Genomic DNA, 57,671 nt, shown 5'->3' with positions numbered 1-57,671 from the left:
TCTAATGCCACCATCAGCAATTAATGGAATATCCATCCTATTCAATACTGAAGCAACATCAAAAATAGCAGTAATTTGTGGTACTCCTACACCAGTAACGATTCTAGTAGTACAGATTGAACCAGGGCCAATTCCAACTTTAACTGCATTAACTCCTGATTCCACTAATGATAATGCACCAGCAGCAGTTACTACATTTCCAGATATTATTTCTAGATCAGGATATTTTGCACGTATTTTACTAACACATTTTAACACGTGTATAGAATGTCCATGAGAGGAATCTACCAATAAAACATCGACACCAATAGACACTAATGCATCTGTACGATCTTCATTATCTTCACCAATACCTACTGCAGCTCCAACTCGTAAACGACCTTGACTATCTTTACATGCATTAGGTTTTCTTTCAGCTTTCTGAAAGTCTTTTGCAGTTATCATGCCTAACAAGTAAAAATTATCATCTATAACTAATATTTTCTCTACACGTTTTTCATGCATTTTTTGTAGAACCAATTCTCGAGATTCACCTTCTGTTACTGTTATCAATCTACTTTTTTGTGTCATAACTGCAGAGACTGGTTGACTTAAATCAGTTACAAATCTAACATCGCGATTAGTAATAATACCTACTAATTTATTTTGCTTATCAACTACTGGATATCCAGCAAATCCGTTGATTTTAGTGATATATTGAACTTCAGATAATTTAGTATCTGGTAGAACAGTACGTGGATTCATGATAATACCTGTTTCATACTGTTTTACTTTACGTACTTCATTTATTTGACGTTCAATAGACATGTTTTTATGAATAAAACCTAAACCTCCTTCCTGTGCTAAAGCAATTGCTAAGGATGATTCAGTAATAGTATCCATAGCAGCAGAAATCATAGGAATATTTAAGCCAATATTCTTCGTTAGCTGAGTTCTTAAATCTACCTTGTTAGGTAAAACTGTAGAATAAGCAGGAATAAGTAATACATCGTCAAAAGTTAGTGCTTTTTTGATTATTTTATTAAACATAGCAATACTCCATCTCTAATTAATTTAAACAGATAAAATATTGCATCGAGATTCTACAGAATATAATTCATTTCTTCTAGTGTTTTATTTAAAAATATCAATTATTATTAATTAATTTTCATAAAAATTTAAATAAATCACAGTATTTATTATACGTAATTTTATCATTTAGATAATGAATTTATTAATCACATTTATATTTTAATTGTTTAATATTTTAGTAAGTTAAAACTATTTATAGGGGTTTTTAGTTTCTTTTAATTGAATACGAATCAAAGAACCAATAATATTCATTGATTTACTAAAAAATGCTACTAAATAACGTTTGTAAGTTTTTGGTAAAAATTTTAATCTATTACCGTGAATTATTATAGTAAGTGGGTTATGACTGCCGATATGTGCGTATTTCATTTTAATAGGATTACCATTGATTAAAGGAGGTTTATGATTTTTAGTAGCTAAATTCATAATTTTAGTTATAAGAGAGGAATTAACATGTTTTCTAGAACAAATATAAGCTTCATTAACTGATTTGAATAGGTCGTTTATACCTATACTATACAAAGCTGAAATAAAATGAATACGTGCAAAATTTATAAAACCTAAACGCAATTTTATTTTATGTTCAATTTCTTCACGAACTTTCCATGATAAATTGTCACATTTATTGATTACAATAACTAATGATTTACCTTTACTATTTATAAAATTTAGTAAATAATAATCTTGATGAGAAATTTCTTCATGTGCATTAATTATTAAAAGCACTACATTAGAATCATCAATTGCTTGTAATGTCTTATTAATAGAATATTTTTCTATTATGTGATTAACGTTATTACGTTTACGTACACCAGCTGTATCAATTATGATATAATTTTGATCAAGATATTTTATAGATATATAAACACTATCGCGTGTAGTGCCTGGTGTATCATGAACTATTACACGATTCTTACCTAATATACAGTTAATCAAAGTAGATTTTCCAACATTTGGGCGACCTACTATTGCTAGTCTAATAGGCAAATCAAGTGATGTAGGTAATTTATGTTTCTTTAAATGATTATTTTCTTTAAAAGTTAATATCTGTGTATCTAATAATGTATTTATTTTACTTACATTATTTTTAATATAATCTTGCCAATATAGTGTTATTTTTTTAAAAAGGTCTATTATACCATATCCACTAACAGCGTCTATAGCATTGATATTTTCAAAACCTAAAGCACGAAAATTAGTAATGTTCAAATCGCCATCTAACCTATTAATTTTGTTTACTACAACGAAAACCATCTTTTTGTATTTATGTAAATATTTTGCGATTTTTTGATCGGCAACTATTATGCCAACAGTGCTGTCAACAACAAATAATACTATATCAGCTTCTTCGATCGCTATTAAAGATTGAGAAATCATACCTTGTTCAACACCAATTGTTACGTCCTCAAAACCAGCTGTATCAATTACAATAAATGTTAATCCAGATAGTTTTGCATAACCATATTTTCTATCACGAGTGACTCCAGGTATATTGGATACTAACGAATCTGCGGTTTTTGTTAATCTATTGAATAATGTTGATTTACCTACATTAAAATGACCAATTAACGCAATAATTGGTTCCATAAATATATCCTAATATAATAAAATTAAATATACATTATCAATTATAATACTATTAACTAAATTAAACAGTAACAGCATAAACATAACCATTTTTAGATTGAATTATTATAGTATTATGAGAAATAATTGGTTTACTTTGAAAACCTGAATTACTTAATTTTTGTTGTATAATATATTTTCCATTATTTGTATCTATCCAATGTAAATAACCTTTTATATCACCCACAACTAAATAGTTGTTGTATATCACAGGAGTAGTTAATTGATGATTTATCAAATGATTTTGTTTCCAAATAATATTACCTTTATCAGTATTTAAAGATAATAAATTATCATCTCCATCTACTATATATAATTTATGTTTACTGACAATTAATTTTTTTACGATTCCAATATTTTTTTGCCATAATATTGTTCCCGAATTAAAATTTAGAGCAGTTAAACTACCATTATAAGACGCTATATAAACAACTCCTTCAAAAATAATTGGAGTAACATTAACATCTTTTAGGTTTTCAGATAACAAAAAACTATTTATACTTGAAATATTTTGTTTCCATATCATCTGATTATTTTTTATTGATATAGCATTAACTCTGCCCTTACCATCGCCTATTATTAAACTGTCAAACATAAATGTTGGAGTAGAAACATCTCTAGTAGAAATAGGGTAAGTACCTAATTCAAAACTCCATTGAACTTTACCATTATTTCTATTTATACCTTGTAAAAAACCATTGCTTGTATGAACAAATATCAAATTATCTTTAACAACTGGAGATGATAATATTTCACCTATTACTTGCGTTGTCCATACTAATGATCCATCTTTGGTCCTCAGAGAATACAGTTTGCCATGTTCGCTACCAATATACAAATTATTACCATATACTGTAATGCCACCAGATAATAATGCTGTATTTCCGTTATATTCCTCATTGTTTTCAGAAAGATCAATAATCCATCTGTCTTTACCATTAGATAAATTTAATGCTTTTACAATACCAAATCTATCAGCAGCATAGACTGTGTTTCCTTTAAAAGTAGGATGTAAATTAGAATAAAAATAGTTATTTCCCTGTCCAATTCTTTTACTCCAAATCTTCCTTGGTACTAAATTTTTTTCAACTTTTTTTGGTAATGATGCTAAATGAACTCCATCTTTTTGGAAATCAAATGAAGAACAACCACCTATCAAAACTAGAACCAATATAGGTAATAAATAATTTTTTAATATCATAAAAATTCTCTTATATTGATGGTGTTATTTATTGATTTTCATCTGTATTATTTGATTATATATGGGAGATATATTACTGTTAGATATTTTATTCCATTCTTTTTTAGCAAGATCTTTATTGCCTTTACTAAATAATATTTCTCCACGAAGATCAGAAGCAACAACTGACCAGCTATCATCTTTAATACAATCAAGTGTTTTTAATGCTTCATCAAATTTATTTTGTTCAATTTGAATACGTGCTAAACGTAAATTTATTAATGATTGCAAATTAATATCTTTAGTAAATTTTAATATTGTTTTTAATGATAAAATAGCTTTATCAAATTTATTATGTATTATATAGTGCTTAGCTAGTATCATACCTACCATAGAACCATAAACGTTTTTATTATTATATATAAAATTATCAATCTCTTTCAAAGAAAGCTCAGATAAAAAATTTTTAGATTGGTTAACTTGTAGTGAGCTTATTATCCTTTGATATTGTTCTAATAAATCTTTAGTTGTAATAACATTTTCATTAGATTTTTGATAGACAAACAACCAACCACTTATTATAAACATACACATGGAAATGAAAAATATTATACTAATCATTAATATTTTTTTCTTTTTATAGATAAATTCTTTTATTATGTTTAATGTTTTAGTTTCATTGCTATGCATGATTACTTAACCCATTATGTTTTTTCTTAAAAAATAGTATTTTTTATTTATTATTTAATTTAACAATGTTACTTCAATAAAAGATACAATGTATTTACAATATCTATCCTATCTATTATTTGCTGTGTTCCAGTTCTTAAATCTTTAATTACAGCTCGGTTAGAATTAGCTAGATATTCATCTAATATTAATATTAAAGATGCATTCAATTTTACAGCACGTATCGTTTGTTTTTTTAAACTACCTCCTCTAAAATCTGTTACAAATATTAATTCAGGCATTGCATCACGTATTGATTCAGCTAAGATTATAGCTGCTATATGATTATGTAAATTATTGTTTATTATATAAACATCAATACTAGCATAATTTGTTGTCTTAAAAACTGGATTAACTGATTCTACTAAAGAAATTAAACGTTCTATTCCTAAAGCAAAACCTATAGCTGGTGTATGATAACCAGCTAATTGCATAACTAAATTATCATAACGACCACCTCCACAAATGGTACTTTGAGCACCGAGAGAATCAGCAATCCATTCAATTACAGTACGATTATAGTAATCAAGTCCACGGACTAAATAAGGATTGATATCATATTTTACATCTAGTTCATTAAGTAACTTGCAAAATTTTTCAAAATGTATATTAGAATCATTGTCAAGATAATCAATAATTTTTGGAGCATTTTGCATCAATTCTTTAACTTTAGGATTCTTACTGTCTAATATTCTCATAGGATTAGTATACATACGATGCTTACATTGTTCATCTAACAAATGCTCATTTTTTTCTAAAAATTTAATTAATACATTACGATAATTACTACATGCCTCAATTGATCCTAGAGAATTAATTTCCAATCTAACATGATTTTCAATTCCTAACGCTTTCCACCACCTAATATTCATCATAATAAGTTCAACATCTATATTTGGTCCGGTTAAACCGAACACTTCTATTCCCATTTGATTAAATTGGCGATAACGGCCTTTCTGTGGACGTTCATGACGGAACATTGGTCCCATATACCATAATCTTTGTTCTTGATGATAAAGAAAGCCATGTTCTATTCCCGAACGAATACATCCTGCAGTTCCTTCCGGACGTAATGTAAGACTATCCCCGTTACGGTCAATAAAAGTATACATTTCTTTTTCAACTAAGTCAGTAACATTACCAATTGCTCTTTCGTATAATGAAATTTTTTCTATAATTGGTAAACGAATTTCTTTATAACCATAATTTCTTAAAATATTTTTTAATATAATTTCGATTTGTTGCCATATAACTGTACTGTTAGGAAGATAATCTTTCATTCCTCTAACTGATCGAATATTTCTGATCACATTGAAAATTCCTTGGTATATTAACTAATTTAAATAGTTATCTAAACATTTTTATTAATCTTTAAGATTTTATTACGAATACGTTTTTCTAATTGATTAATAAGATCATCATTATCAATCTTATCTTTATGACGTAAACCATCTTCATAAAAAGTACTTTTTTTATTTCCTCCAGTTAAACCTATGGTTGCGATAACAGCTTCTCCAGGACCATTGACTATACAACCAATAATAGAAACATCTATAGGTGTTGATATGTCATCAAGACGTTTTTCTAACTCTTTTACAGTACCTATAACATCAAATTCCTGACGTGAACATGTAGGACAAGCAATAAAATTAATACCACGTGAACGAATATTCAGAGAATTAAGAATATCAAAACCAACTTTAATTTCTTCTATAGGATTTGCTGCTAATGAAACACGTACAGTATCACCAATACCTTCAGAAAGAAGTATCCCTATACCAATAGCAGATTTAACAGTACCATTACGTATACTTCCTGCTTCAGTTATACCTATATGCAATGGTTGATCAATTTTTTTCGAAAGTAAACGATAGGATTTAATTGCAATTGAAACATTTGAAGCTTTCACACTAACTTTAAATTGATCAAAATTAAAACGATCTAAATAATCCACATGACGCATAGCTGATTCTACTAATGCTTCAGCTGTTGGTTTAACATATTTTTTCCTTAAATCTTTTTCTAGAGATCCTGAATTAACACCAATACGAATTGGAATGTTATTGTATCTCGCACAATCAACAACCATACGAATTCTATTTTCATTACCAATATTACCTGGATTAATACGTAAACAATCCGCACCATATTCAGCAACTTTTAATGCAATACGGTAATCAAAATGAATATCTGCTATTAATGGTATATTTGTTTTTTGTTTTATTAGTTTAAATGATTCTGCAGAATCTATATTTGGTATTGAAACTCTAACAATATCTGCTCCTACTTTTTCAAGAGATTCAATTTGACTAATTGTTTTATTAATATCGGTGGTACAAGTATTAGTCATTGATTGAACACTTATTGGCGCTTGATCTCCAATTGGTACCTTACCAACATAAATACGTTTTGATTTGCGACGAATGATAGGCTGCTCGCTATTCATATATTTCTCCACAATCATTTCATTATGAAATAGATAGCAATATCCCCATAAAAATTAAGTAAAATATTTTGGTTATATATTTTTGAAAATAATTTTGTCTTTAAATTACTAAACTATGTAATAAAAGAACAATACTATTGAAATATTTTAAAAAATATACCATATATTTATTTAATTATTAATAAATTTAATAAAAAATCTTATTTGAATATGTACTAACTAGTGGTATTAAATTTTTTTAAGGTTATAAATGTATAATTATTTTTAGTTTTTTATTTAAAATAAATATATATAACTACAGCTAACATAATTATAAAGAACATAAAAACATTATTACTAGATTACTGTTCATTTATGCACATTACTTTTAACTCCACCACTTACACTTAATTGACCACAAGCTGCATTGATATCCCCACCACGATTTTTACGAATAGTATTATTAAATCCAAGTTCTGTTAAAATTTTTGAAAATCTAAAGATACGATTATTAGAACTGCAATGATAAAGTGAACCTGGAAATTCATTCCAAGGAATGAGATTAATCTTACAAGGTAAATCTCTAAGTAATTTTGCTAGTTCATATGCATGATGAATATGATCATTTACATGACTTAGTAGAACATATTCAATTGTAACTATTCCTCTTTTAGCTTTAGACTTAGTTAAATAACGTTTGATTGATTCTAAAAGCATTTTAATGTTATATTTTTTATTTATAGGTAAAATTTTATCACGAAGATTATCATTTGGAGCATGTAAGGATACTGCAAGAGATATATCAACCATTTCACCTAATTTGTCTAAAGCTGGTACTATACCAGAAGTCGACAGAGTGATACGACGCTTAGATATACCGAAACCACAACTATCTAGCATGATGTTTATTGATTGCACGACATTATTTAAATTTAATAACGGTTCTCCCATACCCATCATTACTACATTGGTAATTGGATGCATATCACGAATCAATCTACTATGTATAATATTTGATACACACCAAATTTGGCCAATAATTTCAGATATACTTAAGTTACGACTAAAACCTTGTTGAGCAGTGTAACAGAACTTACATCCTAATGCACAACCTACTTGGGATGAAATACATAAAGTAGCTCGATTTTTATATGGAATATAAACAGTTTCTATAAACTGATTTCCAACATTCAGGGACCATTTTATAGTACCATCACAAGATCTGACTTCTTTAGCTACTTTAGGTGCAATAATTACAGCAAATTTCATTAATTTTAAACGAAGTGATTTATTAATATTTGTCATATTTTGAAAATCATCACAATAATGATGGTAAATCCATTTCATGACTTGATCTGCATGAAATGCTTTTGATCCTAATGAAATGAAAAATTCTCTCATTTTTTTTCGATTTAATTCTAATAAATTAACTTTTTGATTTCTTATATAAGAATTGTTACAACATGCAAACGGTGCAAATGTCACCATTTTATCAGACATAAAATCTAATTAAACCTCATAATGATTAGTGTTTTATCTTTTTTTATAAAATTAATACTAAAAACTTAATCTTATCTAGAAATATTATCTAAAAAATAAATCTATATATGTTTCTTATACTAAGATAGTTCATCACTTCTAAAAAAATAATCAATTTCAAATATAGCCGATTTTATGGAATCAGAACCATGCAGTGCATTTGCAGTGTAATCATCACCATATTCAGCACGTAATGTACCTTTTATTGCTTTCTTTGGATCTGTAGCTCCCATTAATTCTCTATAGTATCTAACGGCGTTTTTACGTTCTAATACAGAAACAACTATAGGACCTGAAATCATAAAAAGAATTAGATCTATGAAGAAAAACTTATCCTGGTGTTGATGATAAAAATTTTCAGTTTGCTTTTTGTTTAAACGCATCATTTTGATGCCAATAATTTTAAATCCAGATACTTCAAATTTATTGAAAATTTCACCAATTACATTTTTAGCAACTGCATTTGGTTTGATAATAGATAGAGTTCGTTCAACCTTCATATAATTATCTGCTTATTTAAAATATTTATACCTTATAATTATCTTATACTAAAATACTTTAGTAAAGTATCATAATGATATTATTAATCAAAAATAGATATTTTATAATAATTGTTTTTATTTTAAATTCTTACGTATCATTTAATCAAATAACCTAACTAATAGTGAATAAGTGAATAAACAAAATTAAAATATCTTTATTAATCTTAATACAAGATAAATAATTTTAATTTAGCTTATTTTTAATTTCAATTACATTAATGTAGGTAATGGGTATGTATAAACTTCAATAAATTAATCATCTAATAAACTATTTAGTATTGTTAAAATAAAGGGTTAGTACGTAAACAATCTACAGATTTTTTTATCAATGCAACAGCATAATCTATTTCATCTAGAGTAGTAAATTTTCCTATAGAAAAACGGATAGAATTATAGGCTAATTCTTCTGTTAAACCTAAAGCACGAAGTACATAAGAAGCTTGAAAATTAGCTGAAATACAAGCAGAACCAGACGAAACAGCTAGGTCTTTTAATGCTAAAATCAAAGATTCTCCATCTATATCACCGAAACTTACATTAAGTATGTTTGGTGTACTATATTTTAAATCACCATTAACTGATACATTATCTAATGCACTGATTCCTTGCCATAATCTATCTCTTAAAATTTTTGTATTCATTGCTTCTGTTTTGATTATTTTATTTGTAAGATTATAAGCTTCAGCCATGCCAACAATTTGATGTACAGGTAAAGTTCCCGAACGAATACCTCTTTCTTGTCCCCCTCCATGGATTTGAACTTCAATTTGAGCATGTAAATTCCTACGTATATATAATGCACCAATACCTTTTGGACCATACGTCTTATGAGCTGAAAAAGACATTAAATCTACTTTTAATAGTTGAAGATCAATTGGTATTTTACAAATGCTTTGTGCTGCATCTACATGAAAAATAATATTATGTTTGTTACATAATTCTCCTATATTGGCGATATCTTGAATAATACCAATTTCGTTATTAACATGCATAATAGACACTAAAATTGTATCATTATTTAATACAGATTGTAATTCATCAATAGATATCATACCTGTACTTGAGCATTTAAGGTAAGTGATTTTGAATCCCTTTTTTTCTAAGTAATTGCAGGTATTTAGAACTGATTTATGTTCGATATTACTCGTAATGATATGTTTACCTTTTGATTTAAAAAATTGAGCAGTTCCTTTAATAGCCAAATTGTTCGATTCGGTAGCACCAGAAGTAAAAATGATTTCACGTGGATCAGCATTAATTACTTTTGCTATTTGATTACGAGAAATATTTATTGCTTCTTCTGCTTTCCAACCAAAACGATGAGATTTAGCAGCAGCATTACCAAAAATTCCATTTGTTGTTAAAAATTCCATCATTTTATCAGCTACTCTTTGATCAACTGGAGTTGTTGAAGCATAATCTAGATAAATAGGCAATTTCATTTTATGATTATTCCGTTAACTTGATAAAAAATAAATTCATTCATTATCAACTAAATAAAAGAAATAATAATTAACAAAGAAATTAATTATGTATTTATTTTACATAGGAACATATATAATTAAAATTTGATGTTTACATTAAGGTTTGATATTTGTAAAAATTATTTGTCATTATAAATAATATATCTTAATCATAAATTTTAAGTATTATGTATTATGATAGAAGATGTTGTATATAATAATTCCGTAAAATTAATTATTGTTTCTAGTTTTTTTATAAAATAATTATCAATATTTATTAATTCCATTATGTTTTCAAATTGATAATTAATTTCTATGATGTTAATAAGTTTATTATGATAGATTATTACAATAAGAAACGAGTTTATTGTTATCTAATGTTATAATTCAATTTATATTAATTAAGGATAGCTAAAATCAATTTAAATTAAAAAGAAGAAAATGATAATTTATGAAGAAATATTATAATATAGTTTTAAGATTATACTTATTTTGATTAAATTTTCTACTTTTTTAGTTTTATATCTAACGAGAAATAATAATGCATCCAATGCTGAATATTGCCATACGTGCAGTCCGAAAAGCTGGAAATATAATTATTAAAAATTATGAAATTATAAGATCTATTAAAATTAACGAAATAAACAACCTAAATGTTATACAAGCTATTAAATTAAAAGTAGAAAGTTCTATTATTGAAGTAATTCATAAAGCATATCCTCAACATACCATTTATACCGAAATTGGTAATCATATAATTATTAATAATCAAGATATACTATGGATTGTTGAGCCATTAGATTGTATGCATAATTTTATTAAAGGCTTACCTAATTTTTCGATTTCAATAACTTTGATTATTAAAGATCGCATTGAAGTATCTGTAGTATATGCTCCTATACTCAATGAGTTATTTAGTGCTGTACGTGGTCAAGGTGCTCAACTTAATGGTTATCGTTTACGTTGTAATAATACAGTTAATTTAAAGGGAATATTGTTGTCTGTTAGTTGTTTGTTTGGGAAAAGGGATATTTTTAAAAAATATATAAATAAAATTATTAAAATATTTGATCATGAAAATATAGATTTTCGTCGCACTGGTTCAATAGGATTAGATATGGCATATGTAGCAGCAGGGCGTTTAGATGGTTACTTTCATATAGGATTAAGACCTTGGAATTTTTCTGCTAGTGAGTTATTAATAAGAGAATCAGGTGGTTTAATAACTGATTTTAATGGAAAAGAATATTGTATAAATTCGGAAAACATTATTGCAGCTAATCCTTATATCTTAAAGTCATTATTATTAGTTTTAAATAAAAATAATTAATAATAATGGATAAAGAAAGGCGACACACAAGTGCCGCCTTTCTTTATTTTAAAAAAATTTTATAATTTTTTAAACTGATTTTTATAACCTAACATTCCTAATACACCTGCTAATAATCCTTCAACTATTAAAATGGTAAAAGTAAACCAACTAGCTTTTGAAGTTACTTGAATAGTTTGTTGTTCAATTATACTCATTCTAGAATTATATTGGTCTTGTGTTGTTTCTTTTATTTCTTGTTCACAATTTTTCTCATTATTGTTTATATTATTATTAAATTCTGTATTACTAAGTTTAGATATTTTTGTAAAATCTTTCTGTATATGACTGTTGCTATTGTTGTGACTTTGTTGATGTAACCAATTTACTAAAATAATGTGATAAATTTTATAATAATCACTCATATTAATAAACCTACTAGGTGTGATGTTATAATCTTGCTCCTGATGTAGGATTTGTTTTAAATTTTTCTGTTTGTCATCTAAAGAATTGTTCGTGTTATAATTAAATTTGTTTACTATTCTTTCATTTTCTTTGTTAATTAGAGGTAATACTTTACTATGAATATTATTTGCTACATCTTTAAAACTAGCATTAGCAACATTTAGAATGTTAGTAAAAATACTTCCAGTAAAGGAAAAAGCCAACCATAAAGTAATTAATGTGCTTAAGCTAAATACTAATAATCCATGTATTGATCCCTTGCATCTTGCTAGACTTCCAGCAATATAACTTCCTATTGATACAGAAATTAGCATTGTCAAAGAAATCCAAATCAAAGCACCACTACCTAAGTATGTTAAATGATGTTCTGATAGATTAATTGATGTAGCACCAATTGCAGCTCCTAATGTACTTAATAAAACATGTAACATTAAAGTAAAGATCACACCTGTAAAAACTGCACTCCAAGAAATAGAGTCGTATATAAAATTACTTGTTGTCCTTTCTATTGCCACTTTTTCTATACTATCATTGTGAATTTTTCTATCAAACATAATAAACTCTCCTTGTAATAAAGAAGTATCGATACAAACATTACCAACATTCTTAGTATAGTATCATGAATATTTAATAGGTATAATTTAGATTAGTCAGAGAAATACATTTTAACCAGAAAAGGTGTGAAGAAATAATAATTGAGTTATATAAGAGACTAATGAAAAGCATGAGATAAACATATTAATCAAACATAAATTAATATAAAAAATAAAAATTGCAAATAAATTTTACATGTATTATGAAAAAATATTGTGATATTCGTAATGATACTAAAATATTATACAGAATACTGTATCGTTGATCTAAAAATAATAAAATAATTAATTTTTATAAGGAAATAAAAATTATTAATTTTTATTTGGTTTAGTTTTTTATAATTAACTATAATCTTAAAAAATCAAAAGATTAAATAAACAATAAAGTTTTAAAATTATTATTTTAGCTATTACTACTACAATAATATATTCATATATCTAATAAAATTCAATTAAATATAATAAAACTTAATAAGTTGTATTTTTAATAACAATATTATAAATATATAATTTTGTTTTATAATTATTTTAATTCGAATAAACAGGATAAAGACTACAAAGCTCTAAAACTTTTTGTTTTGTTTTTGATATAAGTTTTTGATTATCAACATCATCTAATAAATCAGCTATCCACATAGCTACATTGGATATATCTTTTTCTCTAAAACCACGACGTGTTATAGCTGGAGTGCCAATGCGAATACCAGATGTAATAGATGGTCCTTTCGAATCATTAGGAATACTATTTTTATTAACGGTAATATTAGCTTTACTTAAAACAAAATCAGCTTGTTTACCTGTCAAATTTTTATTTGTTAAATCTAATAAAAACATATGATTAAAAGTACTATTAGACACAATCTTATAACCTCTTTTTTTAAAGATAAGTACCATAACTTTTGAATTTTTAATTATTTGATTCTGATAATTTTTAAAAGAAGGTTCCATCGCTTCTTTAAATGCAACGGCTTTGGCTGCTATAATATGCATTAAAGGACCTCCTTGATTACCAGGAAAAACAGAAGCATCTAATTTATCATATAAAGATTGATTACCATTTTTAGATAAAATAAGTCCACCACGTGGACCAGCTAAAGTTTTATGGGTAGTTGAAGTAACAACATGTGCATATGGGAGAGGATCTGGATATATACCAACAGCAACTAATCCAGCAACATGTGCCATGTCTACAAGTAAATAAGCATTAACACTATCAGCAATTTCTCGCATTTTAGCCCAATCACATAAACCAGAATAAGAAGAAAAACCTCCAATAATCATTTTTGGTTTATGCTGTTTTGCTAATATATTAAGTGATTCATAATCTATTTCTCCTTTTTTATTTATTCCATACTGGATTACTTTATACAACTTACCAGATAAATTGACAGATGCACCATGAGTTAAATGACCACCTTGATTTAAATTCATTCCAAGAATTGTATCTTGTGGTTTTAACAATGCTGTATATACAGCAAAATTAGCCTGAGAACCAGAATGTGGTTGAACATTAGCATAATCAGCATTGAATAAATTTTTAGCACGATTAATAGCTAATTTTTCTATAATATCGATATATTGGCAACCACCATAATAACGTTTTCCTGGATAACCTTCAGCATATTTATTAGTTAATTGCGATCCTTGTACTTGCATTACATATTTACTTGTATAGTTTTCAGAAGCAATAAGCTCTATATGATTTTCTTGACGTAATATTTCTTGTTCAATTGCTTTCCATAGTTCAACATCATAGTCTGAAATATTTAAATTTTTTAACATTAATACTCCATGTTTTCTTATAAATAAAGAAAAAAGATTAATAAACTAAAAACAATATGTTAATATAAGTAATTATCTGGCTTATCAAAAAATTAGAAACAAAGAATTAAGAGATATTAGTTTATGTTCTATCTTAAAAGAAGATATTATAAACTATCTATTATTTTGATGTTGACTTTTAAAAAATTATTTCTTATTACTTAATTATATACAATTTTATGTAACAATTATAAAAATTGTTTTCTTGCATTATAAAAAATTTGCATCCAAGGACTATCTTCATTCCAATGTGATGGATGCCAAGAATTATTAACAGTCCGGAATACCCTTTCAGGGTGTGGCATCATTATAGTGACACGTCCATTTTCATTAGTTACTGCTGTAATGCCTTTTAAAGAACCATTAGGGTTAGCAGGATATGTTTCCGTAATTTTACCATAATTATCAACGAATCTTAATGCAACAAGATGTTTACTTTCCAATGCTATACATTGATCAGTAGTAATATTTACGCAACCTTCACCATGTGATACAACAATAGGAATATGAGAACCTTCCATATCTTCTAATAACAAAGAGGGGCTATTACTGACTTGAACAAGAACAAAACGTGATTCAAATCTTTCTGACTTATTTTGTATAAAATTAGGCCATAAATCACTTCCAGGAATAATTGTTTTTAGATTAGATAACATTTGACATCCGTTACATACTCCTAAAGTCAAGGTTTGATCTGAATGAAAAAAATTCGCGAATTCATCATAAATACGTGAATTCAATAATATTGATTTTGCCCATCCTTGACCTGCCCCTAAAACGTCACCGTATGAAAATCCACCACAAGCTACCAGAATTTGAAATTCTTTTAAATTGCAACGTTCTGAAATCAAATCAGTCATATGTACGTCAATAGCAATAAAACCAGCACGCTTAAAAGCTGCTGCCATTTCAAGATATGAATGAATACCCTGTTCACGTAATATAGCAACTTTAGGATGTTTAGAGATTAAACTAGGTGCAAAATTTTTTAGTTGAAATGTTAATTTTACATTTAATCCTGGATTGTTATTACTTTTCTTCACTTCATGTTCTTGATCAGCACATACTTGGTTATCACGAAGACGTTGTATTTGCCAAGTTGTTTCTGCCCACCATGCACGTAGAACAAAACAATTTTCTTTATAAATTGTTCCTTTATTACCTGCACAAATTACAAACGAATTATTGTCTTTTGCTTGACCAATAACATAACTGCAATCTAAAAGATCGCTTTCAGCAAAGATTTGATTAACTGCATTATAATCGGATTTGTTAATCTGAATTACTGCTCCCAATTCTTCGTTAAATAATATAGCTAAGTGATCCTTACCTAATAAAGAAATATCAATCTCAATACCACAATGACCTGCAAATGCCATTTCTGCTAATGTAACTATTAAACCACCATCTGATCTATCATGATAAGCTATTAATTTATTGTGCAGTACTAATTTTTGTATAGCAATAAAAAAGTTTTTTAATTGTTTCACATCTCTTATATCAGCAGTTTCTTTACCCAATTGACGATATACTTGAGATAATGATGTTGCACCTAAAGCATTATGATGTTTGCCTAAATCAATTAATATTAACATATTATCAACATTAGATTTTATTTGAGGAGTAACAGTAAGACGAACATCTTTTACACAAGCAAATGCAGTAATAATTAAAGACATAGGAGATATCATCTCATGCTTTTTGTTATTTTTATACCAAGTGGTTTTCATAGACATAGAATCTTTACCAACTGGAATAGTTAAACCTAACATGGGACATAATTCTTCACTAATAGCTTTTACTGCTTGATATAAACCACTATCTTCTCCTGGATGTCCTGATGCAGACATCCAATTAGCAGAAAGCTTTACTCTTTCTAAAGAACCAATATTCGTTGCTGCTATATTAGTCAAAGCTTCACCTAAAGCTAAACGGCTAGAAGCAATACAATCTAACAAAGAAACAATAGGACGTTCACCCAAAGCATAAGCTTCACCATAATAACTATCAAAACTAGCGGTAACTACAGCACAGTCAGAAACAGGAATTTGCCATGGCCCAATCATTTGATCTCTAGATACCATACCAGTTACGCTGCGATCACAAATAGATATTAAAAATGTTTTTTCTGCTACTGCAGGTAAATGTAATATGCGTTTTATTGCATCATCTAGTGTAATGTTATCAAGTTGTAAATTTTTACCTTTTATTTTTTTTGTTTTAGTATTAATTGTAATTTTCGGAATTTTTCCTATTAATATATCAATAGGCATATCAATAGGTTTATTATTAAATTGACTGTCAATTAATGTAATATTTCTATTGTTGGTAATTTCGCCAATTATTGCATAAGGTGCTTTTTCACGTTTACAAATTAAATCGAACTTTACTATATTTTCGGGTTCTATTGCGATTACATATCTTTCTTGAGATTCATTACACCATAATTCCAGAGGACTCATGCTTGGTTCATCGCTTAATATATCACGAATATTAAAACATCCACCATAGTTACTAAAATTAATTAATTCTGGGATAGCATTAGATAGCCCTCCAGCACCAACATCATGAATAAATACTATTGGATTTTTATTTCCTAATCGTAAACAACAATTAATAACTTCTTGACAACGACGTTCCATTTCTGGATTTTCACGTTGTACCGAGGCTAAATCTAAATCAATATTAGATTTTCCAAAATTTATAGAAGAAGCTGTACCTCCTCCCAAACCAATATTCATTGCTGGACCACCTAATATCAATATTTTAGCACCTACTGTAATTTTTTCTTTTTGTATATTTTGGTCTCTAATATTTCCTATTCCACCAGTTAGCATAATAGGTTTATGGTAACCACGATATTCTTTTCCATTATAGCTATCAACTTTGTCTTCATAAGTACGAAAATAGCCGTTTAATGTTGGACGACCAAATTCATTATTAAATGAAGCACTGCCTAATGGAGCATTTATTATGATACCCTTTGCGTCAGATATATTATCTGGTTTACCAAAATGTATTTCCCAAGGTTGTTCAAAGCCAGGAATAAACAAATTAGAAACAGAGAAACCTGTTAAACCTGCTTTTGGTTGCGAACCACGCCCAGTTGATCCTGCATCACGAATTTCTCCACCAGATCCAGTTGCCGCTCCCGGCCAAGGAGCAATAGCAGTTGGGTGATTATGTGTTTCGACTTTCATTATGACATTTAATCTTTCTATATGATATTTATATTCTCTATTTTTATTTTCAGGAAATAAATAACTTACTCTGGGACCTTCCATAACTGAAGCATTGTCATGATATGCTGATAAGATATAATCTGGAGTCTTTATTAAAGTGTTTTTTATCATTTCAAATAAAGATTTTTTTTGTTTTTTTCCATCTATAATCCAGTTAGCGTTAAATATTTTATGTCGACAATGTTCCGAATTAATCTGAGCAAACATGTAAATTTCAACATCAGTTGGATTACGTCCTAATTTAATGAATTCATTGAATAAATAATCAATATCTTGTTCTGTTTGTGCTAAGCCTAATTTTTGATTTGCTTTAACTAATGCATCACGACCTTTATTTATTAAATCAATAATTTTTAAAGGTTTAACAGAATATTTAGCAAATAAATTTCTAGCTTGTAAAAATGTATTATATGTTTTTTCTGTAGTTTTATCATGTAATATTGTAGATATTGCATGCCATTGTAAATGGCTTAAATTACAAGCGTTAATATAAAACGCTACACCTCGTTCTAAACGAATTATCTGAGAAAAATTGCAATTATGAGCAATATCTGTAGCTTTTGAAGACCATGGTGAAATTGTACCAGGACGAGGCGTTACCAGTAACATACGTCCTTTTGGTATGTTAGAACAATGTTTGTATTGAATTAAAAATTGTAAACGATTTTTTGTATCTATATCTAATGCTACTTTTGTATACACAAAGTAAATATACTCAGCATAAATATCGTCTATTATTAAATTACAATTGCTAAGATTAGCTATTAATTTTTTTTTTCGAATATCTGACAAAACGGAAATACCACGAAAAATTTCAAGCATCATTAAATCTCTATATCATAGTTATATTATAGATTTAATCTATTTATTAAGATTTAATCTGTTTATTAAAAATATAATAACTAATAAAAATACATTAAAATTTTATATAAGTTACTATTAAAAATATAATTTTTTTGTATTATGTGTTTAATTGTAATTTTTTTTTGCACGAACATCTGTGAAAAAAGTATTTAATAATGAAACACATTCTCTAGATAATATACCATCAGTCGTTTTTATTTTATGATTGACCCAAGAATAATTTGAAATATTCATTACTGATTTTACTGCACCAGTTTTTATATCGTGTATACCGTATACTAACCTATGAAGACGACTATGTATCATTGCTCCTAGACACATCATGCATGGCTCTAAAGTTACATATAAAGTAGTATTTAACAAACGATAATTTTTTAAAGTATTACCTCCTTCACGTATTGCTATAATTTCAGCATGAGCACTTGGATCATTTTTACTAATTGAGCTATTCCAACCTTTTCCAATAATATTAGTATGTTTGACTAAAACCGCACCAACTGGCACTTCCCCTGCTGTCAATGCTATATTTGCCATGTCAATTGCATATCTCATCCAATATTCGTCTTGTAGTTGATTCAAAACCTTATGTTCCTTAAGAAAATATATTTTATTTTAACTTTTTCAGTGTACCAGAAGAAGTAACCCTCCAACGATGTTGACAAAAAAATAGTAAATGATCATCTTTTTTATTGTCACTGTATCCACTATAAAGTTTTAATGGTATTCCAATTCTTTTCTCTAACTGAATGACTTTTTCATATCCAATACAACGCATTTTTAAAATTCTTCCTCCCCATTTACGTTCCATTTTACTAGCTATTAAATTTATTCTTTTAAAAAAAGAATAATCACGATAAATCTGTTCAACCAAGGATTGGGGAGAACCTGTAATGATCCAAACTTCTGTATTTTGATTAATAAGATAATTTATTAACTTTTTTTGAACTACTGGAAATATTTTTATATGTGATTTAAACTTTGCTGTAAATTCTTGTTCTAAATGTAATAATGATTTTTCATCTCTACAAAAAGTTATAGACCATAATAATAAACTAACTGGCCAACGAGATGTAAATCCTGTTATTATTAATCCAAGACCTACTATCGGTAATGACATTATTAATAATAATATATTCAATGGATGGCGCAAGATTAAATAAAATATAAAACTACTGAATATATCTTGTTTATGCAAGGTGCCATCTAAGTCAAAAAATACTATACGACGTTGTTTTATATCTTTAATCAAATCAAAATTATCCTAATTGGTACAAAAATTAATTATTTTAAATAATTAACTAATTTTCTATAATAACGGTAGCACAAGCATAGTAACGTTCGTCAGTTAAAGCAATATGTATATTTTTCACCCCTAATCTGTTTGCTAATTTATTTACATTTTGAAAAAAGATTAATTTGGGTTTACCCAGTGAATCATTAAAAACTTCAAACTGATTAAAAGCTAAACCATCTCTTATACCAGTTCCTAAAGCCTTTGCTGCAGCCTCTTTAGCCGCTAAACGTTTAGCTAAAAATCTAGCGGGTTGTTTATTTAATTGATATTGTTTGCTTTCAAGTTTAGTTAAAATACGGTTCGCTAAGCAATTACCGAAACGATTTATTATTTTAATAATACGTTCAATTTCAACAATATCGGTTCCTATACCTAAAATAGCCATTATCTATGTGCTTCTCTTAATAACTGTTTCATATCTTTAACTGCATTTTCTAAACCATGAATTAAAGAATAACTAATAATAGAATGACCTATGTTTAATTCACATATTTCAGGTATTGATGCGATTGGTATAACATTATGATAATTCAAACCATGTCCAGCATTTATTTTTAATCCATGACTTGCAGCAAATATTACAGCCTGATTAATACGGTCTAGTTCTTGATCACGTAATAAACTTTCTGTTAATTTAGAATATATGCCTGTATGAATTTCAATGTACTGTGCTTGACTAGTTAATGCAGCTTCAATTTGAATTTGATTTGCATCAATAAATAGTGAAACTACTATACCTGATTCGCTCAATAATTTAACTGCCTTATTAACATCATCTTGAAGATTGTATACATCTAATCCTCCTTCAGTAGTAAGTTCTTGATTGTTTTCAGGTACTAAACAACAGGAATAAGGCTTAACTTTACAAGCGAAATCAATCATATCTTTGTTAATTGCCATTTCGAGATTCATGTGAGTTTGTATCGTTTTATTGATTATTTTAACATCACGATCTGTAATATGACGACGATCTTTACGTAAATGAACAGTAATACTATCCGCACCTGATTGTTCAGCAATCAAGGCAGCTAATAAAGGATCAGGATAACTAGTACCACGTATGTTTCTTATAGTACCTACGTGATCAATATTAACACCTAACAGCAAGTTTGCCATAATCACCTATTTTATTTTTTCAATAACATTTAACAGTTATTTCCATCATTTATATTTATTAAGAAAATACAATTTATAAGTGGTTATATGATAGTGTAAAATAGATTATAAATAAAATATTTATTTCATAAACACTTATAAATATTTTTTATTTTCTTTTTATGTAGCTTAATTATATTATTTAATGGTATCAAATCTGTAAATTATTTTATACTAATAATTAATATTTTAAAACAGAATATAAAAATTTTAAAACTCAATTTTAATATAAGCTCATTCTTTATAAAAATAAGGATAAATTTTTACCCATAGGTAAAGATGTACTTTAATTTTAAACATTTTTTCCATATCCATACGAGCATTTTTGCTTATAGTTTTAATTTTATTACCTTTTTGACCTATTATTATTTTTTTTTGACTATTATGTTTAACTAAAATTATCCCATTAATTTTATAACTATTTTTTTTGTCGCTAACGAAATTTGCAATCTCAACAACAGATTCGTAAGGTAACTCATTACCAAGAAAACGCATTAACTTCTCTCTAATAATTTCTGATGCTATAAAACGTTCAGAACAAGTAGTTACACATTCCTTGGAATAATAATGATTATTATATGGTAGCTTTTTTTTTGCAATATCTACAATATAATTTACATTTTTACCAGTTTTAGCCGATATAGGAATAATTTCAAGAAAAATTTTTTTATCACTTAAGAATTTTATAAATGGTAATAAAACATCTTTATTTTTAATTTTATCTAATTTATTTATAGCTAAAATTACTGGAGATTTTTTCATATATAATTTATCTATTATTATCTCATCATCAGTAGTCCAATTTATTCCATCAATTACTAAAATGATTAAACTGACATTATCAATACTGCTATTCATAAAATTATTTTTTTTGTTATTTATTGATGATTGATTTTTTTCAAAGTTCACACCAGGAGTATCTAAATAAATAATCTGATAATTATCTTCGGTGTATATACCAGTAATATATTCACGAGTAGTTTGAGATTTATGTGAAGTTATTGATATTTTTTCTCCTAATAATTTATTCATTAATGTAGATTTTCCAACATTAGATCTGCCAATAATTGATACAAAACCACAATAAGAAAGATATCGATTCATTTAATTCCTAATATAATTAAGGCTTGCTTAGCTGCAGCTTGTTCTGCTTTGCGACGACTAAAACCTATACCTACAATTGGCTCATTTATTCCGCTGACTTGACAATGAACTGTAAATTCCTGATCATGAGCTTCACCACGTACCATAACCATCAAGTAAGTAGGAAGAGGTAAGTGACGACTTTGTAAATATTCTTGTAAACGGGTTTTATGATCTTTTTGTTTATCTCCTGGACTTATTTCATTTAATTGAGTTTGATACCAGTTCAAAATTAATTTTTCTATTGTATGAATATTACTATCAAGAAAAATACCACCTATAATAGCTTCTATTGTATCAGCAAGGATAGATTCACGACGAAATCCACCACTTTTTAATTCCCCTGTCCCGAGACGTAAGCATGCACCAAGATCAAATTTACGAGCCATTGCAGCTAAAGTATTCCCCCTTACTAAAGTAGCTCGCATACGGCTCATATCACCTTCATTTATACATGGAAATTTATGATACAGTACATTTGCAATTACGTAATTAAGGATAGAATCACCCAGAAATTCAAGACGTTCATTATGTTTACTATTTGCACTACGGTGTGTTAAAGCTTGTTTTAAAAGTTCTAAATGTATAAAAGTATAGCCAAGTTTATTTTGAAGTTTATTTATCAAAAAATGGTTCATGTGATTCCAATTTTTTACATTTATAAATTTTAACATAAAAATAAAATTCAGTATTTAATGTGCTTTATATTTGTTTTATATAACCTCTTGTATAGTATATAAGATTTATTATCCATAATGTTGATTATCCAAATAATGTACTATTTAATGGTACCAATGCGATGAAATCTAATTCCAGTTGGCCACATTCCTTCTTGTTTTTCAAAGCTCATCCAAACAAAAACAGCTTTACCAATGAAATTATCTTCAGGAACAAAGCCCCAATATCTACTATCTGAGCTGTTATCACGATTATCACCCATTACGAAATATTGACCTTCAGGGACTACCCAACTTGACTTTGATTGATTATTTTGTTGATAGTATAAGTCAACTTGACTAGGTTTTTCATTTGTCAGTAATATATCGTGACTAATTGTCCCAATAGTTTCTTGACGCATATTCAAGCGAAAACCATTATCTTTATCTTTGTTTGTATCTTTTGTATCTTTAGGTATTTCTTGAAACACATTAATATTGCCATTAAGCATTTGAACGAAATTACTCGGTTCAATATTAGTGTAGGTAATTTGTAATAAATCATTACAATTTTTTTTGTCATTACATTCTGGTTTTATTTTAAGAGTTTTACTATTAATATTGTATGTTATATTATCTCCTGGTATGCCAACAATCCGTTTGATATAATTTATGCTTGGATTATCTGGATATTTAAATACTGCAATATCACCACGTTTTGGTTTTTCATATTTAATTAATGTAGTTTGATTAATTGGATTTTTGATTCCATACGCAAATTTTTTTACTAGGATAAAATCTCCAGTTAGTAAAGTAGGCATCATAGAGCCTGAAGGTATGTGAAATGGTTCATATAAAAAAGAACGAAAAATAAATACAATCATTATTGTCGGAAATATTGATCCTATATATCCAGTAATATTGTGCAAATTTATAAAAGATTTTTGATCTATAACATCATTTTTAGGTATCCATTGAAAGTAATTGATAACCCAAAAAATACCAGTAAATAATGTTAAAATTAATAGAATTACAGAAAAATTGTTAATCATGTTTTATATATCCTCAATTATTATTTTATATTTTTGCCAATGTTTAAGATTGCTATAAAAGCTTCCTGAGGTACTGCAACATTACCAATTAATTTCATCTTTTTTTTTCCTTCTTTTTGTTTTTGTATGAGTTTCTTTTTACGACTAATATCACCACCATAACATTTGGCTAAAACGTTTTTTCTTAATTGTCTAATATTCGTACGTGCTATTATATGATTTCCTATAGCTGCTTGAAGTATAATATCAAATTGCTGACGCGGAATAATGTTTTTCAATGTTTCAATTAAATTTTTCCCCATTATTGAAGCATCATCTTGATGAGTAATTAGTGTTAGAGCATCAACTCTTTCAGAGTTGATCAAAATATCAACTCTTACCATATTAGATGCTTGAAAACATTTAAAATTATAATCTAAAGAAGCGTAACCACTAGATATAGATTTCAGTTTATCAAATAAATTTAAAATTACTTCTGACATTGGTATTTCATAAGTAAGTGACACTTGATTACCATGATATATTATTTCAGTTTGTACACCTCTTTTTTGTACACATAATGTAATAACTTTACCTAGATACTGTTTTGGTAATAAAATATTACAAGTAACAATAGGTTCTCGTAATTCTTTAATTTTGTTTATTGGCGGTAATTTTGATGGATTATCAATATAGATGACATCACCATTAGAAATTTTTACTTCATATGCAACATTTGGTGATGTAGTAATTAAATCGAGTTTATATTCCCTTTCTAGACGTTCTTTAATAATTTCCATATGTAACATACCTAAAAAACCGCATCTAAAACCAAATCCTAACACATTTGATCTTTCTGGTTCGTAAAATAGAGATGCGTCATTTAAACTTAATTTTTTAAGTGCGTCACGAAATAATTCATAATAATCCGGTTTTGTAGGAAACAAACCAGCATAAACTTGCGGTTTAACTTTCTTAAAGCTTGGTAATGCCTGATCAGTTGGTCTATGTGCTTTAGTTACTGTATCTCCTACTAAACCATTAATAATTTCTTTAATGCTACATGCTACCCAACCTACTTCACCACATCTTAATTGACTGCGTTCAACTCTTTTTGGAGTAAAAACACCAAGTTTATCAGCGTAACATACACGATTATTACTGAGCATCTTGATTTTATCTCCTTTAGATAGGGAACCATTTTTAACCCGTATTAAAAGTATTGTTCCGCGATATTTATCAAACCATGAATCAATTATTAATGCTTGTAAAGGAGCGTCAGGATTTCCTATTGGATATGGGATTTTTAAAACTAAATTTTCTAGAATTTCATTAACACCAAATCCTGTCTTAGCTGAACAACGTACTGCTTTAGTTGCATCAAGACCAATTATCTCTTCAATTTCTTTAGCTACACGATCAGGATCAGCTGATAATAAATCAACTTTATTTAAAACTGGTAAAACTATTAAATTCATATCTATAGCCGTGTAGCAATTAGCAAGAGTCTGTACTTGTACTCCCTGAACAGCATCTACAACTAATAACGCACCTTCACAAGCTGAGAGAGAACGAGAAACTTCATAAGAAAAATCAACATGTCCTGGAGTATCAATAAAATTAAGCTGATAATATTTATTATCACATGCTTTATAATTAAGAGTTACGCTTTGAGCTTTAATTGTAATGCCACGTTCACGTTCTAGATCCATAGAATCAAGAACTTGTTCGGACATTTCTCGATCTGTTAGACCACCACAGATCTGAATAAAACGATCAGACAATGTAGATTTTCCATGATCAATATGTGCAATAATGGAAAAATTTCTTATTTGTTTCATTATATTGGTTTTTGCTAATAGTGTTTTAGAAAACTAAAAATAATATTTTTAAGTAAATTATAAAATTTACAATTTATTAATTATATATTAAAAATATTTTCTATTAATAGTCGGTTATTTTATAAATAACATAAGAATTAATTTTTAATCAACACTAAAAGCAATTAGTGTTTTATATTATATATTAATAATATAGAGTTAAAATATTATTTTTCATGGTCAAAAATGATTCGGAAATACAATTCAATATTAAGTTATACCTAAGATTGAATCTAGCTAAATAAAAATTTTTATTAAATAAAAGTATTAAGTATTATAAGCATTAAATATTATAATGCATTATAAAGTAATTTATTTTATCAAATTAACACTTATACTTAAATAAGTCTATTACTTGTCATCAAAAACAATGAAAAAATATTCAAAATCTGATTACCAATACGATGTTTTAATTATAGGCAGTGGTATAGCCGGTCTGTCACTGGCCTTACATTTGTCAAGTAAATATAAAATCATGATTGCAACAAAATCAAAAATCAATGAAAGTGCAACTTTATATGCTCAAGGAGGTATAGCTGCAGTATTTGATGAAAAAGATAGTATTGATTCGCATATAAAAGATACTTTAATTGCTGGAAATGGTTTATGTGACCATGAAGTAGTTTCATTTATCATTAATAATGCACGTCAATGTATCAATTGGTTAGTTAGTAATGGTATATCTTTTGATATTAAATCATGTAGTAAGGGGAAAATAAATTATCATCTTACTAGAGAAGGTGGACATAGTTATAGACGTATTTTACATAATGCCGATTGTACGGGACGTGAAATTCAAAATAATTTAGTAAATAAAGTTTTAATAAACAATAATATTGATGTTGCTGAAAATATTATAGCAATGGATTTAATTACTTCAGATAATAACAATGTATATATTCCACGTCGTGTCATAGGAGCTTGGTTATGGAATTGTAATAAAAAACAAGTTGAAACTTGTTCAGCGAAGGTAATTGTTTTAGCCACAGGAGGAGCATCAAGAGTATATAGATATACTACTAATCCTGACGTAGTATCTGGAGATGGTATTGCGATGGCTTGGCGTATTGGTTGTCGTGTAGCTAATTTAGAATTTAATCAATTCCATCCTACTTGCTTATTCTATCCCAAGGGACAAAGTAATTTTTTGCTAACTGAAGCCTTACGCGGCGAAGGTGCTTTATTGTTACGTCCTAATAAATCTCGCTTTATGTTAGATGTTCATGAAAGAGCTGAATTAGCACCTAGAGATATTGTATCAAGAGCTATTGACTATGAAATTAAACATAATAACATTGATTGTGTTTATTTAGATATTACTCATAAATCACCAAAATTTATTCATGATCATTTTCCAGTAATTTATAATAAATTACTTAAATTTGGATTTGATTTGACGAAAGATATTATTCCTGTAGTACCAGCTGCACATTATACTTGTGGTGGAGTAATAGTTGATAAATCAGGACGTACTGATATAAATTGTTTATATGCAGTTGGTGAAGTAAGTTATACTGGTCTTCATGGTGCAAATCGTATGGCTTCAAATTCTTTATTAGAATGTTTAGTTTATAGTTGGTCTATAGCAAAAAATTTATTTCAGATGTTACCTAACATAAATTTGATAGATTTATTGCCTTCTTTCAAGAAAACACATTATGCAAATCATTTTTTTAGTGAGCGCGATATTAAAAATGATTTAAATAGTATAAAAAAATATATGTGGGATCATGTTGGTATAGTCCGTACTACTAAATCTCTTAAATATGCAAAACATGAAATTAATATCTTAAAAAAGAAAATAAATAATCAATATGTTAATACACATTTATCTCGTCAAATGTTAGAAATTAGGAATTTAGTTCAAGTTGCTGAATTAATAATAAACTCAGCTATAAATAGAAAAGAAAGCAGAGGGTTACATTTTATTGATGATTATCCTGATTTATTACCTAATGCTTTTCCAACAATTTTAATACCAAGTAATTATATCAAATAGAACTTATTTTACTATCATCATAAAAATTTTTAACATTACAGTAGGTAATGCAAATATGAGTAATTTGCTAACATGGCATCATGTACTAGCAGAAGAAAAAAAGAAATCTTATTTCATTAAAATTTTAACATCGCTTAGAAAAAAACGTCTAGCTGGTATAGAAATATATCCAGAACAGAAAAATATATTTAATGCTTTTCGTCTAACTGAATTAAAAGATATAAAAGTTGTCATTATAGGTCAAGATCCTTACTGTAGACCTAATCAAGCTCATGGATTAGCATTTTCTGTATTACCTAATGCTAAAATTCCACCTTCATTAAAAAATATTTATAAAGAATTACTACAAGATATTCATGATTTTAAATACCCAAATCATGGCTTTCTTGAAAGCTGGGCAAAACAGGGGGTAATGCTTTTAAATACTGTTTTAACTGTAGAATCAGGTAAGATATATTCTCATGCAAAACTTGGTTGGGAAAAGTTCACTGATAAAGTAATTAATATTATTAATCAACATTGCAACGGAATAATTTTTTTACTATGGGGTGTACATGCACAAAATAAAGCTTATATAATAAATAACCAACGTCATTATATATTACAATCATCACATCCATCTCCAAGATCCGCACATCTAGGTTTTTTTGGATGTAAACATTTTTCTAAAGCTAATAAGTTGTTAATTGATTTTGGTAAACAACCTATTGACTGGACACCTAAATTATATAGTTTATAACAAGCATATTTATCACAACCATATTTAAAATCGGTTGTGATAAAAAAAGTTTTTAATTAAATTGTTATTGTATTTTTGTTACTATAACCATAGCTGGACGCAATAAACGATTATTTAGCATATATCCCCGTTGCATGATGGATACAATATGATTTGGAGCAATATGCTGTGATTCTGTCACTGACATTGCTTGATGTATAGTTGGGTTAAAAGGGATGTTTATTTGATCTATTATCTGTATTCCGAATTTATGCATTACATTCAATAATGATTTTAAAGTTAATTCAATACCTTCGATCATTGGTTTTGACTGATTGGTTTCTTTATAAGTCAAATCTAAAGCACGTTCAAGACTATCAATTACTGGCAATAATTCAATAGTAAATTTTTCTAATGCAAACTTGTGAACTTTTTCCATTTCTAATTCATTTCGACGACGAATATTTTCTATTTCAGCTTGATTCCGTAATTTCAAATCACGAATATTAGCTTGATATTTGATTAATTTACCTTCAAGAATTGAAATATGACATTTTAATTTTGACTCTTCAGTTAATTTTTCTAATTCAGCTGATTTTTCTAATTCAGCTGATTTTTCTAATTCAGCTGATTTTTCTAATTCAGCTGATTTTTCTAATTCAGCTGATTTTTCTAATTCAGCTGATTTTTCTAATTCAGCTGATTTTTCTAATTCAGCTGATTTTTCTAATTCAGCTATTAGTTCATCTTTATTTAATGAAATATTGTTTTTTATATTTTGTTTTTTATTCTTCATTTTTTTTCCATATTGTCATAAATTCATTTTAACAGTTAGGTTATTATAGAACTTGGTTCAAGTGTTTCAATAGAACTTATAATATTGTATTTAATTTAAGTTATTGAGGATTATTTAATATATGCGAAGGCACTTTAATTGTATAGGTATTGTGGGGTATATAGATTTTCATAAAAGTCCTCCTAATCTTGTTTCCACTTATAAAATGTTATGGGCATGGTTAACTGAAAAAGGTTACAATGTTATTGTTGAAAATAAAATTGCTCAAGCAATTGAATTAAACAACATGAAAATTGATATAACTTTACCTGAAATTGGTCATGAAGCAGATTTAGCTATTGTAGTAGGCGGTGATGGTAACATGTTAGGTGCAGCTCGTATTTTATCTAAATATGATATTAAAGTAATAGGAATCAATAGAGGTAATCTTGGATTTTTAACTGATCTTGATCCAAATAATGCTCAATTTCAATTGGATCAAGTGTTACAAGGAAAATATATTACAGAAAATCGGTTTTTATTAGAATCTGAAATAAAAAGAAAAAGTTATCATAAATATGTAGGTTTAGCTATGAACGAAATAGTTTTACATTCTGGCATAATAGCTCATATGATTGAATTTGAAGTTTACATTGATGATATTTTCGCCTTTTCTCAAAGATCAGACGGATTAATTATTTCTACACCAACAGGTTCTACCGCTTATTCTCTTTCCGCTGGAGGTCCTATTTTAACACCTTCTTTAGATGCAATTTCATTAGTACCCATGTTTCCACATACTCTATCTATTCGTCCGTTAGTAATTAATAGTAATAGTATTATTAGATTGAGATGTAGATGTAATAATCGTCATAATAATATCAAAATTAGTTTAGATAGTCAAATTGTACTTTCAATCAAAGAAGGTGAAGATATAATAATTCGCCGGAGTCAAAACAATCTCAGTTTGATTCATCCAAATAATTATTGTTATTTCAATACATTAAATTCTAAATTAGGTTGGGCAAAAAAATTTTTTTAATGATAAATGTTTATCTGTTAACATTATAGAAAATAAGTTATACAGAATATTATTTCTATGTTACTTCTGAATATAGACAATTTCAAAATGATGATTATTGAAATAATAGATCATTAGTATAAAAAAGTTTTTGATTGTTATCATATTATAATATATCAACTATATTATAGGGTCTGAATTAATATGCAACTATATTTATGATTAATAAGACACTATTTCTTTTGTATCATGTTTAATTGTTTTTATTCTTCAAGGTATGTTGCATGTTGAATAAAAAAATTATTCTTCCTACAATAAATCAAGGTACTTGCTTAAATATTGGTTATATACTTAAAAATCCATTTTGGAATTGCAAGAAAATAAATCATCCATATGGCTTATAACACCTTATAATAAAATTTTCATGCGAAAATAAAACTTGGTATTTGTACTCAAACAACAACGGTAAATGAATTAAAAATTTTTCATTCTTGATTTTTAATCATAAAAGTATTTGAATTACAATAAAAAATCTAAATAATAAAATTTTTAATTAGACTAATTTTTGATTTTTAGTCTTTTCGCTTTTTGACGACGCAATTCCATAGGACTTAATGACAGTAAACGGTAAATTTCTATTCTATCACCTTTGCTTACTATGTCTTCTAAATTGACTAATGTTCCGTAAATACCTATTTTATTTATGCGTAAATCTATATCTTTATGTAATTTTAATATTCCTGATTTTTCAATCACTTCTTTTACTGTACTATGATTTTTTAATTCAAGGTGAAAATGACAATATTGTTTAGGAAGAACATAAACTAATTCTACTAATATAGTATCAGACACTATAAACCTCTTAAAAAAATATTTTTAGAAATATATCATTCAAAGTTAACCTTAAAAGGTTATATGCTTTTTTAATAAAAAATAATTTTTTTCGACAAAAAATGTATTTTTAATGTTTAAATACTTATTTTAATATATTATTATTAACGATAATTTAATAACTTAGTTAAAGTTTATAAATATTATACATGTTAAATATTAATCAGAATCAATCATGACAAAAATATCAAAAAAACCTAATTTTAATATTATTACTAAAAACAAACATGCTTACCATGAATATTTTATTGAAAAAGAATTTGAAGCTGGTTTAGTATTGCAAGGATGGGAAGTAAAGTCACTAAGAGCAGGAAAAGTTAATATAAGCGAAAGTTATATTTTATTATATGAAAAAGAAGCCTATTTATTAGGATCTACATTGCAACCCCTAATATATGTTTCTAATAGTTGCTCACCTGACCCTAAAAGGAGACGTAAATTATTATTAACTAAACCTGAAATTAATTATTTATATTATAACAATAAACAAAAGGGCTATACTATAATTGCGTTATCGATGTATTGGAAAAATGCCTTATGTAAATTAAAAATTGGTATATCACATGGTAAGAAAAAACATGACAAACGCAATGAGATTAAAAATCGTGAATGGAAAATCAATAAATCAAGAATTCTAAAAAATACTAAGATTACGAAAGACTAGATTATTTCTTATATTTTTGCTAGTATTGAAATAAAATTAATTAAGGGGCTGATTTTGGATTTGACGAGATTTTCAAAATCTGAAGCGCATGTCGAGGTACGGTAGGCCTCGTTAATAAACCGTAAATAAATAGTCGCAAACGACAAAAACTACGCTTTAGCAGCCTAATAAGTTTCTAGGGCCCTTTCTACCTGATTTTGCTCTTGGAAATAGGAAATAGAAAGGTCAATATATCAAGAGATCGCACTAATCAGACTTACCTAAAAATGAGAAGTGTTAAAAATAAAAACTTAGGTTAATTCGATATAAGCTTGTCTAACTGCATTTATCGAATGAAAAAAAGTTAGACTAAACATGTAGAACTTAAGATGTAGAAGTTTCGGACGCGGGTTCAACTCCCGCCAGCTCCACCAATAAGAAATTATTGTTAAATTGATGTTTTTATAAGTAGAGATAGTTGTGATTTTACACAAAACATAGTAAATTTCCCGTTTTAACGACCCATAATTTAAGCATATAATTATCCTTTTATTTTTACCTTTAGATTGTTTTAATTAGATTTCTTTTAAAAGTATCATTACAAGTTTCAAGTTAAATATAGAATACCCTCAATTTAAAATATTTTATAAACTTAATTCATAATATTGATAATCATGGGAAAAAGTAATAATAAAGTAGCAATATTAAAATAGCAATATTGAATCAAACTGAAGATTATTATAATATAAATCACGATAAAAAGGATTAATCAATTTACTTAAACATTTGTTACATTACATATAGTTGATCAAAAGGATCATATTGTTCATAACTATTAATGAAAGAAAAAATAATTTTAGAAAAACAAAAAGAAGATAAACAACAATAATATTATATCTAAGTGAATTAAAAATTTGATAATTTTAAATAATTCATGCTGATATGTGATATGCACGAAAGGCACTGGTGTAGTGTTATAAGAGTTATAGAATCGGAATTATGTTAAGTATATTGTTATTTTTAAGACGTTAATTACAATATTCTAAAATAGTTTCTAAGCCTCGCATATGCGAGGCTTTTGTATAAGACAATCTATTAATACTCCAGAATAATTTTTTCTAAAATCATAATAATGATTATTTATTACTACTTATTACTTAATAATTAATACTAAATTTAGTATTGCATGGCTATATGTATAATAATATTTCAGCCTATAAAACTACCATATCTGATATTCTAATATTTAGTTCAAAAAAAAATGACATGCTATAGTTAGTAAAAGATAGAATATTTAACTGTAGAAACTAATCTAAAGTTGAAAATAAAAAATCAAAAGAGAAAAATTAATTATGAGTGTTATTGTTTATTTTAAAAATGACTATATTCAATGCGATACCATAAAAAATGCTATGAATCATAAAGGTACAAATTATATATCAATTAATATTGAAATCCAAACAGAATCTATTGAATACTTAAAATCTTTTGGATATCATCAAACTCCTGTTGTGATAACAGATAATGATCATTGGAGTGGATTTCGTCCAGATAAAATTGCTGGTTTATCTCAACTAACTAATGTTAGAGGATAATGAAATGTTACCACTGGTTTATTTTTCTAGCCAGTCGGAAAATACATATCGATTTATTACATGTCTAGATTTACCGGCTGATAGAATACCCTTAGATATTACACAACAGTTAAAAATAAAAAAACCTTATATTCTATTAGTACCAAGCTACGGTAGTGGTGGTAGTCAAGGTGCAGTTCCTAAACAAGTAATACAATTTCTTAACGATGAATCAAATAGAAATGGTATTCGCGGAGTAATAGCTTCTGGCAATAGAAATTTTGGAAAAGGTTATTGCATAGCTGGAGATATCATTGCTAAAAAATGTCAAGTTCCTTATCTCTATCGATTTGAGTTAATGGGTACCCCTAAAGATATTGCTAATGTAAAAGCAGGAGTAACACAATTTTGGTAATAACTGATACTGTTAGTAATATAACATTAGATTATCATGCACTAAACGCTATGTTAAATCTATACGATACTAATGGTCAAATTCAATTTGATAAGGACCATGAAGCCATTCGTCAATTTTTTATTCAACATGTTAATCCTAATACTATAACTTTTAATTCAATAGCAGAAAGATTAAATTATTTGATTCAAGAAGGTTACTATGAATGCAATATTTTAGGTCAATATGATTTTCAATTTTTATGTGATTTACATAATAAAGCAGATAATTGGGGGTTTAAATTTAAAACGTTTCTTGGTGCATGGAAATACTATACTAGTTATACACTAAAAACTTTTGATAATAAATATTATCTCGAAAATTTTGAGCAAAGAAGTTGCATGGTAGCATTAACTTTAGCAAGAGGTGATAAATTATTAGCAAATAATATATTAGAAGAAATATTAAGTGGTCGTTTTCAGCCTGCTACTCCAACGTTCCTTAATTGTGGTAAAAAACAGCGAGGTGAACTAGTTTCCTGTTTTTTACTACGAATAGAAGATAATATGGAGTCTATTGGTCGAGCGATTAATTCAGCATTACAACTATCTAAACGAGGTGGTGGAGTATCGTTTTTATTATCTAATTTACGTGAATTTGGAGCACCAATTAAATGCATAAAAAATCAATCATCTGGAATAATTCCTGTTATGAAGATATTAGAAGATGCTTTTTCTTATGCAAATCAATTAGGTGCTAGGCAAGGTGCAGGTGCGGTTTGGTTAAATGCACATCATCCGGATATCTTTCGTTTTTTGGATACTAAACGTGAAAATGCTGATGAAAAAATTCGTATTAAAACTTTGTCATTGGGAGTAGTAATACCTGATATTACATTTAAATTAGCAAAAGAAAATAAAGCAATGGCTTTATTTTCACCCTATGACATAAATAAAATTTATGGATATGCATTTAGTGATATTAGCATTAGTGAAAAATATGATGAAATGGTTGCAGATGATCGTATTAACAAAATTTATGTAAAACCTAGAGATTTTTTTCAAACATTAGCAGAAATCCAATTCGAATCAGGATATCCTTATATTATGTATGAGGACAGTGTAAATCGTGCTAATCCGATTTATGGAAGAATTAACATGAGCAATTTATGTTCAGAAATATTACAAGTAAATAGTGCTAGTAAATTTAATAATGACTTAAGTTACCACTATATTGGTAAAGATATATCTTGTAATTTAGGTTCTTTAAATATTGCATATGCAATGGATTCTAAAAATTTAGAACATACTGTTAATATAGCGATCCGCGCATTAACATCTGTTTCGATGATAAGTGAAATCAATTGTGTTCCATCAGTTGCAAAAGGTAATAAAACTTCCCATGCAATTGGATTAGGTCAAATGAATTTACATGGTTATCTAGCACGTGAAGGTATTCAATACGGTTCTCCTGAAGCTCTAGATTTCACTAATATGTATTTTTACTGCATCGCATACTATGTATTACTTACATCAAATTGTTTAGCTAAAGAGCTTAAAACATCATTTGATGGTTTTTCAGAATCTCAATATGCTAGTGGTGTTTACTTTAATAAATATTTACAACGTGAATGGTATCCTCGTACTGAACACGTAATGAAGATTTTTAAAAAATCAAATATTAAATTACCCACTTATAATGATTGGTTTTCACTACGTGAAGAAGTTATGAAATATGGTTTATACAACCAAAATTTTCAAGCTATACCTCCAACTGGATCAATATCATATATTAATCATGCTACTTCAAGCATTCATCCCATCGTTTCACGTATTGAGATAAGAAAAGAAGGCAAAACAGGCAGGGTGTATTATCCAGCACCTTTTATGACCAACAATAATTTGGAATTATACCAAGACGCATATCAAATTGGCTATAAAGCAATTATAGATACTTATGCTGAAGCTACACAGCATGTTGATCAAGGTCTATCTTTAACATTATTTTTTCGTGACGACATAACAACTCGTGATATAAATAGAGCACAGATTTATGCCTGGAAAAAAGGTATAAAAACACTTTATTATATTCGAATACGACAAACAGCTCTTCAAGGTACAGAAGTTAAAAGCTGTATCTCATGTACATTATAATGGAAATTATGCAATTTAAGAGAATTCAAGCAGTTAATTGGAATAGAATTCAAGATGAAAAAGATCTTGAAGTATGGAATAGACTTACCAGTAATTTTTGGATACCAGAAAAAATACCATTATCCAATGATTTTCCTACTTGGCAAACTTTAGATAAATATCAGCAGCAACTAACTACACGAGTATTTACAGGTTTAACATTACTAGATACTATTCAAAATGTGATAGGTGCACCAGGATTAATCAATGATGCTTTAACTTCTCATGAAAAATCTGTATTGTCTAATATCAGTTTTATGGAAGCTGTGCATGCTCGTTCATATAGTTCAATATTTTCTACATTATGTAATACTCAAGATGTAGATAGTGCTTATTTATGGAGTGATATAAATCAACCATTACAAAATAAAGTAGATATGATTCTCGTACATTATCAATCCAATGATTCATTAAAAAAGAAAATAGCTAGTGTATTTCTTGAATCATTTCTCTTCTATTCTGGTTTTTGGTTGCCAATGTATTGGTCAAGTCGTGGTAAATTGACCAATACAGCTGATTTAATACGTTTAATCATGAGAGATGAAGCAGTACATGGTTATTATATTGGGTATAAATATCAAAAGTCATTGAGAAATGTTAATGAAAATCGCCGTAAAGAACTAAAAAATTTTTGTTATGATTTCTTATTAGCTTTATATGAGAACGAAGTTGTTTATACCAATCAGCTTTATGGTGATATAGGTTGGGCAGAAGAAGTTATCGTATTTCTTCATTACAATGCTAATAAAGCATTAATGAACCTAGGTTATGAAGCTTTATTTCCAGAAGAAATCGCCATGGTAAATCCAGTTATTCTGTCTGCTCTTTCCCCCAATTCCAATGAAAATCATGATTTTTTTTCTGGCTCTGGTTCATCTTATATGGTAGGTAAATCAGTAGATACTGAAGATGAAGATTGGAATTTTTAATTTATAGAATATCTTGAATTTATGCATTAGATATGAATAACAAACCCATATAACTCATCAACAAAGATATTAAAATTATCACAATTTTACAATATTATTCCATCTTTAGAATTTAGGAAACACCATATTAACATGATTAATGTTATATTAAGGTAAAGGTAACACAATATATTATGCAAAAAAATTATTCTGAAAAAATTTATCCTATTCGATATGCTTTAATTAGTGTTTATGATAAAACCGGTATCATTGAATTTGTTACAGATCTTCATAAACGAAATATTAAAATAATTGCAACTGAAGGTACTGCAAATTTATTGATTGCATCAGGAATACCGGTGTTAGAAGTAGCTAAATATACTAAATTTCCAGAAATCTTAAATGGGAGGGTTAAAACTTTACATCCAAAAATACATGGTGGTATTTTGTATCGTCGAGGTAAAGATAATTATCTAATTAAAGACTATAAAATTTTGCCAATAGATATGATAGTAGTTAATTTTTATCCATTTGAACAAAAAATTTTTAATAAACATTGTTTAGTAGAGGATGCAATAGAAAACTTAGATATTGGAGGTCCAACTATGTTATCTTCTGCAGCAAAAAATTATGAATTTGTATCTATTATTACAAAAGATACTGATTATGAGTCTATTTTAAATGAATTAGATGCTAATAATAATTCACTAACTCTGGATACTCGTTTGAAATTAGCAATTAAAGCTTTCAAATATTTAGCTACTTATCATAATACAATTGCAAATTATTTCAATGAATTAACATTACCATTGTACGATCACGGTGAACAAAATAATAGTACAATTACGAACAATTTACCACAAACAATTAATATAAATTTTATCAAAAAACAAAATATGCTATATGGAGAAAATAGTCATCAATCTGCAGCTTTTTATGTACAAGAATTTGTGGATGAAAAATATTCTTCAAACTTCTCAAATCTTCAAGGAAAGACTCTTTCATATAATAACATGATAGATATTGACACAGCTTTAGAATGTTTAAAAGAGTTTGTTGAACCTACTTGTGTAATAGTTAAACATGCAAATCCATGTAGTGTTGCAACAAGCAATTCAATTTATTCTGCATATTCAATTGCTTACAAGTCTGACCCAATTTCAGCATTTGGTGGAGTGATTGCTTTTAATTGTGAATTAGATCAATATACAGTTAGTTTAATTCTTGAATGTCAATTTGTAGAAGTTATTATAGTTCCTTCAGTGACTAAAACTGCATTAAAAATTATTTCCGAAAAGAAAAAAATTAGATTAATTCTATATAATCAATGGAAAAATAATATTCCAAAATTAGATATTAAAAATATTAATGGTGGTTTATTAGTCCAAGAACATAATAGTAAAACTGTAGATATGAACCAACTTAGTGTAGTCACTAAGATTAAACCAAGTAAAAAAGAACTTCAAGATGCTATGTTTTGCTGGAAGGTATCTAAATTCGTTAAATCTAATGCTATTGTATGTGCTAGAGATAAAACTACAATTGGTATTGGCGCAGGTCAGATGAGCCGTATTGATGCAGTGAAAATTGCTAATATGAAAGCAAAAAATGCAGGATTACATACTAAAAATGCTGTTATAGCTTCTGATGCTTTTTTTCCATTTCGCGATAGTATAGACTTTGCTGCTACTGTAATGGATGTAAGTTGTATTATACAACCAGGTGGTTCTATTCGTGATAGAGAAATAATTGAAGCAGCTAATGAACATAATATTGCAATGATATTCACTAATATACGTAATTTTCGTCATTAATTATTAACATATAGAAAATAAAAAATGAAAATTTTAATTATTGGTGGTGGTGGACGTGAGCATGCATTAGTATGGAAAGTATTACAATCACCACTAACTGATGTTGTATTTGTTGCTCCTGGAAATGCCGGTACAGCTTTAGAAACTCGTGTATATAATGTAGCAATTAAATCTACTGATATACCTGCATTAATAAAATTTGCTCAAAAAGAAAAAATAGATCTAACAATTGTAGGTCCAGAACTACCACTAATCATGGGTATAGTTGATGAGTTTCGCAAATCAGGATTAAATATTTTTGGCCCAACTAAATCTGCTTCTCAGATAGAAAATTCTAAAGTTTTTGCTAAAAAATTTTTATTACGTCATAATATAGCGACTCCGAAATATGAATATTTTACGGAAATAAACCTAGCAATATCTTATCTTAACACAATAAAATTTCCTATTGTTATTAAAGCAAATGGTTTAGCAGCGGGTAAAGGTGTAATGATTCTTCATAATAAACAAGAAGCAGAAAAAATCGTAAAAAATATGCTTACAGGTAATTTATTTGGAAATTCTGGAAAAAGTATTATAATAGAAGAATTTTTATATGGAGAAGAAGTTAGTTTTATTGTGATGGTTGATGGTAAAAATATTTTACCAATGGCTACAAGTCAAGATTATAAACGTATTGGTAATAATAATACAGGTTTAAATACAGGAGGAATGGGATCACGTTCTCCAGCTGTATTTATAAATAATAATTTATATCATAATATAATCGAACAAATTATATATCCAACTGTATTTGGAATGGCAATGGAACAAAATCCTTATACTGGTTTTCTTTATGCTGGACTAATAATCAATGAATTAGGCAAACCATATGTTATAGAATTTAATTGTCGTTTAGGAGATCCTGAAACTCAATCAATTATGATGCGTTTACAATCTGATTTTGTAGATCTTTGTATGGCTGGATGTAATGGTATACTAGATAAAAAAGATATAAATTGGGATTCACGATATGCATTAAGTTTAGTTTTAGCTACAAAAGGGTATCCTAATCATTTTATTAATAATGATGAAATTCATGGATTGTCTAAAATAAATTGTAATAATAGTAAAATATTTCATTCTGGTACATCTTTATGTAGAAATAAATTATTTACTAATGGAGGTCGTGTGTTGTGTATAACTACTTTAGATGAAGATACTAAAAAAGTAAAAGAACGACTGTATAAAATAGCTGAATCAATTTATTGGAAAAACATTTACTATCGCACTGACATTGGATTTGATTAAACAAATAATATTTAATGCCATATGCGAGAAAGACTATGTACTGATTCAATAAATATACCTGCTTTTTCCGGTGATGTATCGTGATGTATACCATGACCTAAATTAAAAACATGACCACTACCTTTACCAAAACTTTCTAGGATTTTCTTTACTTCATATATTATGCGTTCAGGAGAAGAGTAGAGGACTGAAGGATCCATATTTCCTTGAATTGCAACTTTATTTCCAACGCGACGACGTGCTTCACCAATATTTATAGTCCAATCAATACTTAGAGCATCACAACCGATTTCTGCCATATCTTCTAACCATTGATTCCCACCTTTAGTAAATAATACAATAGGCACATAACAATCTTTGTTTTTACGAATTAAACCATTAACTATTTTTTCTAAATAATAAAGAGAAAATTCTCTATAAGCAGATCCAGTTAATATACCACCCCAAGTATCAAATAACATTACTGATTGTACACCTGAACAAATTTGTGCGTTTAAATATAAAATTATATTGTTTGCTAATTTATCTAGCATTTTATGTAAAATAATTGGGTCGGAATACATCATTTTTTTTATTTTATTAAATACTTTACTACTGCTACCTTCTACCATATATGTTGCTAGAGTCCAAGGACTTCCGGAAAAACCAATGAGCGGCACTTCTCCTTTAAGATTTTTATAAATCATCCGTACTGTATTCATTACATAATTCAATTCTTGTTCTGGATCATATACTGGTAAACGTTCAACGTCAGCACTACAAGTAATAGGATATAAAAAACCAGGACCACATTTTTCATCGAAATAAAGCCCCAATCCCATTGCATCTGGAATTGTCAAAATATCACTAAAAATTATTACTGCATCTAAATCATAACGATGCAAAGGTTGTAATGCAATTTCACAAGCCATATCAACATCTTTACAAAGCGAAAGAAAATTATTAAATTTAGAACGTATTTTTTTATACTCAGGTAAATATCTTCCAGCCTGTCTCATCATCCAAACTGGAGTAACATCGACTGGTTGACGTAATATAGCACGTAAATAACGATCATTTTTTAGATTAAACATGGTCCATTAATGATTAGTTTGTCATGATAAATTATGGAAGTACTATTAAATTTAATATCATTACCAATGATTGATAATGATATTGATTTTGTTAACAGCAATAAAAAGTTAATAAACTTTATTCATCTTTAGTACGGTCATTTAACCCAGCATTTAACAACTCTGCTAAATTAGCGGAAGCTTTATCAGCGGTAATATTTAATTTAGATACACTATCTTTAGTAACAATTCTATTTCTTATTCGATCTTTATGATATGAATAGCCAGTACCAGCTGGAATAAGTCTACCAACTATAACATTCTCTTTAAGTCCTCGAAGTGCATCATATTTACCTGCTACAGAAGCTTCTGTAAGAACACGTGTAGTTTCCTGAAATGAAGCTGCTGAAACAAATGATTCAGTTGCCAATGAAGCTTTAGTAACACCAAGTAGTTCTCTCATATAAGTTGTAGTCTTTTTTCCCTTTTCCTTCAGTCTACGATTAGATATTCTAACTCGACAAAATTCTACCTGTTCGCCTTCTAAAAATTCTGAGTTTTCAGTATTTATAATGGTAGCTTTACGTAACATCTGACGAATAATTACTTCAATATGTTTATCATTAATCTTTACACCTTGCAAACGATAAACTTCTTGTACTTCATTAGTTATATAACGAGTTACTGCATGAATACCACGTAAACGTAAAATATCATGTGGAGATTCAGGACCATCTGAAATTACATCTCCTTTTTCAACACGTTCCCCTTCAAAAACATTTAATTGTCGCCATTTTGGAATCATTTCTTCATATGTTTCGTTGCCGTTCAGTGGAGTAATCATTAAACGTCTTTTACCTTTAGTTTCCTTTCCAAAAGAAATAATACCACTAATTTCTGCTAATATAGCCGGTTCTTTAGGACGACGAGCTTCAAAAAGATCAGCAACTCGAGGTAAACCTCCAGTAATATCTTTAGTCCCACCAGATTCTTGGGGAACACGAGCTAATATATCTCCTGCCCTAATTTTTACTCCATCTTCCAATTGTACAATTGCTTTGCCTGGTAAAAAATATTGTGCTGGAATGTCAGTACCCAAGATAAAAATATCTTCTCCTTTATCATCAACAATTTTCAGTGCAGGTCGTAAATCTTTACCAAGACTAGTACGTTCAGCATTTTCTAATATTACTAAAGAAGATAAACCAGTTAAATCGTCTGTTTGTCTTGTAATTGTCTGACCATCAATTATATCTATAAACCTAATAAAACCGTCTATTTCAGTGATGACAGGCATAGTATGAGGATCCCAATTTGCTACAATTTCTCCTGAAACAACAGATTGCCCATTATCTTTTTCCATTATCGATCCATAAGGAATTTTATAACTTTCTTTAGTTCTATTAAATTCATCAACGATTTTCAATTCAACATTACGCGATATAACTACTGGCTTACCTAAAGAATTAGATACAAGTTTGGCATTAATAAGTTTTATGGTGCCTTTATTCTTAACTGTAATGCTTGATTCAGTAGCTACACGTGATGCAGCTCCTCCAATATGAAATGTACGCATTGTAAGCTGAGTACCAGGTTCTCCTATTGATTGTGCTGCAATAACACCAATTGCTTCACCTTTATTAACAAGATGTCCTCGTGCTAGATCACGACCGTAACAGTTAGCACATACTCCAAAATCAGTTTCACAACATACAACTGAACGAACCTTTACATTATCTATTGAATTTTCTTCTAATAAATCACAATAATACTCATCTAACAAGGTATTTCTATACATTAAAACTTTATCTGTTCCTGGCTTAAGAATATCTTCTGCAATTACTCTACCTAAAACACGCTCACGTAAAGGATCTTTAACATCTCCTCCCTCTATAACTGGAGTCATATTTATCCCTTCATAAGTACCACAATCATCTTCAGTAATAACTAAATCTTGTGCAACATCTACTAAACGACGCGTTAAATAACCTGAATTTGCAGTTTTTAAAGCAGTATCTGCTAATCCTTTTCTAGCGCCATGAGTTGAAATAAAATATTGTAAAACATTTAAGCCTTCACGAAAATTAGCAGTGATAGGAGTTTCAATAATTGATCCATCTGGTTTCGCCATCAAACCACGCATTCCAGCTAATTGACGAATTTGAGCTGCAGAACCACGAGCACCAGAATCAGCCATCATGAATATATTATTAAAAGAAGATTGTTTTTCTTGTTTTCCATCACAATTAATTATTACTTCAGTTGAAAGATTTTCCATCATTGCCTTAGCAACACGTTCATTAGCAGCAGCCCAAATATCAATAACTTTATTATATCTTTCTCCTACAGTAACTAATCCAGATTGAAATTGTTCTTGTATTTCAGAAACTTCTAATTCAGCTTCAGAAATAATTTCTGATTTTTTTTCAGGAATCACCATGTCATCAATCCCGACAGAAACACCTGAACGAGCTGCGTAAGCAAAACCAGAATACATAATTTGATCAGCAAAAACAACGGTAGATTTTAATCCCAAGATGCGATAACAGGTATTTAACATTTTAGAAATAGTTTTTTTACCTAATACTTGATTTACAATAGAGTAAGGTAGACCTTTTGGTACAATCATCCAAAGAATTGCACGACCAATAGTAGTATCAACTATACTTGTACTAGAAACAAATTCACCGTGTTCATTTTTATGAAATTCATTAATACGAACCTTAACACGAGCATGTAATTCAGCTTGTCCGGTTCGATATAAACGCTCTGCTTCTTTTGGACCAGTTAGCATCATACCTTCACCTTTACTTCTAAATTTATCTCTTGTCATATAGTATAAACCTAGTACAACATCTTGAGAGGGAACAATAATTGGTTCGCCATTAGCTGGAGATAAAATATTATTAGTTGACATCATTAATGCACGTGCTTCTAATTGAGCTTCTAAAGTTAAAGGTACATGTACTGCCATTTGATCTCCATCAAAATCAGCATTATATGCTGCACATACTAATGGATGTAATTGAATTGCCTTACCTTCAACAAGAACCGGCTCAAATGCTTGGATTCCTAAACGATGCAATGTAGGTGCACGATTTAGTAATACTGGATGTTCACGAATAACGTCGTCAAGAATATCCCAAACAACTGATTCTTCACGTTCAACCATTTTTTTTGCAGCTTTTATTGTAGTAGCTAATCCTCTTATTTCTAATTTGCCATAAATAAAAGGTTTAAATAATTCCAAAGCCATTTTTTTTGGTAATCCACACTGATGCAAATGAAGATAAGGTCCTACCGTAATAACAGAACGTCCTGAATAATCAACTCGTTTACCTAGTAAATTTTGACGAAAACGCCCTTGTTTGCCCTTAATCATATCGGCTAGTGATTTTAATGGGCGTTTGTTAGAACCAGTAATAGCACGACCTCTACGACCATTGTCTAATAAGGCGTCTACTGCTTCTTGTAACATCCTCTTTTCATTTCTAACAATTATATCTGGAGCAGAAAGATCTAATAATCTTTTTAATCTATTATTACGATTAATAACACGACGATATAAATCGTTCAAATCTGAAGTTGCAAAACGTCCTCCATCAAGGGGGACTAAAGGGCGTAAATCTGGTGGAAGAACTGGTAATACACTTAAGATCATCCACTCAGGTTTATTTCCAGATTGAATAAATGATTCTAATAATTTAATTCTTTTAGTTAATTTTTTTCTTTTAGTTTCAGAATTAGTTTCATAAAGTTCATCCCGCAATTGTTCACATTCTTGTTCTAATTCCATGTTTTTTAATAAGTATTGAATAGCTTCAGCACCCATTTTTGCATCAAATTCATCACCAAATTCTTCTAAGACATCTAGGTATTGTTCTTCAGTTAAAATTTGTCGTTTTTCAAGACTTGTCATACCACCTTCAACTACAACATAAGATTCAAAATATAGTACCCTTTCTATATCACGCAAAGGCATATCTAATAATAGTCCAATACGTGATGGTAAAGATTTTAAAAACCAAATATGAGCTGTTGGTGATGCAAGTTCTATATGTCCCATACGCTCACGGCGTACTTTAGTTTGTGTTACTTCAACACCACATTTTTCACAAATTACACCACGGTGCTTTAATCTTTTATATTTACCGCATAAGCACTCATAATCTTTTACTGGTCCAAAAATACGAGCACAAAAAAGGCCATCACGTTCTGGTTTAAAAGTACGATAATTAATAGTTTCTGGTTTTTTTACTTCACCAAAAGACCAAGAACGTATCATATCTGGTGCGGCTAAAGAAATTTTAATGGTATCAAATTCTTCTTTTTTATTTTGTGTTTTTAGGAATTTAAGTAAATCTTTCACGGATTAGTTCTCGTCGGGGGGGTGAGATTTAAGAGTGTTTAAAACAAAATAACTTAAATACTCCATAATCAACAAATATAAATTACAGTGAATAAAACTTTTAATCTGTATCTTTTAGAAGATATAACAACATTAAGCTACTCGTCTTCCAACTCTATATTAATACCTAATGATCGAATTTCCTTCAATAATACATTAAAAGATTCTGGCATGCCTGGTTCCATATTATGATTACCATCTACAATATTTTTGTACATTTTAGTACGACCATTAACATCATCAGATTTTACTGTAAGCATTTCCTGTAAAGTATATGCTGCACCGTAAGCTTCCAATGCCCAAACTTCCATTTCACCAAAGCGTTGACCACCAAATTGAGCTTTACCACCTAAAGGTTGCTGAGTAACTAAGCTATAGGAACCTGTAGAACGTGCATGCATTTTATCATCTACTAAATGATTAAGTTTAAGCATATACATGTATCCAACAGTAACTTTTCTTTCAAACTTTTCACTTGTTCGTCCATCAAATAGAGTAATTTGTCCAGAAGAAGGCAAACCACTTAATTGCAGTAATTCTTTAATTTCATTTTCCTTAGCACCATCAAAAACAGGACTTGCAATTGGCATTCCTTTTTTTAAATTCTCGGCTAAACATAATATTTCTGTATCACTAAAGCTACTTAAATCTACCTTTTGACGCAAATCTGTACCTAAATCATAAGCACGCTGTATAAATTTACGCAATTTAATAATTTCTTCTTCTTTCTTTAGCATTTCATCTATTTTTTCGCCAATTCCTTTAGCAGCCATACCTAAGTGAGTTTCGAGAATTTGTCCAATATTCATACGTGATGGTACACCTAAAGGATTTAATACAACATCAACTGGAATACCGTGTTCATCATATGGCATGTCTTCTATTGGATTGATTTTTGAGATAACTCCTTTATTTCCATGACGACCTGCCATTTTATCGCCCGGTTGAATTTGACGTTTAACAGCAAGATATACTTTAACTATTTTTAATATACCAGGTGCGAGATCGTCACCTTGAGTAATTTTTCGACGTTTATCTTCTATTTTTTTCTCAAATTCTTGCTTAAGTTCCGAGTATTGATAATTTAAGTGTTCTAATTGATCTTTTTTGTTTTTATCATTAATATCTAATTTAAACCAGTCTTCACGGGGTATTTTATGTAATTCACTAATATCAATATTGTCAGATAATAGTAATGTATAAACACGACTAAATATTCCAGCTTCTAAAATTTGTCTTTCATCTGAAAAATCTTTTTTTGCTTGTTTTAGCTGCATATCTTCTATTTCTAAAGCACGCTTATCTTTTTCTATCCCATCTCTAGTAAAAATTTGGACATCAATAACCGTTCCAGATACACCGTTTGGTACTCTCAGTGATGAATCTTTTACATCAGATGCTTTTTCACCGAAAATAGCACGTAATAATTTTTCTTCCGGTGTTAACTGAGTTTCACCTTTAGGAGTTACTTTACCTACTAAAATATCTCCACCAGTTACTTCTGCTCCTATATACACAATACCTGATTCATCCAATTTAGAAAGAGCAGCTTCACTTACATTTGGAATATCCGCAGTAACCTCTTCGGAACCTAATTTAGTATCTCTAGACATACATGCAAGCTCTTGAATGTGAATGCTAGTAAATCTATCTTCTTGGACTACACGTTCTGAAATTAAGATAGAATCTTCAAAATTATATCCATTCCAAGGCATAAAAGCGACTCGCATATTTTGTCCTAAAGCTAACTCACCTAAATCAGTAGAAGGACCATCTGCTATTACATCACCTCTCTCAATTTTTTCACCCAATGAAATACAAGGAATTTGATTAATACAAGTATTCTGATTAGAACGAGTATATTTCGTTAAATTATAAATATCGATTCCAACTTCATCACAAAGTATTTCTTTATCATTAACTTTAATAACAATACGAGATGCATCCAGATATTGTATTAAACCACCTCTTTTAGCTACCACTGTCACTCCGGAATCAACAGCTACTGCACGTTCCATTCCTGTTCCAACTAAAGGTTTATCAGTACGTAATGTTGGGACAGCTTGACGTTGCATATTTGCGCCCATTAAAGCACGATTAGCATCATCATGTTCAAGAAATGGTATTAATGATGCACCAACAGAAACTATCTGTTGAGTTGAAACATCCATATAATCAACTTGTTCTTTATGAAATAATCCTGATTCTCCTTTATTGCGACAAATTATTAGATCATCTATAAACTTACCATCTTCATCTATATGAGCATTTGCTTGCGCAATTACATAATTACCTTCTTCAATAGCAGATAAATAATTGATTCTATCAGAAACAATACCCTTAAAAACACAACGATAGGGTGTTTCTAAAAATCCGTATTCATTTGTTTTTGCATATACAGATAAAGAATTGATCAAGCCAATATTTGGACCTTCTGGAGTTTCAATCGGACAAACACGTCCGTAGTGTGTAGGATGAACATCTCTCACTTCAAAACCGGCTCTTTCACGTGTTAATCCTCCTGGACCAAGTGCAGAAATACGACGTTTATGAGTTATTTCTGATAAAGGATTATTTTGATCCATAAATTGAGACAATTGACTAGAACTAAAAAATTCTTTTACTGCTGCTGAAATAGGCTTTGCATTGATCATATCTTGAGGCATTAAAGTATCGAGATCTCCTAAAGATAAACGTTCTCTAACCGCACGTTCAACACGTATTAAACCTATACGAAATTGATTTTCAGCCATTTCACCTACTGAACGAATACGCCGATTTCCTAAATGATCAATATCATCTACCTCTCCCTTACCATTACGAATATTAATAAGTTTTTTCATTACGTCAACAATATCTTTTTTACTAAGAACACCAGAACCTTCTATTTGTTCTCTCCCTAATGAACGATTAAATTTCATACGACCTACAGCAGAGAGATCATATCTGTCATCGGAAAAGAATAAATTTTCAAAAAGATTCTCAGTAGCTTCACGTGTTGGAGGCTCACCAGGTCGCATCATACGATAAATTTCAACAAGTGCGCTTGATTTGTCGTTAGTAGTATCAATACGTAATGTTTCAGAGATATAAGCTCCATGATCTAAATCATTAATAAATAATGTTTCAATTTGCTTATATCCTAATTGCTTTAATTTATAGATTAAATCTATTGTGATTTCTGTATTAGCTAAAACAATTAGCTCTCCAGTACTATAATCGTAGTAATCTTTAGCTAAAATTCTACCTAAAAGATATTCAATTGGAACTTCAATATATCTGATATTATCTTTTTCCAATTGATTGATATGTCTTGAAGTAATACGACGATTTTTTTCAATATAAATTTTTCCATTAACTGCAATATCAAAGGTAGCGGTTTCACCCCGTAATCTTTCAGGAATTAATTGCATTAATATTTGATCAGTATGAAACTCAAATATTATTTTTTCAAAGAACATATTTAAAATATCTTCAGTTTTATAATTTAATGCTCTTAAAATAATAGTTGAAGGTAATTTACGTCTGCGGTCAATGCGAATAAATAAATTATCTTTGGGATCGAATTCAAAATCTATCCAAGAACCTCTATAAGGAATTATACGTGCATTATATAATATTTTGCCTGAAGAATGAGTTTTACCTTTATCGCTATCAAAAAATACACCTGGACTACGATGTAATTGAGATACTATGACACGTTCAGTACCATTAATAATAAAAGTACCGTTTTCTGTCATTAATGGAATTTCTCCCATATAAACTTCTTGTTCTTTAATATGTTTTACATTTTTTTCTGAAAAATCAGTTTCATAAATTATTAAACGCAACTTCACCCTAAGTGGAGCAGAAAAAGTTGCACCACGAATTTGACATTCTTTTACATCAAAAATAGGTGAACCTAAACGATAACTTACATATTGTAATTCAGAATTACCGCCATAACTCATAATAGGGAATACAGAACGGAAAGCAGCTTCCAAGCCGTATTGACCTTCTGAATCATGTTCAATAAATTTTTGAAAAGAGTCAAGTTGAATAAAAAGCAGGTAAGGGACGTCTAGCACTTTTGGACGCTTACCAAAATCTTTACGGATTCGTTTTTTTTCTGTATAAGAGTAAACCATTATGGCTCCTCAGCTAGCTGATAGGTCAACCTATTTTTAGGTTTTTATACTTTCGATAATAAAATTTATTAAATTTTATTATCAGCTAAAATTTTTAAAGGAAAAAGGCTGGTGATTTTATCACCAGCCGTCAGTCTTACTAGACTATAAAGCTAAAAATTCTACTTAACTTCAACTTCAGCTCCGGCTTCTTTTAAAATCACTTCTAAAGCTGCTGCATCTTCTTTGGTAATACCCTCTTTGATTACACCAGTTGCTTCAACTAAATCTTTAGCCTCTTTTAGTCCTAACCCAGTTGCTGCCCGCACAGCTTTAATTACTGCTACTTTATTAGGCCCAATAGATTTTAAGACTACATTAAATTCAGTTTGTTCTTCAATAGTCTCAGCAGGGCCAGAATTTACAACCACTTTAGAAGAAACACCGAATTTTTCTTCCATAGCAGAAACTAAGTCAACAATTTCCATTACAGACATAGCAGAAACAGCTTCTAAAATTTGGTCTTTAGTTATAGACATTACGATTATTCCTAAAATAAAAATCAGAAAAACCTTTATATCATAGAAAATTTTTAATTATCTATTTTATATTTTTAATCGCAGTTAATACACGAACTATTTTTCCTGCAGCGGCTTCTTTCATAGTTAACATTAAATTTATTAGCGCTTCTTCGTAAGTTGGAAGAGCTGCTAAATAATCAATTTTATGAGCATCAATTAGTTGATTTTCAAAAGCTGCACCTTTAATGCTAAATGTTACGTTTTCTTTTGCAAAATCTTTTAATAGACGAGCAGCTATACCCGGATGTTCTATAGAATATGCAATTAATGTAGGACCCACAAAAGTGTTTTTTAAACATTCAAATTGTGTATTTTTAACAATTTTATGTAGTAAAGTATTGCGAACGACATATATATATACACCAGATTTACGAGCTTTTTCTCTCAATTCAGTTATTTTATCTACAGTAACACCACGAAAGTCGGCAACAACTGCCGAAATTGCTTTTTTTGCTATTTTGCAAATTTTAGTAACAATCGCTTTTTTATCATGAAGATTTAGTGGCATTATCCTACACTCCTAGACTTAAATTGGAGAAAATATTAAAAAAACTGTTTTTTTAATTGAATAAAAATTGAAAAAAGGATAATAAAATCTGCTAAATCAAGAAAGTATATTGTCCTGGCATTGATATGTTTATTTATTATTTTCATTATCACTTGATTCTATTTTATATACTATTAATTTAATATATACAAGATAATATTCAATTTTAAGTTAAATAATTTATTCTATATTATAGAATTAATAATAAGATAATCTTATTATTTCTTGTTTTAATAGATAATTTAAATTTCTAAATATTCAAACCAACTAAATCAATATTGATTCCTATACCCATCGTAGTTGAAATACTAATTTTTTTTATATAATTACCTTTTGCATGAATAGGTTTCATTTTTTTTAAATCAATCAACAAAGATTCTAGATTTTCTTTAATTTTTTCAACTTCAAAATTTATTTTACCAATAGACGTATGAATTATACCGTTTTTATCGTTTCTATAACGAATTTGGTTATTTTTGAGATTTTTAACAGCTTTAGCAATATTTGAAGTCACAGTACCCATCTTAGGATTAGGCATTAATCCTTTGGTACCTAAAATTTGTCCCAATTGACTTACAATATGCATTGCGTCTGGAGTTGAAATTACAACATCAAAATTTAAATTACCTCTTTTAATCTCATCAACAAGATCTTGCATACCAACGATTATAGCTCCTTCTTTAATTGCTTCTTCAGCTTTTAATCCTTCAGCAAAAACTGCAATACGTAAAGAACGACCTGTACCATGAGGTAAAATGGTTGCACTACGAATATTTTGATCTGATTTTTTTGCATCAATACTTAAATGTATAGCTACATCAATACTTTCTATAAATTTAGAAACAGCATATTTTTTAAGTATAAGAACAGCTTCATTAAAATCATATTTTTTAGTCACATCAATTTGATTTAGTATTGTTGCTACACGTTTAGTTATTTTAATCATTTCAATCCTCTACCACTAATCCCATAGAAATAGCAGTACCTTCAATAGAACGAGACATTGCTTCTATATTAGATCCTGTCATATCTGTTGATTTATTTTTTGCTATTTCAAGAATTTGTGCCCGAGTTATAGTACCAACTTTTTCTTGATTAGGTTTACTTGAACCTAATTTAATCCCTACAGCTTTTTTAAGTAAAACAGCAGCGGGGGGTGTTTTTATAATAAATGTAAATGTACGATCTGTATATACCGTTACAATTACTGGAGTTGGGATACCTTTTTCTAAAGGTGCTGTCTCAAGATTAAAATCCTTACAAAACTGCATGATATTAACACCTTGCTGCCCTAAAGCAGGTCCGACTGGTGGACTTGGATTAGCCATGCCAGCAGGAATCTGTAACTTCACATATGCTTGAACTTTTTTAGCCATATATCTCCTTATTAATTTAATTAAATAAATATTTATTTCAATAATACAATAGGATATTGTCTATTTCCATAGCTAATCATAGAAAAAATACTTTTCAACCTTTTTCTACTTGAGAAAAATCAAGTTCTACTGGCGTCGCTCTTCCAAAAATTGAAACTGATACTTTTAGGCGACTTTTTTCATAATCCACTTCTTCTACTATACTGTTAAAGTCTGCAAATGGACCATCATTAACTCGAACTATTTCACCTGGTTCAAAAATAGTTTTTGGACGCGGTTTATCACCAATTTTTTGAAGTCTATTAATAATAAGATGAGCTTCTTTATCACTGATAGGAGAAGGTCGATCAGAAGTGCCACCGATAAAACCCATAACGCGAGGAACACTTTTTACTAAATGCCAACTAGAATCATTCATTACCATTTGGACAAGTACGTAACCAGGGAAAAATTTCCTTTCACTTTTACGGCGTTGACCGCAACGAATTTCAATCACTTCTTCTGTAGGAACCATAATTTCCCCAAACATGTTCTGCATATTATATAACCTAATATGTTCACGCAACGATTGCGCTACGCGTCCTTCAAAACCGGAAAACGCTTGTATAACATACCAACGTTTTTTTGGAACTTCAGACATCTTACAACCTCAGACCAGTAATAAATGATACAACACGGACTAGGATATTATCCAGTCCCCACAAAAGTAATGACATTAAGATAGTAACAGCTATAACAATTACTGTTATACGAAATGTTTCTTGATAACTAGGCCAAACAACTTTTTTCATTTCAGCTTTTGACTCTCGAATAAAAATTAAAGCTGTCTTGCCTGTTTTCATTGATAGTAAAATAAAAATAGAAATTACTACTAATATCATTAGAGCTATTATACGTAAATATAATTTTGTTTCTTGGTAGTAACAATTACCTACAATTGCAGTTAGCAATAATGTTAATATAATTATCCACTTTGCTATTTCTAAGCTGAAAAAAGTTACTTTAGCTTCGTTATTATTACTCATACATTTTCAACCTGCTAAAATAATTCTAATATCATGTAGTTTTATACCGCATTAATTTTTTAGAAATAGTAAGGATCGGAAAAGTATATTAACTGATGGTTTTTATAACACATTGTATTAATTTATTACTATTAAATATCTTTATATTATTCAATAATTGTGTTGCGATTTGATATCCAAATACTTCTTTCATAAAATTATTATAATAATAGCAATCAATTTGTTCATTAAAAACCGAAAAGATAATATTTTATGTAAACACCTCAAACCCAAACATAAATCTAATAACAAATTATGCTGATACCCAGGATTGAACTGGGGAACCTCACCCTTACCAAGGGTGCGCTCTACCAACTGAGCTATACCAGCATAGATATATGGAGCGGGTAACGGGAATCGAACCCGTATCATTAGCTTGGAAGGCTAAGGTAATAACCGTTATACCATACCCGCCATATTATAAATAAAAAATAATATAAAAATTTAAAATGTACAAGTCACATCATTATAATAAACCTATTAAGAATGGTGGTGGGAGAAGGATTCGAACCTTCGAAGTCTAAGACGGCAGATTTACAGTCTGCTCCCTTTAGCCACTCGGGAATCCCACCTATCAAATTTTGCCGGCTACCGGAATTGAACTGGTGACCCACTGATTACAAGTCAGTTGCTCTACCAACTGAGCTAAGCCGGCATTGAATAGTATTTATTCTAGAAGCGTTATATAGATGATGCAACAAATATTTTTAATTAAATAAAGTATATATTCTGCAATTATATCTATATAAAAATACAACATATTGAATTAATTGATTATTACTAATAAAGTTAATTTTATATATGTAATAATCAATTTTTTATTAATAATTGAACTTGTATACATTACTTATAGGATATAATATCCTACTATCTGTTTAATAAGAAATTCATAAAAATCAAAAAAAATATATTATCATGGATTGTACTGTTTTCTAATGTAATCATTCGGTTCAAAATCACATTATATATAAGATTAGTATTTTTGTATATAGTATTGTATTTAAAATATCATTAGTATTTAAAAAATCATAAATACTAAATTCGCTATTATTAATAAATTAATGATAATGGGAAATTTTTATTTGGTGTTTACTCGTAAAGAATGGGCTAATCTGTGTGATTCTTTTTTATTCAGTCTATCTAATGATGAAATTAACACAATTAAAGGGATTAATGATGAGTTATCAATTAAGGAAGTCATAGAAATTTATTTACCTCTTTCGCGTTTAATCAATTTTTTTATTGATTCTAATTTTCGCCATAAAGAAGTCATTGAAAAATTCTTAGGTAAAACAATAAACAAAGTTCCCTATATAATAGGTATATCTGGAAGTGTAGCAGTTGGTAAAAGTACTGCAGCTCGCGTATTACAAACTTTAATGAGTCGATATAATAAAAACAATAAAGTAGAACTTGTTACAACAGATGGATTTTTATATCCGAACACAATACTTGAAAAAAAAGGTTTAATGAAAAAGAAGGGATTTCCGCAATCTTACAATATAAGCCGGTTAATGAAATTTGTTTTAGACTTAAAATTAGGAGCAAAACAAGTAATAGCACCAGCATATTCACACTCTATTTATGATATATTACCAAAAACAAGCCAAATTATTCAGCAACCAGATATTTTGATTCTTGAAGGATTAAATGTACTTCAGAATGTATCAGATTATCCAGATAATCCTTATCGAATATTTATTTCTGATTTTATAGATTTTTCTATTTATATTGATGCTATTGAAGATCTATTGAAAAAGTGGTATATCGATCGTTTCTTAAAACTTCGTGAAAGTGCTTTTACTAAATCAGAATCTTATTTTTGTAATTACGCTAGTTTAACTAAACAAAAAACTATAACAATAGCTGAAAATTTGTGGAATAGCATCAATAAAATCAATCTTAAAGAAAATATTTTACCCACTCGTGAAAGAGCAAATGTTATTCTAACTAAAACTAATAACCATTTTGTTTATCAAATTCGCTTAAAAAGATGATTTATATATTAAAAGATATATTAGGTTACAAGTGATGTTTCTCCAATTGACCAAGATGTAAATTCACCTTTGTTTTCTAATATTAATGCACCTGTGTAATCTATACCTCGAGCAATACCATTTATTATATTATTACCGATAATTAAATTAACTGACCTATTAACTAAATAGTCTAAATTTTTCCAACGTGATATAAATGGAGTAAAACCTTCTTGTTCAAATATAATTAAATATTTACGAAAATTAGTAGTTAAATTAACTATAAGATCATTTCTGTTTATATTATAATTCATTTCAGATAAAGAAATCCAATTGGAATAATTTTTTAAATATTTATTTTTGTTAAACTTATTTGACATCTTAATGTTGATACCAATACCAATCACGATATCAATATAATTACATGTTTTCTTTTTATTATTATTAATTTCTATTAAAATACCTGCTAATTTTCTTTCATAAAAGTAAATATCATTTGGCCATTTTGTATTAATGTTTTTAACACCTGACATTCGAAGAGTTTCTGCTACAAGAATGCTAATTACTAAGCTAAGTGCTGATATATTATTATGAATGCATTTTAGTTGCCAATACATGGACATATATAAATTAAAACCAAATGGTGAAAACCAATGCTTTCCATTCCGTCCTCTTCCGAATCTTTGATGTTCAGTAATACAGATATCACCAGATTTCAAATTATCAATGCAATTTAATAAATATTGATTTGTAGAATCAACAACTGGAATACATAAAACAGTATTTTTTCCTAGTTTTGATTTAATTTTTTTTTCATCTAATAATTCTAGAGATCTTGATAAACTGTAGTATTCTTCAGTATTACTATATATATCAAGACCCCAATCTCTTAATATTTTTATATTATTAACTATATCTGATTCAGAAGTATGTAAAATTTTACTAAGATTTTGTTTAGAATAAAACTCACCATTAGATAAAATATCAATCAACCGTAATGGAATACTAAACATTATGAAATCATCTCAATTGCATTACATTCACCTGTTGATTTAATAAATCTAACTTCTGGTTCAAGCCATACATCAAATTGTCTACCGACTCGTATACGTATTTCTTTTGCTAAACATAAAATATCTTGTGGAGTTGCATGTCCTTTATTAATTAACACTAGAGCTTGTTTATGATAAACAGCTGAATCTCCAACATACAAATTTTTTAAGTTACACTGCTCAATTAACCATGCACCAGCTAATTTTATCTGATTATTTATAAATGGATAATGAGGCATAGCAGGAAAATATTCTAACAATAACGTGGCTTTTTTTTGAGTAACTATAGGATTTTTAAAGAAACTACCAGCATTGCCTATAATTTTAGGATCAGGGAGTTTACGTTTGCGTATAATAAAAATTTCATTAAATATATCCCATGCACTAATTGGATTGAGATATTTTAAATCTTTATATGTTAAGATTGGTTGCCATTTTTTTTCTAAACTAATACCAACAGCTACGATTACAAAATCAGTCCAATATTTATTTTTAAAAATACTGTCACGATAAGAGAAATTACATTCATCACTATATATTCTTTTAATACTTCCATTTCTTAAATGCATGACATCTACATAACTGCAAAAATCTTTTAATTCAACACCATAAGCACCAATATTTTGAATTGGAACCGAACCTACTGTACCAGGAATCCAAGCTAAATTTTCTAAACCAAAAATACCTTTTGTCAACATTTTTTTTACGAAGCAATGCCAATTTTCTCCAGCACCTACATGTAACTTCCATATTTTATGATTTTCAGAAATTTTTATTCCCTTAATTCTATTGAGAACAATAACACCATTAAAGTCTTCAAGAAATAAAACATTACTAGCTTCTCCTAGAGTTAGAAATGGTAATTTAAGAAATTTACTAAATCTCCATGCTTTTAAGATGGTTTCTCTATTTTTAGCAACAAAAAGAAAGCGGGTATTAATATTAAGACCTAAAGTATTATTTATTTTTAAAGAACAATGTTTATAACCATCATTCAATATCATTATTCAATATCATCATGCAATATGATCTTAAAAAGCAATCTAAGAGATTTTAGATTAGCATACAAAAATTAATGCCTGGCAGTTTCCTACTCTCACATGGAGAAACTCCACACTACCATTGGCACCACGACATTTCACTTCTGAGTTCGGCATGGTTTCAGGTGGTACTATCGCGTTATAGCCGCCAGGCAAAAATAAACTTATAATTTTAAAAATTAAATTTATAACAAGCTAAAGTTTTATATATTCTCAATATTT

General features: G+C 28.5%; 45 protein-coding genes, 4 tRNA genes, 1 rRNA gene and 1 other RNA gene (1 of these 51 running past the window's edge). 13 read left to right on the top strand and 38 right to left on the bottom strand.

The window, feature by feature from the left end; genetic code table 11:
• From guaB to CRV10_RS00320, 9 genes are all read right to left on the bottom strand, one after another.
• Positions 1–1,029 carry the 5' portion of an IMP dehydrogenase gene (gene guaB, locus CRV10_RS00360; RefSeq protein WP_136129847.1) on the bottom strand. The gene continues 432 nt to the left of window position 1, outside the view, so only the first 1,029 of its 1,461 coding nucleotides appear in the window; it begins with the start codon at positions 1,027–1,029; the stop codon falls past the left edge of the window.
• A gap of 231 nt (positions 1,030–1,260) precedes the next feature.
• Positions 1,261–2,658, bottom strand: a complete 1,398-nt coding sequence (gene der, locus CRV10_RS00355; protein ID WP_136129846.1) for a ribosome biogenesis GTPase Der — start codon at positions 2,656–2,658, stop codon at positions 1,261–1,263.
• 61 nt (positions 2,659–2,719) lie between these two features.
• The gene (bamB, locus tag CRV10_RS00350) at positions 2,720–3,898 is read right to left on the bottom strand and encodes an outer membrane protein assembly factor BamB (RefSeq protein ID WP_136129845.1); all 1,179 of its coding nucleotides are present in this window, start codon (positions 3,896–3,898) and stop codon (positions 2,720–2,722) included.
• Positions 3,899–3,922: 24 nt separating this feature from the next.
• Positions 3,923–4,567: a YfgM family protein gene (locus tag CRV10_RS00345; RefSeq protein ID WP_136129844.1), complete on the bottom strand. Its 645-nt coding sequence runs from the start codon at positions 4,565–4,567 to the stop codon at positions 3,923–3,925.
• Positions 4,568–4,635: 68 nt separating this feature from the next.
• Positions 4,636–5,916, bottom strand: a complete 1,281-nt coding sequence (gene hisS / locus CRV10_RS00340; RefSeq protein WP_136129843.1) for a histidine--tRNA ligase — start codon at positions 5,914–5,916, stop codon at positions 4,636–4,638.
• 41 nt (positions 5,917–5,957) lie between these two features.
• Positions 5,958–7,052 (bottom strand): flavodoxin-dependent (E)-4-hydroxy-3-methylbut-2-enyl-diphosphate synthase, encoded by a 1,095-nt coding sequence (gene ispG, locus CRV10_RS00335; protein WP_136129842.1) that lies wholly within the window; start codon positions 7,050–7,052, stop codon positions 5,958–5,960.
• A 348-nt stretch (positions 7,053–7,400) separates the two neighbouring features.
• Positions 7,401–8,531, bottom strand: coding sequence for a dual-specificity RNA methyltransferase RlmN (gene rlmN, locus CRV10_RS00330; RefSeq protein WP_136129841.1), 1,131 nt, complete (start codon positions 8,529–8,531; stop codon positions 7,401–7,403).
• Positions 8,532–8,650: 119 nt separating this feature from the next.
• Positions 8,651–9,070, bottom strand: a complete 420-nt coding sequence (gene ndk, locus CRV10_RS00325) for a nucleoside-diphosphate kinase (protein WP_136129840.1) — start codon at positions 9,068–9,070, stop codon at positions 8,651–8,653.
• A 323-nt stretch (positions 9,071–9,393) separates the two neighbouring features.
• Positions 9,394–10,554 (bottom strand): IscS subfamily cysteine desulfurase, encoded by a 1,161-nt coding sequence (locus tag CRV10_RS00320; protein ID WP_136129839.1) that lies wholly within the window; start codon positions 10,552–10,554, stop codon positions 9,394–9,396.
• Between the two features lie 562 nt (positions 10,555–11,116).
• On the opposite strand from CRV10_RS00320, the gene CRV10_RS00315 reads away from it, so the two are divergent.
• A complete protein-coding gene (locus CRV10_RS00315; RefSeq protein WP_136129838.1) occupies positions 11,117–11,905 on the top strand; it encodes an inositol monophosphatase family protein in 789 nt (262 codons plus the stop codon).
• A gap of 59 nt (positions 11,906–11,964) precedes the next feature.
• Here CRV10_RS00315 and CRV10_RS00310 read toward each other — a convergent pair whose 3' ends face one another.
• The 11 genes from CRV10_RS00310 to lepA all read right to left on the bottom strand — a co-directional run bounded on the left by CRV10_RS00310 (position 11,965) and on the right by lepA (position 25,989).
• Positions 11,965–12,903 carry a YrzE family protein gene (locus CRV10_RS00310; RefSeq protein ID WP_136129837.1) on the bottom strand — a complete coding sequence of 313 codons (939 nt, stop codon included), beginning with the start codon at positions 12,901–12,903 and terminating at the stop codon, positions 11,965–11,967.
• 567 nt (positions 12,904–13,470) lie between these two features.
• Positions 13,471–14,724, bottom strand: coding sequence for a serine hydroxymethyltransferase (glyA, locus tag CRV10_RS00305; protein WP_136129836.1), 1,254 nt, complete (start codon positions 14,722–14,724; stop codon positions 13,471–13,473).
• A 227-nt stretch (positions 14,725–14,951) separates the two neighbouring features.
• A complete protein-coding gene (purL, locus tag CRV10_RS00300) occupies positions 14,952–18,827 on the bottom strand; it encodes a phosphoribosylformylglycinamidine synthase (RefSeq protein WP_136130090.1) in 3,876 nt (1,291 codons plus the stop codon).
• Positions 18,828–18,974: 147 nt separating this feature from the next.
• Positions 18,975–19,448, bottom strand: a complete 474-nt coding sequence (gene tadA, locus CRV10_RS00295) for a tRNA adenosine(34) deaminase TadA (protein ID WP_136129835.1) — start codon at positions 19,446–19,448, stop codon at positions 18,975–18,977.
• A 28-nt stretch (positions 19,449–19,476) separates the two neighbouring features.
• A complete protein-coding gene (gene yfhb, locus CRV10_RS00290) occupies positions 19,477–20,118 on the bottom strand; it encodes a phosphatidylglycerophosphatase C (protein WP_136129834.1) in 642 nt (213 codons plus the stop codon).
• A gap of 49 nt (positions 20,119–20,167) precedes the next feature.
• Positions 20,168–20,548 carry a holo-ACP synthase gene (gene acpS, locus CRV10_RS00285; protein ID WP_136129833.1) on the bottom strand — a complete coding sequence of 127 codons (381 nt, stop codon included), beginning with the start codon at positions 20,546–20,548 and terminating at the stop codon, positions 20,168–20,170.
• Positions 20,548–21,279 (bottom strand): pyridoxine 5'-phosphate synthase, encoded by a 732-nt coding sequence (gene pdxJ, locus CRV10_RS00280; protein WP_136129832.1) that lies wholly within the window; start codon positions 21,277–21,279, stop codon positions 20,548–20,550. The genes acpS and pdxJ overlap by 1 nt, the downstream gene beginning before the upstream one ends.
• Before the next feature lie 273 nt (positions 21,280–21,552).
• On the bottom strand, positions 21,553–22,422 hold the full coding sequence (gene era, locus CRV10_RS00275) for a GTPase Era (protein WP_136129831.1): 870 nt from the start codon (positions 22,420–22,422) through the stop codon (positions 21,553–21,555).
• A complete protein-coding gene (gene rnc, locus CRV10_RS00270; RefSeq protein ID WP_136129830.1) occupies positions 22,419–23,099 on the bottom strand; it encodes a ribonuclease III in 681 nt (226 codons plus the stop codon). The genes era and rnc overlap by 4 nt, the downstream gene beginning before the upstream one ends.
• Before the next feature lie 140 nt (positions 23,100–23,239).
• On the bottom strand, positions 23,240–24,169 hold the full coding sequence (lepB, locus tag CRV10_RS00265; protein WP_136129829.1) for a signal peptidase I: 930 nt from the start codon (positions 24,167–24,169) through the stop codon (positions 23,240–23,242).
• Positions 24,170–24,189: 20 nt separating this feature from the next.
• Complete coding sequence (gene lepA, locus CRV10_RS00260) at positions 24,190–25,989, bottom strand: translation elongation factor 4 (RefSeq protein ID WP_136129828.1); 1,800 nt, start codon at positions 25,987–25,989, stop codon at positions 24,190–24,192.
• 409 nt (positions 25,990–26,398) lie between these two features.
• Between lepA and nadB the strand changes: the two genes are divergently transcribed.
• Complete coding sequence (nadB, locus tag CRV10_RS00255) at positions 26,399–28,027, top strand: L-aspartate oxidase (RefSeq protein ID WP_136129827.1); 1,629 nt, start codon at positions 26,399–26,401, stop codon at positions 28,025–28,027.
• 55 nt (positions 28,028–28,082) lie between these two features.
• A complete protein-coding gene (ung, locus tag CRV10_RS00250) occupies positions 28,083–28,766 on the top strand; it encodes a uracil-DNA glycosylase (RefSeq protein ID WP_136129826.1) in 684 nt (227 codons plus the stop codon).
• 64 nt (positions 28,767–28,830) lie between these two features.
• On the opposite strand, the gene grpE is transcribed toward ung, so the two are convergent.
• The gene (gene grpE, locus CRV10_RS00245) at positions 28,831–29,541 is read right to left on the bottom strand and encodes a nucleotide exchange factor GrpE (RefSeq protein WP_136129825.1); all 711 of its coding nucleotides are present in this window, start codon (positions 29,539–29,541) and stop codon (positions 28,831–28,833) included.
• 121 nt (positions 29,542–29,662) lie between these two features.
• Between grpE and nadK the strand changes: the two genes are divergently transcribed.
• Positions 29,663–30,562 carry an NAD(+) kinase gene (gene nadK / locus CRV10_RS00240; RefSeq protein ID WP_136129824.1) on the top strand — a complete coding sequence of 300 codons (900 nt, stop codon included), beginning with the start codon at positions 29,663–29,665 and terminating at the stop codon, positions 30,560–30,562.
• A gap of 537 nt (positions 30,563–31,099) precedes the next feature.
• Here nadK and CRV10_RS00235 read toward each other — a convergent pair.
• Complete coding sequence (locus CRV10_RS00235; RefSeq protein WP_199733830.1) at positions 31,100–31,393, bottom strand: RnfH family protein; 294 nt, start codon at positions 31,391–31,393, stop codon at positions 31,100–31,102.
• Positions 31,394–31,604: 211 nt separating this feature from the next.
• Here CRV10_RS00235 and smpB point away from each other — a divergent pair, with 211 nt between their 5' ends.
• The 8 genes from smpB (at position 31,605) to purD (ending at position 40,247) form a co-directional block, all read left to right on the top strand.
• A complete protein-coding gene (gene smpB / locus CRV10_RS00230) occupies positions 31,605–32,096 on the top strand; it encodes an SsrA-binding protein SmpB (RefSeq protein ID WP_422386881.1) in 492 nt (163 codons plus the stop codon).
• A gap of 44 nt (positions 32,097–32,140) precedes the next feature.
• Positions 32,141–32,509: a transfer-messenger RNA gene (gene ssrA / locus CRV10_RS00225) on the top strand.
• A gap of 918 nt (positions 32,510–33,427) precedes the next feature.
• Positions 33,428–33,670 carry a glutaredoxin domain-containing protein gene (locus CRV10_RS00220; protein ID WP_136129822.1) on the top strand — a complete coding sequence of 81 codons (243 nt, stop codon included), beginning with the start codon at positions 33,428–33,430 and terminating at the stop codon, positions 33,668–33,670.
• A 4-nt stretch (positions 33,671–33,674) separates the two neighbouring features.
• Entirely contained in the window at positions 33,675–34,064 is a 390-nt protein-coding gene (gene nrdI, locus CRV10_RS00215) for a class Ib ribonucleoside-diphosphate reductase assembly flavoprotein NrdI (protein ID WP_136129821.1), read from the top strand.
• Positions 34,058–36,196: a class 1b ribonucleoside-diphosphate reductase subunit alpha gene (gene nrdE / locus CRV10_RS00210; RefSeq protein ID WP_136129820.1), complete on the top strand. Its 2,139-nt coding sequence runs from the start codon at positions 34,058–34,060 to the stop codon at positions 36,194–36,196. The genes nrdI and nrdE overlap by 7 nt, the downstream gene beginning before the upstream one ends.
• An 8-nt stretch (positions 36,197–36,204) precedes the next feature.
• Positions 36,205–37,164, top strand: coding sequence for a class 1b ribonucleoside-diphosphate reductase subunit beta (gene nrdF / locus CRV10_RS00205; RefSeq protein WP_136129819.1), 960 nt, complete (start codon positions 36,205–36,207; stop codon positions 37,162–37,164).
• 173 nt (positions 37,165–37,337) lie between these two features.
• The gene (purH, locus tag CRV10_RS00200; RefSeq protein WP_136129818.1) at positions 37,338–38,957 is read left to right on the top strand and encodes a bifunctional phosphoribosylaminoimidazolecarboxamide formyltransferase/IMP cyclohydrolase; all 1,620 of its coding nucleotides are present in this window, start codon (positions 37,338–37,340) and stop codon (positions 38,955–38,957) included.
• Positions 38,958–38,981: 24 nt separating this feature from the next.
• A complete protein-coding gene (purD, locus tag CRV10_RS00195; protein WP_136129817.1) occupies positions 38,982–40,247 on the top strand; it encodes a phosphoribosylamine--glycine ligase in 1,266 nt (421 codons plus the stop codon).
• Positions 40,248–40,258: 11 nt separating this feature from the next.
• Here the strand turns inward: purD and hemE are convergent, their stop codons facing one another.
• From hemE to CRV10_RS00130, 13 genes are all read right to left on the bottom strand, one after another.
• Positions 40,259–41,320, bottom strand: coding sequence for a uroporphyrinogen decarboxylase (gene hemE, locus CRV10_RS00190; RefSeq protein WP_136129816.1), 1,062 nt, complete (start codon positions 41,318–41,320; stop codon positions 40,259–40,261).
• Between the two features lie 118 nt (positions 41,321–41,438).
• Positions 41,439–45,668: a DNA-directed RNA polymerase subunit beta' gene (gene rpoC / locus CRV10_RS00185; RefSeq protein WP_136129815.1), complete on the bottom strand. Its 4,230-nt coding sequence runs from the start codon at positions 45,666–45,668 to the stop codon at positions 41,439–41,441.
• 137 nt (positions 45,669–45,805) lie between these two features.
• Complete coding sequence (gene rpoB / locus CRV10_RS00180) at positions 45,806–49,834, bottom strand: DNA-directed RNA polymerase subunit beta (RefSeq protein WP_136129814.1); 4,029 nt, start codon at positions 49,832–49,834, stop codon at positions 45,806–45,808.
• A 161-nt stretch (positions 49,835–49,995) separates the two neighbouring features.
• Positions 49,996–50,352, bottom strand: coding sequence for a 50S ribosomal protein L7/L12 (rplL, locus tag CRV10_RS00175; RefSeq protein WP_136129813.1), 357 nt, complete (start codon positions 50,350–50,352; stop codon positions 49,996–49,998).
• A 61-nt stretch (positions 50,353–50,413) separates the two neighbouring features.
• Positions 50,414–50,902 carry a 50S ribosomal protein L10 gene (rplJ, locus tag CRV10_RS00170; RefSeq protein ID WP_136129812.1) on the bottom strand — a complete coding sequence of 163 codons (489 nt, stop codon included), beginning with the start codon at positions 50,900–50,902 and terminating at the stop codon, positions 50,414–50,416.
• Positions 50,903–51,191: 289 nt separating this feature from the next.
• Positions 51,192–51,887: a 50S ribosomal protein L1 gene (gene rplA, locus CRV10_RS00165; protein ID WP_136129811.1), complete on the bottom strand. Its 696-nt coding sequence runs from the start codon at positions 51,885–51,887 to the stop codon at positions 51,192–51,194.
• Between the two features lies 1 nt (position 51,888).
• Positions 51,889–52,317, bottom strand: a complete 429-nt coding sequence (rplK, locus tag CRV10_RS00160; protein WP_136129810.1) for a 50S ribosomal protein L11 — start codon at positions 52,315–52,317, stop codon at positions 51,889–51,891.
• 94 nt (positions 52,318–52,411) lie between these two features.
• The gene (gene nusG / locus CRV10_RS00155) at positions 52,412–52,957 is read right to left on the bottom strand and encodes a transcription termination/antitermination protein NusG (RefSeq protein ID WP_136129809.1); all 546 of its coding nucleotides are present in this window, start codon (positions 52,955–52,957) and stop codon (positions 52,412–52,414) included.
• A 1-nt stretch (position 52,958) separates the two neighbouring features.
• Positions 52,959–53,342: a preprotein translocase subunit SecE gene (secE, locus tag CRV10_RS00150; protein WP_136129808.1), complete on the bottom strand. Its 384-nt coding sequence runs from the start codon at positions 53,340–53,342 to the stop codon at positions 52,959–52,961.
• A 295-nt stretch (positions 53,343–53,637) separates the two neighbouring features.
• A tRNA-Thr gene (locus tag CRV10_RS00145) sits at positions 53,638–53,711 on the bottom strand.
• A gap of 9 nt (positions 53,712–53,720) precedes the next feature.
• Positions 53,721–53,795 (bottom strand) — tRNA-Gly (locus CRV10_RS00140).
• Between the two features lie 73 nt (positions 53,796–53,868).
• Positions 53,869–53,953, bottom strand: a tRNA-Tyr gene (locus CRV10_RS00135).
• A 10-nt stretch (positions 53,954–53,963) separates the two neighbouring features.
• Positions 53,964–54,036: transfer RNA gene (locus CRV10_RS00130), tRNA-Thr, on the bottom strand.
• Positions 54,037–54,442: 406 nt separating this feature from the next.
• Between CRV10_RS00130 and coaA the strand changes: the two genes are divergently transcribed.
• Positions 54,443–55,378 carry a type I pantothenate kinase gene (gene coaA / locus CRV10_RS00125; protein ID WP_136129807.1) on the top strand — a complete coding sequence of 312 codons (936 nt, stop codon included), beginning with the start codon at positions 54,443–54,445 and terminating at the stop codon, positions 55,376–55,378.
• A gap of 20 nt (positions 55,379–55,398) precedes the next feature.
• Here the strand turns inward: coaA and birA are convergent, their stop codons facing one another.
• The 3 genes from birA to rrf all read right to left on the bottom strand — a co-directional run bounded on the left by birA (position 55,399) and on the right by rrf (position 57,602).
• Entirely contained in the window at positions 55,399–56,370 is a 972-nt protein-coding gene (gene birA, locus CRV10_RS00120; RefSeq protein WP_136129806.1) for a bifunctional biotin--[acetyl-CoA-carboxylase] ligase/biotin operon repressor BirA, read from the bottom strand.
• Positions 56,370–57,413 carry a UDP-N-acetylmuramate dehydrogenase gene (gene murB, locus CRV10_RS00115; protein ID WP_136129805.1) on the bottom strand — a complete coding sequence of 348 codons (1,044 nt, stop codon included), beginning with the start codon at positions 57,411–57,413 and terminating at the stop codon, positions 56,370–56,372. Before murB ends, birA begins: the two co-directional genes overlap by 1 nt.
• 73 nt (positions 57,414–57,486) lie before the next feature.
• Positions 57,487–57,602: ribosomal RNA gene (gene rrf, locus CRV10_RS00110) — 5S ribosomal RNA — on the bottom strand.
• Between the last annotated feature and the right edge of the window lie 69 nt (positions 57,603–57,671).

The organism is Candidatus Pantoea edessiphila (assembly GCF_002933355.1).
Classification (GTDB): Bacteria; Pseudomonadota; Gammaproteobacteria; order Enterobacterales; family Enterobacteriaceae; genus Pantoea_C; species Pantoea_C edessiphila.
Note: the sequence above shows the minus strand (reverse complement) of the source record. Positions and strands in the feature narration are given on the sequence as shown.

What these genes read in the sequence shown, in the direction of transcription:
- rplJ (WP_136129812.1), bottom strand. Translation starts at nt 50,902, where the DNA reads ATGCCACTAAATCTTCATGATAAAAAAGCGATTGTTACTAAAATTTGC.
- CRV10_RS00315 (WP_136129838.1), top strand. Translation starts at nt 11,117, where the DNA reads ATGCATCCAATGCTGAATATTGCCATACGTGCAGTCCGAAAAGCTGGA.
- bamB (WP_136129845.1), bottom strand. Translation starts at nt 3,898, where the DNA reads ATGATATTAAAAAATTATTTATTACCTATATTGGTTCTAGTTTTGATA.
- rplK (WP_136129810.1), bottom strand. Translation starts at nt 52,317, where the DNA reads ATGGCTAAAAAAGTTCAAGCATATGTGAAGTTACAGATTCCTGCTGGC.
- purL (WP_136130090.1), bottom strand. Translation starts at nt 18,827, where the DNA reads ATGCTTGAAATTTTTCGTGGTATTTCCGTTTTGTCAGATATTCGAAAA.
- CRV10_RS00310 (WP_136129837.1), bottom strand. Translation starts at nt 12,903, where the DNA reads ATGTTTGATAGAAAAATTCACAATGATAGTATAGAAAAAGTGGCAATA.
- hemE (WP_136129816.1), bottom strand. Translation starts at nt 41,320, where the DNA reads ATGTTTAATCTAAAAAATGATCGTTATTTACGTGCTATATTACGTCAA.
- grpE (WP_136129825.1), bottom strand. Translation starts at nt 29,541, where the DNA reads ATGAAGAATAAAAAACAAAATATAAAAAACAATATTTCATTAAATAAA.
- glyA (WP_136129836.1), bottom strand. Translation starts at nt 14,724, where the DNA reads ATGTTAAAAAATTTAAATATTTCAGACTATGATGTTGAACTATGGAAA.
- rplA (WP_136129811.1), bottom strand. Translation starts at nt 51,887, where the DNA reads ATGATTAAAATAACTAAACGTGTAGCAACAATACTAAATCAAATTGAT.
- birA (WP_136129806.1), bottom strand. Translation starts at nt 56,370, where the DNA reads ATGTTTAGTATTCCATTACGGTTGATTGATATTTTATCTAATGGTGAG.
- nadK (WP_136129824.1), top strand. Translation starts at nt 29,663, where the DNA reads ATGCGAAGGCACTTTAATTGTATAGGTATTGTGGGGTATATAGATTTT.
- purH (WP_136129818.1), top strand. Translation starts at nt 37,338, where the DNA reads ATGCAAAAAAATTATTCTGAAAAAATTTATCCTATTCGATATGCTTTA.
- lepB (WP_136129829.1), bottom strand. Translation starts at nt 24,169, where the DNA reads ATGATTAACAATTTTTCTGTAATTCTATTAATTTTAACATTATTTACT.
- murB (WP_136129805.1), bottom strand. Translation starts at nt 57,413, where the DNA reads ATGATATTGAATGATGGTTATAAACATTGTTCTTTAAAAATAAATAAT.
- ung (WP_136129826.1), top strand. Translation starts at nt 28,083, where the DNA reads ATGAGTAATTTGCTAACATGGCATCATGTACTAGCAGAAGAAAAAAAG.
- era (WP_136129831.1), bottom strand. Translation starts at nt 22,422, where the DNA reads ATGAATCGATATCTTTCTTATTGTGGTTTTGTATCAATTATTGGCAGA.
- CRV10_RS00220 (WP_136129822.1), top strand. Translation starts at nt 33,428, where the DNA reads ATGAGTGTTATTGTTTATTTTAAAAATGACTATATTCAATGCGATACC.
- nusG (WP_136129809.1), bottom strand. Translation starts at nt 52,957, where the DNA reads ATGTCTGAAGTTCCAAAAAAACGTTGGTATGTTATACAAGCGTTTTCC.
- CRV10_RS00345 (WP_136129844.1), bottom strand. Translation starts at nt 4,567, where the DNA reads ATGCATAGCAATGAAACTAAAACATTAAACATAATAAAAGAATTTATC.
- nrdI (WP_136129821.1), top strand. Translation starts at nt 33,675, where the DNA reads ATGTTACCACTGGTTTATTTTTCTAGCCAGTCGGAAAATACATATCGA.
- nrdF (WP_136129819.1), top strand. Translation starts at nt 36,205, where the DNA reads ATGCAATTTAAGAGAATTCAAGCAGTTAATTGGAATAGAATTCAAGAT.
- nadB (WP_136129827.1), top strand. Translation starts at nt 26,399, where the DNA reads ATGAAAAAATATTCAAAATCTGATTACCAATACGATGTTTTAATTATA.
- purD (WP_136129817.1), top strand. Translation starts at nt 38,982, where the DNA reads ATGAAAATTTTAATTATTGGTGGTGGTGGACGTGAGCATGCATTAGTA.
- pdxJ (WP_136129832.1), bottom strand. Translation starts at nt 21,279, where the DNA reads ATGGCAAACTTGCTGTTAGGTGTTAATATTGATCACGTAGGTACTATA.
- secE (WP_136129808.1), bottom strand. Translation starts at nt 53,342, where the DNA reads ATGAGTAATAATAACGAAGCTAAAGTAACTTTTTTCAGCTTAGAAATA.
- CRV10_RS00320 (WP_136129839.1), bottom strand. Translation starts at nt 10,554, where the DNA reads ATGAAATTGCCTATTTATCTAGATTATGCTTCAACAACTCCAGTTGAT.
- rplL (WP_136129813.1), bottom strand. Translation starts at nt 50,352, where the DNA reads ATGTCTATAACTAAAGACCAAATTTTAGAAGCTGTTTCTGCTATGTCT.
- ispG (WP_136129842.1), bottom strand. Translation starts at nt 7,052, where the DNA reads ATGAATAGCGAGCAGCCTATCATTCGTCGCAAATCAAAACGTATTTAT.
- lepA (WP_136129828.1), bottom strand. Translation starts at nt 25,989, where the DNA reads ATGAAACAAATAAGAAATTTTTCCATTATTGCACATATTGATCATGGA.
- coaA (WP_136129807.1), top strand. Translation starts at nt 54,443, where the DNA reads ATGATAATGGGAAATTTTTATTTGGTGTTTACTCGTAAAGAATGGGCT.
- acpS (WP_136129833.1), bottom strand. Translation starts at nt 20,548, where the DNA reads ATGGCTATTTTAGGTATAGGAACCGATATTGTTGAAATTGAACGTATT.
- rnc (WP_136129830.1), bottom strand. Translation starts at nt 23,099, where the DNA reads ATGAACCATTTTTTGATAAATAAACTTCAAAATAAACTTGGCTATACT.
- der (WP_136129846.1), bottom strand. Translation starts at nt 2,658, where the DNA reads ATGGAACCAATTATTGCGTTAATTGGTCATTTTAATGTAGGTAAATCA.
- rlmN (WP_136129841.1), bottom strand. Translation starts at nt 8,531, where the DNA reads ATGTCTGATAAAATGGTGACATTTGCACCGTTTGCATGTTGTAACAAT.
- rpoB (WP_136129814.1), bottom strand. Translation starts at nt 49,834, where the DNA reads ATGGTTTACTCTTATACAGAAAAAAAACGAATCCGTAAAGATTTTGGT.
- ndk (WP_136129840.1), bottom strand. Translation starts at nt 9,070, where the DNA reads ATGAAGGTTGAACGAACTCTATCTATTATCAAACCAAATGCAGTTGCT.